Source organism: Sphingomonas sp. CFBP 13603 (assembly GCF_014892665.1).
GTDB lineage: Bacteria > Pseudomonadota > Alphaproteobacteria > Sphingomonadales > Sphingomonadaceae > Sphingomonas.
On the sequence record NZ_JADBIA010000004.1, the window covers coordinates 1 to 57671 of the forward strand.

A 57671-nucleotide genomic window follows, 5' to 3' on the forward strand; every position below is an offset into this window, starting at 1 on the left:
TGCCGGGGCAGGCGCCGGGGCGGGCGCCGGTGCTGGAGCAGGCGCTGGTGCCGGGGCGGGCGCTGGAGCCGGGGCAGGCGCTGGAGCAGGTGCCGCGGCCGTGATCGTGCCGGTCGTCCGGAACCCGGCGACGCAGCACGAACTTGCCAGCGCATATTGGTCCGCGTTCGCGCCGGTTAGCGTGTAGCCGCTGAAGCTGACGCCGATGCCCGTGCCTTCGCCGGTGCTGTCGAACGTCGCGGTCGCGTTCGGGCCGGCGACCAGCGATACGCCGGTCGGCGTGCCCGAGGTGCCGTTGGTATTGAACCCGCTCAAGACCGCCGCATTGGTGCCGTCGGCGACCTTCTGCGCGGTCGGGAACAGCAGCATCCGCTGGGTGATCGCTGCGCCTTCGGTCAGGACGAACTCGGTCGAGAAGTCGGTCGGCGTGGTGTACGAGACCGGGTTGTAGTTGATCGATACCGGCGCCGCGGTGACGGTGGTCGGCGGCGACAGCGCGGAGAACACGATCGTGCCGCCGTTGACGCCCGGCCCGGTGCCGTCCGACCCCGCGATCAGCGTGAGGCCGACCGGCAGGCCCAGGCTCTGCGCCGGGATCGTGGTACCGCGCGTCAGCGTCACCGCTGCGTCGATCATCACGTCATGGCCTGCGCACAAGGCGATGTTGCCATCGGTCGTGGTGATCGCGTGGAACACCTGCACGTTGCGGCCGGCGTTGAGCAGGATGCTGCCGTTGGTCGTGGTCAGCGCCGCGTTGACGTTCACGTCGCGGCCACAGCAGGCGACGATGTTGCCGTTGGTCGCGGTGATCGGCGCGTTGATGTTGACGTCGCGAAAGGCGTTCATCGTCAGCGTCGTCGGCACGCCCGACGCGGTCCACGCGACCGCGTCGTTGACGAAGATATCGCCGTTGCCGGTGGTGGTGTCGCCCGCCGCGGGGATCGTGCTGATCGTGATGCTGGTCGTGACGAGCTGCGCCGACAGCGTAGCGCCCGAGATGTTGCCGCCCGCACCGATCACGTAATCCTGCGGATCGATCAACCACATGCCGGTCAGGCCGGACCGCGCGAAGGTCGAGACCTTGGCGCTATCGGCGACGTTGACGGTGGCCGCCGACGTCTCGATGAAGCCGCCATTGCCGCCGACGGGTGCGCTCGCATCGAGTTCGCCGCTGACGCTGACGGTGCCGGTCTTCATGTCGCCGAGCAGCAGGATCGTGCCGCCGCGGTTCTGCAACGTACGCGCCTCGACGATGCCGGTGTTGTTGACCGCGGTGTGGAGCAGGTCGCCGGCCCCTTGCGCGGTCATCACGACCTTGCCGCCGTCGGCGCGGATCAGCCCGCCGTTGCGCACCAGCGCGCCGACCGCCCCCTTGTCGACCGCGACGTTGAGCAGCCCGTCACCCGCGACGTCGAGCGTGATCGCCTCGCCGCCGGCCAGCACGACGGTACCAAAATTCGCCTTGATCGTCCCGCTGTTGCCGACGTTTGCGCCCAGCAACGCGACGTAGCCGCCCTTCGCGGTGATCTTGCCATCGTTCTGGACCGACGCGCCGCTCGTGCCCGCGAAACTGTTCTTGCCTGCGAGGAAATCGGCGTCGGAAATGTTCAGCGTCGATGCCACGAGGCCGCCGACGTTAACGTTGGCGGTCTGGCCGAACAGGATGCCGTTCGCATTGACCAGGAACACCTTCCCGTTCGCCGACAGATTGCCGAGGATGACCGACGGATCGGTGCCGAGCACGCGGTTCAGCGCGACCGAGCTGCTGGTCGGCTGCTCGAAGACGACGCTCTTGCCCTTGCCGATCGAAAAGGACTGCCAGTTGATCGCCGCGCGATCGCTGGTCTGCGTCACGGTCAGCGACTTGCTGCCGGTCGCGATGCTCGCCTGGCCAGCGACGACCTCACCGCCGGTTGGGAGCGTCTGCGCCTCGACCGGGCGTGCCACCACCGTGCCCGCGAGGCTGAACCCGATCAGCCACGCGAACCGCGCGAGGCCGGTCGTGCCGAACAAGCCGCCGCGCTTGATGCGCGTGACGGTGGGAGCGGGGCGACTGGTGTTTCTGATCGACGAAGGGATGGGGGTCATGTGCGGTATCCTCGGTGGCGGCGGATGGCCGCTGAATTTTGGGGGGGTGCTGGTGCGCTCAGAAGGTCTTCGAGAGCTGGAACCAGGCGCGGCCCGACTTGTCGGGGGCGGACGTCGCATCGGCATCGCCGAGTTTCCGCGCGTACGTCGCCCGGGCGGCGATCCCGTACGGTCCCGCCCAGCTCAGGCCGGCGCCGTACGCGCTGCGCTTCGCGTGGTTCGATCCGTCGAAATACGGGTGCTTGACGTAATCGACCTCGCCGACGTCGACGAACCCGAACAGCTGGAGCGCACCCGGCACGACCTGCGGCAAGGCCAGCCGCGCCTCGGCGGTGGCGACATAGCCCTGGTCGCCGTAAGCCTCGCCCTCTGGGTAGGCGCGGACGGCGTAGGCGCCGCCCAGTTCCATCTTCTCGGAGATGTCGAGGTTGCTGAACGCGATCTGCCCGCGCGCGGAGGCGAACAGCGACAGCGGCCCGGCGATCGTCTGCAACCGCGCGAAGCTGAACTGCACCTTCCCATAGCTGCCATCGGTGCGTGCGGTCAGGGCATCGATCGAGCGCTCGAACGCGCCGCGAATGTCGAGATTGCCGACCGAGTAGCTCAACGAATACGCGCTCCAGCCGCCCCCGAGCAGCGTGTCGTGCTCATCGCCGCTGAGCCCTGCGGTGATCACCTGCGCGCGGCGATACGTAGTGACGTCGACGATGCCGATCTTGTCCTCGAACCATTTCACGTCGCCGCCAAGCGTCACGTACAGGTTGTTGTCGCGCGAGCGGATCAGCGGATAGCTGGCATAGACGCTGGCGACGTCGGCATTGCCGCTGCCGTCGAGGCTGTCGAATTCCTTGCCGAGCGAATAGTCGAGATGCGCGAACGCGACGCCGAGCGTGACCTGCCCGATCGGTGCCTGGTACGACGCGCGGCCGTAGGCGAGCCCGGAGAACGAGGTCAGCGCGCGCAGGCTCAGCACGTCGCCAGAGCCCGTCGGGTTGTTCCAGTTGACCACGCCGCCGACGCGGTACGCGCCGGTGTAGCGATTGCCGGCATTGTCGGCCTCGACGCTGCCGGTGATGCTCTGGCCGGGGGTGATCGCGACCAGCAGGTCGGACGTGCCGACTGCGGTGCCGGGGCTGAGCGTCGAGGATACGCGCAAGCCGGGCAGGTCAGACAGCATCAGCAGGCGGCGTTCGAGCGGCGCGACCGCGACTGGATCGCCGACGTCGAGCCCGGTGAGGATGCCGTTTGCGACGCTATCCGACAGCCTCGACTCGTTCTTGAGCCCGATCGCGCCGAAACGCCCTTCGAGCACCGCGATCGTGACCGCGCCGCTCTGTACGTCCTGCTCGGGGAGGTAGGCGTTCGCGACGAAATAGCCGCGGCTCGTGTAATAGGCGGTGATCCGCGCGGCGAGCGTCTTCAGCTCGGACAGGTCGAGCTCGCTGTTCGGCGTGAACTCGGACGCGGCGATCAGGTCGGCCTCGGGAAACAGCGTCGCACCGGTCACGCGCAGCGACCGGACGAGCGTCTTCGGACCACCAGCGGCAGGAACGACGACCGGCGCTTTCCGATCGAAGCCGAAGTCGGGCGCGGGCGTCTCGTTCAACGGTACGGGCGGGATCTGCTGGAGCTGTCCACCGGCCCCGACGGGAACCTGCGCCTGCGCCGATTGCGTCGAAATCAGCAGGGCAGCCGGGCTCACAGCCGCAAGCGCGGCCGCCCAAAGGGTCGACTTGTACATGAACACCTCGAAAGTCACCGCGGATGGAAGGCACGGGTCTCCCATCCGCAGCAGCGGGAGCCGTTCGAGTAGAGGGTAGAGCGCCCGAAGCGAGGACGAAGCCTTCGTAAAGATCAGGGCCGCGACGTGATCGCGTTGCACTGCATCTCACTACAGATGATGAGGCGTAAGAGCTTGGGACGTGGTCGGCCGCGAGAATCGCGGTGTATGGCTTACCCCAAAGCGTCCTTAACATATGTCTGGAAACTAAGTTTGACACAAGACAATTACGTCATTTGTGCATAAATAAATTACAATTTTTCAGACATGTAGAGAAAACCCAAGTTTTTCGACAGATTCCCGTGAGTTTTGCCGAAGTTATCCGGATGCGACATCAGACGGTTTCGTGCCCGCGACACTAATTGGTTACCGGCCGCGATAGTCTCGTTAACCTTTCGCCAAGAGCGCCTCGATGCACGAGTGCGTAATTCCCGAGGGTCAACTGCAATCGCTCGATCGCGTAGTTCTGCCTTACCCGGACGCCCTGGATCACCGCGCTGCAAGCTCGTGCGCGATCCCGTGGAGTCCGCTGCGTACTGAAGGGAAAGGCCGACGATGTCCGACGAGCGATCTGCAGCGGGAGGCCGGCACGCGGTGATCCTGTGCCACCCCGATCCGTCGAGCTTCAATCACGCGATCGCGGGCGCCTATTGCGACGCGGTTCGTGCGGCCGGACAGGTGGTCGTCCTGCGCGATCTCTACGCGATCGGGTTCGATCCGGTGTTGAAGGCGGCGGAGCGGCCGACGACTGTCGCAGCAGCCTACGAGGAGGATGTGATCGACGAGGTGGATGCCATTTCCGGTTGCGACGTGTTCGTGCTGGTCTATCCGATCTGGTTCGGGACGCCGCCGGCAATGCTGAAGGGCTATGTCGAGCGCGTGTTCGGTGCGGGCGTGCAACCGGAGGCGTTGCAGGGCCGGGTGCGGACCGATCTGTTGGGCGGCAAGCGGTTGCTCAGCTTCTCGACGTCGGCCGCCAGCAAGATCTGGCTCGACGAACAGGGCCAGGGGCAAGGGCTGAACAGCGTCTTCGACCAGTATATCGTCCACGCGTTCGGGATGCGATCGCAGGAGCATCGCCGGATCGCGCATATCACGCAGGATCTCCGCAAGCAGTTCGCCGACCAGTATCTTCGTGACGTCGCGGTCCACGCGCAGCGGACCTGCGCGCAGATCGCATTCGGGGACGAGGCGCTGCTGGCCGATCCCGCGCTCGTCGCCCGGATGGCACGCTGATCCATCCGTATCTTCAAGGAAATTCCATGACCCGTATGATGCACGCCGCCGTCGTCGAGGCGTTCGGCAAACCCCTGACCTTGCGCGAATGGCCGGTACCGGTCGCAGGGCCCGGACAGATCGTCGTCAAGACCGAAGCGTGTGGGGTGTGCCACACCGATCTGCACGCCGCGCACGGCGACTGGCCGGTCAAGCCGACGCCGCCGTTCATCCCTGGGCATGAGGGGATCGGCATCGTCGTCGAGGTCGGCGCGGGGGTGACGATCGTGAAGCTTGGCGACCGGGTCGGCGTGCCGTGGTTGTATTCCGCGTGCGGGCATTGCGAATACTGCCTGTCCGCCTGGGAGACGGTGTGCGCCGAGGCTGAGTTCGGCGGCTACACGCGCAATGGCGGGTTCGCGGAGTATATCCTCGCCGACCCGAACTACGTCGCGCATATTCCCGCAGGCCTGTCCGCGGTCGAGGCGGCACCGATCATCTGTGCGGGGATCACCACCTACAAGGGTATCAAGGAAACGGGCGCGAAGCCCGGCGAGTGGGTCGCGATCTCGGGCGTCGGCGGGCTGGGGCATCTGGCGGTGCAGTACGCCAAAGCGATGGGGTTGCGCGTTGCCGCGGTCGATGTCGACGAGGGCAAGCTCGCGCATGCCAAGGCGCTTGGCGCGGAACTGTTGATCGACGCGCGCAAGGGCGATGCGATTGCGGCACTGAAGGATGGGACGGGCGGCGGCGCGCACGGCGTGCTGATTACTGCACCGTCGCTGACCGCGTTCAATCAAGGCGTAGCGATGACGCGGCGCAAGGGAACGTGCGTGCTCGTCGGACTGCCGCCGGGCGACTTTCCGATGCCGCTGTTCGACGTCGTGGCGCAGTGCATCACGGTGCGCGGCTCGTTCGTCGGGACGCGCTAGGACATGGCCGAGGCGCTCGCCTTTGCCGCGGATGGCAAGGTGAAGGCCGATATCGAAGTGCAGCCCTTGTCGGCGATCAACGACATCTTCGACCGGCTCCAACACGGGCAGGTCGCGTCGCGCGTCGTCCTCGATTTCGGGAGCTGAACATGGCCGATATTGCAACGCTGGCACCTGCGAAGACGCACCCGCTGTCCCACGACATGCTGCGCCGGATGGACGCGTATTGGCGGGCGGCGAATTATCTGTCGGTCGGGCAGATCTACCTGCGCGACAATGCGTTGCTCGATCGGCCGCTGACGATCGCCGACGTCAAGCCGCGGCTGCTCGGGCATTGGGGGACGACGCCGGGGCTGAACTTCCTCTACGTCCATCTCAACCGCCTGATCGTCGAGCATGACCTCGACATGATCAACATCATCGGGCCGGGGCATGGCGGGCCGGGACTGGTCGCGAACACCTATCTGGAGGGCTCGTACACCGAACGCTATCCGGCGATCGAGCGGAGCCGCAGCGGCATGCACCGGCTGTTCCGGCAATTCTCGTGGCCGGGTGGCATTCCGAGTCATGTCGCGCCCGAGACGCCGGGATCTATCCACGAAGGCGGCGAACTGGGGTACTCGCTCGCGCATGCTTACGGCGCGGCGTTCGACAATCCCGATTTGATCGTTGCCTGCGTGGTCGGCGACGGCGAGGCGGAGACGGGCGCGCTGGCGGCGAGCTGGCACTCGAACAAGTTCCTCAATCCCGCGCGACGGCGCGGTGCTGCCGATCCTGCATCTCAACGGCTTCAAGATCGCCAATCCGACGATCCTGGCGCGGATCGACGGGCATGAGCTCGACGCGTTGCTGCGCGGCTATGGGCATGAGCCCTATTATGTCGGCGGCAGCGATCCGGCGGCGGTCCACCAGCAGCTCGCCGCGGCGCTCGACAAGGCGTTGGCGCGGATACAGGCGATCCAGGCGGCGGCGCGTGTCGAGGGTGTGAAGCCCGAGCGACCGCGCTGGCCGATGATCGTGTTCCGCACGCCGAAGGGCTGGACCGGGCCGAAGTTCGTCGATGGCAAGCCGGTCGAGGGTACGTGGCGCGCGCATCAGGTACCGATCGCGGACTTCAAGGATCCCGAGCATCTACGCCAGCTCGAGGCGTGGATGCGGAGCTACCGGCCCGAAGAGCTGTTCGACGAGACGGGCAAGTTCCTGGAGGAGTATGCGTCGCTCGCACCGACCGGGCATCTGCGGATGGGATCGAACCCGCACGCCAATGGTGGCGAACTGATGGTGCCGTTGTCGCTGCCCGATTTCCGTGAGTACGCGATGGCGGTGGACGGGCCGGGCACGGTGAAGGCCGAGGCGACGCGGGTGCTCGGGCGGTATTTGCGCGACGTGATGAAGCTTAATCTGGCGAGCGTGAACTTCCGCCTGTTCGGGCCGGACGAGACCGCATCGAACAGGCTTGCCGACGTGTACGACGTGTCGGGAAAAGTCTGGATGGCGGAGATCGAGGCGGTCGACGAACATCTCGGGCCCGATGGGCGCGTGATGGAGGTGCTGAGCGAGCATCTGTGCCAAGGCTGGCTCGAGGGGTATCTGCTGACCGGGCGGCACGGGCTGTTCTCGTGTTACGAGGCGTTCGTCCACATCGTCGATTCGATGGTCAACCAGCATGCCAAGTGGCTGAAGACGACCAGGACGATCCCGTGGCGGCGGCCGATCGCGTCGCTCAATTACCTGCTGACGTCGCATGTCTGGCGGCAGGATCACAACGGGCTTTCGCACCAGGATCCGGGGTTCATCGATCACGTCGCGAACAAGACCGCGGACGTCGCGCGGATCTACCTGCCACCCGATGCGAACTGCCTGTTGTCGGTTGGCGATCACTGCCTGCGGAGCCGGGGGTATGTGAACGTGATCGTCGCGGGGAAGCAGCCCGAATGGCAATGGCTCGGGATCGACGCGGCGGTGCGGCACTGCACCGCGGGCGCGGGGATCTGGGACTGGGCGGGCGACGACGCCGACCCCGACGTGGTGATGGCGTGTGCGGGGGACGTACCGACGCTGGAGACGCTGGCGGCGGTGACGATGCTGCGTGCGTACGTGCCCGACATCCGCATCCGGGTGGTCAACGTGGTCGACCTGATGGTGCTGCAGTCACGCTCCGAACATTCGCACGGGCTCGACGAGCGCGAGTTCGATGCGATGTTCACGCGCGACAAGCCGGTGATCTTCGCGTTCCACGGCTATCCGGCGATGATCCACAAGCTGACGTACCGGCGCGCCAATCACGACAATATCCACGTCCGCGGGTATAAGGAGATGGGGACCACGACGACGCCGTTCGACATGGTCGTGCTGAACGATCTCGACCGGTACCGGCTGGCGCTCGACGCGATCGAGCGCGTGCCTCGGCTGCGCGATTGCGTGCCGCGCGAGACGGCGCGCTACTGGACGACGATGGAGCGGCACAAGCTCTACATCGCCGAGCAGGGCGACGATCTGCCGGAGGTGCGTGACTGGCAATGGTCGTAGTTCTCGTGCTGAACAGCGGGTCCTCGTCGCTGAAGTATGGTCTGTACGCGGTCGATCCGGAGCCCGCCCTGCTCGTCGGCGGGACGATCGAGACGCCCGCCGATGATGGCGACGATCATGGCCGCTTCTTCGACACAATCGAGACCGCGCTGAAGGGGTGGCCGACGCCCACGGTGATCGGTCACCGGATCGTCCACGGTGGCCCGCACCGCGACGCGCATTGCCGGATCGACGATGCGGTGTTGGCGGATCTGGAGGCGGCATGTGCGTTCGCGCCGCTGCACGGCCCTGCCTCGCTAGCGCTGATCCGAGCCGCGGAGGTGCGCTATCCGGGCGTGCCGCAGATCGCGTGCTTCGATACCACGTTCCATGCGGGGATGCCGGACATTGCGCAAACCTTGCCCATACCACGCGAGTACCGTGCGACCGGAGTCCGACGGTACGGCTTCCACGGGCTATCGTGCGAGTCGATCGTCCGCCAACTGGGCGACCAAATGCCCGCACGGCTGGTGATCGCGCATCTCGGCAACGGCGCGAGCGTGACTGCCGTGCGCGATGGGCGATCGATCGACACCAGCATGGGGCTGACCCCGTCGGGCGGCGTGATGATGGCGACGCGGACGGGCGATATCGATCCGGGCGTGTTGCTGTACCTGCTGCGAGAAACCGAGCTGGACGCGAAGGCGCTAGCGACGCTTGTCGATCATGCTTCCGGGATGACGGGTATCTCGGGGCTGTCCGGCGACATGCGCGTTCTGCGCGCTGCGGCGACCAAAGACGCCGACCTCGCCGTCCGGATGTTCGAGCGATCGGTGTGCAAGCAGATCGCGGCGATGATCGCCTCGCTCGGCGGCGTGGACATGCTCGTGCTGACGGGCGGCATCGGCGAGAACGACGGACACACCGGCCGCGCGGTTCGCGACGGGCTGGCCTGGATACCGGGGCTCGACGTCCGTGTGATCGCGTCGCAGGAAGATGCGCAGATCGCCCTGCATGCCGCCGCGCTCGCGTGAGAACTGCGGCGAGTACGTGCTTTCCGAGTCCCGACGTCGGATACCTCCTGCGCTAAGCTCGGAACAGGATCAGCTCCATCGGAACCCGCATCATGCGGCGGCGATCGCGGGCCAGCGGGGAGTTCGCAATGAACGCTATCCACACCGAAATGCGCTATTTCCAGCGGCGTCTCGACGACACGCTGGCGATGGCGGATGCCGCGGCCGGCCCCTGCGCGCGCAAGGCCCATCAGTTGCTCGCGCGGCTGTACGGCGAGGCGCTGGACGCGCTTCTGGCGCAGGCGTCGACGATATCGGTTCAACGGCGACCGGCGTTCTCTGCTGGCATTATGCGTGCGGATCGCAACGCGACGGCGCGCGGGCATCGGTCCTCGACACACCGGACGCAACGCACGCTGACGCTCGCCTCGTAAAGCGCCGGTCGCCTGACGGGACCTAGCTGGTCCCGTGGTCGCCGGTCGTCGCGAGATCGTGAAGCGCGACGAATGCCCTGAACAGCACGCGCGGATCGAACACGCCCTTGTACACCGCGGGGGGCGAACGGCGCAGGCCGAGCAACCCGTAGACCGCGGTCTGCGCCGAGCGGACCGAATATTCGACCGTGAACACGCAGTCGTCGGGCATCTCGCAATATTGGCCGATGATCGCGAGGTTGGCGGTGCCGGCGGGGATCACGTCGGGCCGGTCGCCATGCCTGCGCGGCATGAACTGGCTGGTGATGAACGGCATCATGCACGGGATGCAGATTGCGCTCGCGAGGATCGCCTCGGCCTTTGCAGCGAGACCGAGATGGCCGAGGATCTCGGTCATGATCTCGCGGCCGGTACAGTCGCTCATCGGCTTGCGGACGAAATCGCCGATCGCGTCGACCGACAGGCAGTATCCCCAGAACACCGCGACGTCGTCAGGCTGGCCGAGAAAATGCGGCTGCGAGGGGATGACGATCGAGGCTAGCCAGCTCGACTCGGTGAACGTGATCAACCCGCCTTCACCGGGGACGTTGCCGGTCGCGTCGCGGATCAGCGTCAGCAGCGCGGCGTCGTGCAACGTGGTGGTGAACGAGACCCATTTCGAGCGATCGACGTCCTCGGTGAACGCGGCTGGCTGGCCGAATTCCGGGCGATCCTTCGCGAGCCTTTCCCAGAGTTTCCACGCCCCGCCCATGCCTGCGCCGTGCAATTCGGGTGGGGCGTCCATCGACCCGAGGCCGGAGCCCTCGGTCATCGAACCCAGCGTGAGCATCACGTAATCGTCGGTATCGATGCGAATTTCGCTGGTCTTGCCGCCGCTCTCGATGCGGATGCCGCGGACGACGGTGATCCCGTCCTCCTCGGCCAGCCGGAGATCGGTGACGGTGGTGTTCATCCGGAACTGTACGCCGCGCGCAACCAGCCAGGCGTGGAGCGGGCGGACCATCGAGTCATACTGGTTCAGGGGCGTGCGCATGATCCCCTCCAGCCGATTGAAGCCGCCGACCATGTGCGCGAAGCGGAGCAGGTATCGCTTGAACTCCACCGCGCTGTGCCAGGGCTGGAACGCGAAGGTGGTGCACCACATCATCCAGAAATTGGTCTTGAAGAATGCGTCGTCGAACTGATCGGCGATGGTCGAGCGATCAAGGATCGCCTCGGGTGTGATCGCAAGCCGTTCTAGACCGCGGGTCTGGTGTCCGGTCAGGCCGAATTCGGGCGCGACGTGGCGCTGTCCGCCGGAAAACAGGCGCGAATGCGACGACGTCTTCATCGTCGCGTTCCAGTCGAAGATCTCCTTCGTGACGGTCTTGTCGCCGTCCAGCGTCGGGACCGACGAGAAGAGATCGAACGTGCAGAGGTATTTCGACTCGAGCATCCGCCCGCCGCGCAGCGAATAGCCGTCTGCAGCGGAGCCGCCACCGTCCAGGCTGCCGCCGAGCAGCGTGCCTTCGTCGATGATCGTGATATCCGTACCGCGCATATCGCCGTCGCGGATGAGGAACAGTGCCGCGGCGAGCGAGGCGATCCCGCCGCCGACGAGGAATGCCCGGCCTTCGTCGCGGGGGACGGGAGCGGTGTCGGGGTCGTCCTGGAATGGATCGGTGGCGGTCATGGCAAAGTCCTTGGCGACAGAATGGGCTGATACGTAGGCGAGGTCATCCCGCGGCGTTCCAGCCGGACCAACTGCGATCGATCGACGCGGCGATCGCGGTTAGTAGGGAGGCGTCCCCGGTGCCACGATCCAGGATGCGGTCGCCCTGGCGCTCGGCGGCATGGATCAGCGCGGGCGGCGGAGCGGTACCGTCGAGCAGGATCGCCTTGCCGCGCCAGCCGGATGCGCGCATCGCCCGCAGCATGTCGGTGCCGTCGTCGTCGGGATCTCGACCGCCATGCCCCTCGATATCGACGACGATGCAGGGGAAGTCGCGCGAGCGAGGGTCGGCAAGCAGCGCCGCACTGGTGGCGTAGGAGCGAACGTCGTAGCGCTCCGACAGCAGCATGATCTGGCGCGCGCGTCTGATCGCCGGATCGCCATCGACCAGCGATATGCCGATGCCGTCATGGGGGGTGGTCGAGTGGTCGGTCATCGATGGTCCTTCGAGACATCGGATGACAGGGTCGAACCGCGCCGTCTGTACGTAGAAGACGAGGGGCGTCAGGCGGGTTCGGGCATCTCGCCCAAGCCGGCGGCGAACGCGATGCGCAGGACGTCGGACAGGCTGCGCGCGGACAGTTTCTCCATCAGGTTCGCGCGGTGGACCTCGACGGTGCGCGTGGCGATGTCGAGGTCGTAGGCGATCAGCTTGTTCGGGCGCCCCAGCACCATGCCGTCGAGGACGTCGCGTTCGCGCGGCGTGAGCGCGGCGAGGCGGACGACCGCGTCGGCTGCGGCGAGATGCTCGCGGTCGGAGCGCGCCGCCTGCGCCAGCGCGGCCTCGATCGCGGCGAGCAACGCGGTGCGCTCGAACGGCTTTTCGAGGAATTCGACCGCCCCCGCCTTGATCGCACGGACCGCCAGCGTCACGTCGCCGTGACCGGTCAGCATGATCACCGGCAGCGCGATGCCGGACTGGGCCAGTCGCGCCTGCACGTCGAGACCGTCGATATCGGGCATGCGCACGTCGAGCAGCACGCAGCCCCGCGTCTCGCGCGTGACGGCCTTCAGGAAATGCGTGCCTGCCGGATACGTCTCGACCGCGTAGCCTGCCTTGCGCAACAGGAAGCCGACCGACTGGCGGATCGCCTCGTCGTCGTCGACGATGTGCACCGTTCGCCCTGGTTCAGTCATGGGTGGTGTCAGTCATCGGTTTCGCTTTCCTGGGGCGCGGCGAGCGGCACGGTGAAATGGAAGGCGGTGCCGCCCGTCGCGATGCCGCCCGCCGCGATGCCGTCCGCCCAGATCCGGCCGCCATGCGCCTCGACGATCGTCCGGCAGATCGACAGGCCGAGGCCCATGCCGTCTTCCTTGGTGGTCGCGAACGCCTCGAATAGGCGGGCGCGGACCGTCGCGTCGATCCCCGTGCCCGTGTCGGTCACGCTGATCCGCATCCAGCCGTCCCGATCGGGCGCGGTCGCGATCGTGAGTTCCTTGCGCGGCGAGGACGCCATCGACTGGATCGCGTTGCGGATCAGGTTGACGAGCACCTGCTGGATCTGGACGCGATCGACGCGAACCGTGGCGGCGCCGGCGTCTGTCGCGTCGGCGATCGTCTTGGTGACGGTGATGCCCGCTTCATGCGCGCCGAGCAGGCCGAGACTGGTCGCCTCCTCGACCAGCACGTCGAGCCGCTCGTCGCGAAACCCGGTGTCGCCGCCATCGACGAACGCCCGCAGCCGTCGGACGATCGTTCCCGCACGCAGCGATTGCGCGGCCGCCAGATCCAGTGCCTCGGCGATATCGACGAGCAACGGCGAGTCGTCATCGCCGATCATCGCGCGTGTCGCCTCCAGGTAATTGGCGATCGCTGTCAGCGGCTGGTTGATCTCGTGCGCAAGCGTGGAGGCCATCGTCCCCATCGCACTGACCCGCGACACATGGACGAGTTCGGACTGAAGCTCCTGCAGGCGCCGTTCGGTCGCGTGGCGGTTGGTGAGGTCGCGGATGAAGCCGGTGAAGATCCGTTCGCCCGCGATCGACGCCTCGCCGACCGCGAGTTCGATCGGAAACGTCTCGCCCCCCTTGCGCATGGCCCGTTCGAGACGAACGGCGCCGATGACGTGGCGCTCCCCGGTGTGCCGATACGTCCTCAGATGCGCATCGTGATCGCGCGCCTCGGCCTGCGGCATCAGCATCGCGACGTTCTGGCCGATCACCTCGCGGGCCGCATAGCCGAAGACAAGCTCGGCGGCGGCGCTGAACGAGGCGACGATGCCGTTCTCGTTCATCACGATCATCGCATCGGGGACGGTATTGAGGATCGAGCGAAGGTGATGCTCGCGCCGCACGATCGCCGCCTCGGCAGCCTTTTCGCGCGTGATGTCGCGGATGACCTTGCCGAATCCGCGCAACGCGCCCGCATCGTCGTGCAGCGCCGTTATGGTCACGGCGGCGAGAAATTCGGAGCCGTCCTTGCGGACGCGCCAGCTCTCTTCCTCGATCCGTCCGCAGGCATGCGCCTGGGCGAGATCGGCCTCGGGCTTGCCCGTCGCGATATCGTCGGCCGGATAGAAGATCGCGAAGTCCCGGCCGATGATCTCCGCTTCGGCCCAGCCCTTGATGCGTTCGGCACCGCGGTTCCAGATCGTCACCCGGCCTTTCGGATCGAGCATGTAGATCGCGTAGTTGGTCGCGCCGTCGATCAGGAGCCCCAGCTCTTCGGCGAGCGCGGCATCGCCGCGTGCCACCGCGTCGCCGGTCAGGCCGCCGTCGGGAGACTGCGCAGCGATCATGCGCGCGGCACGGACTGTCTTGGCAATGATCTGCAAGTCATTGAGACGAGGGCCTTGTTCGACGAACGGTTCCGCTCCGTCATTCGCCGAGAGTTCGACGTGCAACGTTGGAACATGACCCATGTTAAGCTAGATATCCGCTATGTGCTAATAGTCCTTCGACGAGGATGATCACCGCCAGAATCGTCCCGCCGATGAATGGTCTTGGATTCATCGCGATCGACGCGGCCAGATACTTGCGGAGCGCCATCGCGATCATGCACTAATGCGATAGTAGCGTGCAGCGTCGGTCGCGTAGCAACAGGTCTCGCGTGACCCCGCCGAACGCCCATTCGCGAATTCTGCTATGGCCGTAAGCGCCGGCCACGACGAGATCCGCGTCGACGTCGTTGGCGATCGAGGCGAGCGTGTCGATACTGGTGCCCTTCATCCGGACCACGATCTTGTCCACGTCGACGCCCTGCCGTGTGAGCCACGCAGCGACATCCTCGAGCGGTGCGCGAGCGTCGAGCGCGTCGATCGCGACCGCGACGATGATTACGCGATCTGCGGCGTGTAATATCGGCAGCGCATCGCTCACCGCGCGGCGACATTCGCGGGTATCGGTCCAGGCGACCATGACCGTCTTGAAGCTTGTCGTGGCGGCACCGTCGGGGACCACCAGCACCGGACGGCCTGCGCGCAGGATAAGCTCGCCGGTATCGGCATGCGTCGACAGGTCGGCGTATCCCGGCCCGGCGCTGGTGATGACGAGATCGGCCGAGCGCGCATTCTCCGCGACGACATGGGCGATGTTGATGAGCGTCGGGATCGAGCGCCATTCGAGGACGTGGCCAGCGAGCCGCTCATGCGCGTGGAACTCGGTCTCGGCGCGGGCGAGTTCGTCGGCGACGATATCGCGTTCGATCACGGCATATTCACCGCCGAGATAGCCGTCGCACGCGCCGATCTGGACCGGCTGGCAGGCGGCGATGCCGATCACCGACGCGCCGTGGCGATCGGCGAGCGTCGCCGCGACGTCGAGCAACGCGGCGTTCGGCCGTCCGCCGTCGAGATGCACCAACAGGGTGGAATAGGTCATTGTCGCGTTCCCCGATCCGGCTTCGATCCGGGCGCATATCCGGCGCCCCGATCCGATCAGCGGTTTCGTCGATGACGTGGGGTCGCGAAAGGATCGGGAACTACGCAGGTCCACCGCCTCGACGGTGTGCGTAGTTCCCGACGCTGTCGGCGCCGTGGCCCCTCGATAGGGTGACGCTGGCCGGTTCGGGGCTCCCGTGCCGCGCCATCCTTCAGGAGAGTGTCATGACAGCCGACGCCAGATTGCAGAAAGCCGTGCTCGCCGAACTGAACTGGGATCCGAGCGTACCCGCGGGGCATATCGGCGTCACCGCGAACGGCGGCGTCGTCACGCTCAGCGGCCATGCCGGCAGCTATGCCGCGAAATACGCCGCCGAGCGTGCCGCCGGGCGCGTCGAAGGCGTGAAGGCGGTTGCCGAAGAGATCGAAGTGCGGCTCGAGGAACGCTTCAAGCGCGGCGACGAGGCGATCGCCAGCGCCATCGTCGAGCGGCTGTCCTGGGATACCACCGTGCCGCACGACACGGTCCGGGCGCAGGTCGAGGATGGTTGGGTCAGCCTGCGCGGCGAAGTGCGCTGGCATTTCCAGAAGGACGCCGCAGAGGCGGCGGTACGGCCGCTTGCGGGGGTCATCGGCGTGATGAACCACATCACGCTCACGCCGCGTGTCGACGTCACCGACGTCAGCAACGATATCCGGACGGCGCTGCACCGTTCCTGGTTCTTCGATGGCGACACGATCAAGGTCACGGTCGATGGCGGCACCGTCAGGCTGACCGGCTCGGTCGACTCGCCGCACGATCGCAAGGTCGCAGAGCGGACGGCCTGGGCAGCACCCGGCGCGGTCATGGTCGAGAACCTGCTCCAGGTCGTGTGATCGTGCGCCGCGGCGTCGTGCACCGCGAACATCATGTCGCGGACCGGATCGGCTGGCTGCGCGCGGCGGTGCTCGGCGCGAACGACGGGATCGTGTCGACCGCGAGCCTGATCATCGGCGTCGCCGCCGCCGGCGCGCAATCCAGTGCGATCGTCGTCGCGGGTATTGCGGGGCTGGTTGCAGGCGCGATGTCGATGGCGGCGGGCGAGTATGTCTCGGTCAGCGCCCAGGCCGATACCGAGACCGCCGAACTCGACCGCGAGCGCCACGAACTGGTCGAGGACCCGGTTGGCGAGCTCGCTGAGCTGGCGGGGATCTACGTCGAACGCGGCGTGGACCCCGATACCGCAGCGACGGTTGCAGCCCAGTTGACGGCGAAGGACGCACTTCGCGCGCACGCTCGCGATGAACTTGCCATCACGGTCGGTGCAGGGGCGAGGCCGGTGCAGGCGGCGCTCGCGTCGGCGGCGAGCTTCATCGTCGGCGCGGCGATGCCGGTGCTGATCGTGTTCGTCGCGTCGCGTTCGTCTCTCATCGTGGCGGTCGCCGGCGGGTCGCTGGTCGTCCTCGCACTGCTGGGCGGGATCGGGGCGAAGACAGGCGGCGCGAACATCTGGCGCGGGGTCGTCCGGGTCACGTTCTGGGGCGCGTTCGCCATGGCCGCGACCGCAGCGATCGGCCGGCTGGTCGGCACGGCCGTATGATCTTCGCCGACGTTTTGGCGGTGTAGCGTCGATCGACCTTCATCCCGGCGCGAGGGGACCTCGAAAGCGAACCGTGATCCGTCCTGCTGCGTAGTTTCCGACGGTAATGCGCACGCCGATCGCCCGATAGCGACGGTTGGGTAAAATTTTCCCGATCGGACCCCATGATGACGATCCGCCGCATGACGTGCAGCCTCGCGCTCGCCTTGAACGTCGCGACGATTTCCGCGGCGCAATTACCGGCCCCAATGCCTACCAGCATCGATGGCCGGATCGATCAGCTCAAGCCGGGCGAGTTCCTCTGGGCGCCGGCGATCGCGCCGGCCGGGCCCGTTACCATCATCGTGAGTCTCGCCACGCAAAAGGCCTATGCCTACCGGAACGGCGTGCCGATCGGAGTCTCGACCGTGTCCACCGGCAGTGACGGCCATGCGACCCCGACAGGGGTGTTCACCGTGTTGCAGAAGGATGCGGATCACGTCTCCAACCTCTACAAGGACGCAGCGATGCCGTTCATGCAGCGGCTGACCTGGGGCGGGATCGCGATGCATGCGGGCAACCTGCCGGGCTATCCCGCGTCGCACGGCTGCATCCGACTGCCCCCCGCGTTCGCCAAGCTGCTGTTCGGGATCACGCGTCTGGGGATCACCGTCGTCATCACGCAGGACGCGCGCGTTCCGGTGGTGGCGGCGACGCCGGGCATTCTGGGTGCAGGACGGTCGGGTCGCGAAGACTTCGCATGGAATCCCGCACTGTCGCCGACGGGCCCGGTGTCGATCGTCGTCAGCGGCCGCGACAGGCGCGTCGTCGTGCTGCGCAACGGGATCGAGATCGGCTCCAGTGCGATAACCGTCGATGCTCCGATCGAACGGACATCGGCCTTCACGCTGCAATCGGTCGACGCGGCGGGTGAACACTGGCTGCGGTTGCCGCTGCCGGGCGATCCGCGAACCGGGGAGCTGACCGCGGAGGATCGCGCCAAGGGGCAGTTGCCGGACAAGTTCCGCGCTGCGCTGGCGACGGTGCTGACGCCGGGCACCACCCTGTTGGTGACGCGCGAGACGCTGGCGAATGCCGGAACGGGAACGCCGGTGACGATTATCGAAACGGGTGCCCCGGCCGGTGCCGAAGCGGGCGGCCGATGATCGTCGATCGACCGATCGACGCGCCGGTACCCTCGGCAACGATCTGGCATGCGACGTCGACCGATCACGTCATGGCGGTGCTGGGGACGCGTGACGCCGGCCTGACCGCGGCAGAAGCCGCCGGGCGGCTGATCCGCGACGGTGTCAACGAGCTCCCGCCGCCGCCGGTGCCGTCGACGCTGCTGCTGTTCCTGCGGCAGTTCAACAGTCCGCTGATCTATCTGCTGGTCGCGGCGGCGGCGATCTCGCTCTCGCTTGGCCATCGGACCGATGCGGGGTTCATCGGCGTCGTCCTGCTCGTCAACGCGGCGATCGGCACGTTTCAGGAGAGCAAGGCGGCGGACAGTCTGGCGGCGCTCGGGCGGATGATCGGCCAGACCGCGATGGTGCGGCGTGGCGGGATGGTATCGGTGATCGATGCCCGCGCGCTGGTCGTCGGGGACGTGGTCGAGCTGGAGAGCGGCATGGCGGTGCCTGCCGACATCCGCCTGTCCTCGAGCAGCGCGCTGCGCGTCGACCAGTCGACGTTCAGCGGGGAATCGGTCGCGGTCGCGAAGGATCAGGCGGTCGTCCTGCCCATCCGGACGGCACCTGGCGAACGCGCGACGATGGTCCTGGCGGGAACGATGATCGAGCAGGGCCGCGGCGTCGGGATCGTCGTCGCGACCGGGGCGAACACTGCGCTCGGCGCGATCGACGAATCGTTGCGCGCGACGAAGCCGACTCCGCCGCCGCTCGTGATCCGGCTCGACCGACTGGCGCGCCAGATCAGCATCGCGACGATCGCCCTGATCGTCCCGTTCGCGCTGGTGCTGTGGGTGCAGGGCCGGCCGGGCGATCAGATACTGTTGCTCGCGGTCGCGCTCGCGGTGTCGGCGATCCCGGAGGGGTTGTCGATCGCGGTGACGGTCGCGCTGGCGGCAGGCACGAGGCGGATGGCCGCGCGTAACGTGATCGTTCGCTCGCTGCCCGCGGTCGAGGGGCTCGGTGCCTGCACGATCATCGCCAGCGACAAGACGGGGACGCTGACGCGAAACATCCTGTCGGTCGAGCGCATCCTGCTAGCCGACGGGCGGACGTTCGTGCGGGCCGATTGGGCGGATGATGGCCTGGCGGCGATGCGGCGGGCGGCGGCGCTCTGCAACGAGGCTTCGGTCGGTCCTGACGGCATGCCGGTCGGGGATTCGGTCGACGTGGCGCTGTTGGGCTTCGCGCGCGACGGGGGCGAGGATCTGACGGTGCTGCACGCGGTACCCCGGATCGCGGCGCTGCCGTACGAACCGGAGCGCAAGTTTTCGACGGTCGCCGTCGCAGAAGGTAGCGGCGCACGGGTGTTCGCCAAGGGGGCGCCCGAAGTGGTCCGGCGGATGTGTCATGCGATCGACCCCGTCGCGCTGGAAGCGGCGACGGCTATGGCGGAAGACGGCTACCGGGTGATCGCGGTCGCTGCTTCGGGCGGCGTTACGACGACAGATCCAGACGCGCCGACCGGGCTGGTGCTGCTTGGCTGGATCGGGCTGATCGATCCGGTCCGCCCGGAGGTGCCGGCAGCGATCGCGCGCTGTGCCGAGGCCGGGATCGGCGTGCGAATGGTGACCGGCGATCATCCCGGTACCGCGCTGACGATCGCGCGCGGGCTCGGGCTCGAGGTGGCTACCGATCAAGTGGTCACCGGCACGGAGATGGCCAACCTGGCCGACCAGCCGGGGCGGCTGGCCGGGCTCGTCCTCGGCGGACGCGTATTCGCGCGGATCGAGCCGGTTCAGAAGCTGGAGATCGTCCGCATCCTTGCCGCCAGCGGTGAACTGGTCGCGGTGACCGGCGACGGCGTCAACGATGCGCCCGCGCTCCAGGCCGCTCATATCGGCGTGGCGATGGGTATCGCGGGCACCGACGTCGCTCGCGGCGCCGCCGATCTGGTGCTCGCCGACGACAATTTCGCCTCGATCGTCGCCGGCGTCGAGGAGGGCCGCGTGACCTACGCCAACGTGCGGCGGATCGTCATCATCCTGCTCGCGACCGGGATCGCGGAGATCGGCATGTTCATCGGTGCGGTGATGCTGGGCCTGCCGATGCCGCTGACCGCGGTGCAGCTGCTGTGGCTCAACCTCGTCACGAACGGCGCGCAGGACGTGATGCTCGGGTTCGGGCGCGGCGAGGGCGACGAACTGCGCCAGCCGCCCCGCCCGCCGAGCGCGCCGATCCTCGACCGCAGTGCGATCGCGCTGATGATCCCGCCCGCGCTGTTGATGACCGGGCTGGCGTTGTACCTGGTATCGGGGATGCACCGCGACGGGCGGCCGCTCGCCGAAATCCAGAACGCGGTGCTGTTGATGACGGTGCTGTTCCAGAACGCCTATGTGCTGTGCATGCGCAGCGAGCGACGCTCGATCCTCCGCGAGCCGTTGCTGTCGAACGCATGGCTGCTGGTCGGCGTCGGCATCGCGATCGCGTTGCAAGTGACCGCGATGCTGTGGCCGCCGCTGGGCCGGGTTCTGGGTACCGCGCCGGTGTCTGCGGCCATCCTGTGGTTCTGCGCGGCGGCAGTCGTCGCGACGATCGTCGTGACCGAGGTGACCAAGCACGGCGTGGCGGTCTGGCAGCGGCGTTACCGGCGCTGACGGGCGAGCGAAAGCATCGGCCGGCGCCAGCTCGGGACGGGCTGCACGTCCAGCCTCGCTTGCGGCGAAATGCGGTCCGCCACCACCGCGAACCGATCGTCGTCGACCAGCACTTCGGGGATCAGCGGGCGGCAATTATAGGTCGAGGCCATCGTCGCGCCGTATGCGCCGACGGTGCGGAACACCGCGAGATCGCCGCGACGAACTTCGTCGACCTCGCGGCCCATCGCGAAGGTGTCGCTGCTTTCGCAGACGGGACCGGCGATGTTGGCGACCATCCGGCGACCGTTCGGTTCGACCGCGACGAAATCATGGAACGCGTCGTACAGCGCGGGGCGCGCGAGATCGTTCATGGCCGCGTCGACGATGACATAGGGATGCGTCGCGCCGGGCTTTACCCAGAGTATCTCGGTCAGGAGCACGCCGGCATCGCCCGCCACGAACCGGCCCGGCTCGAACATCAGCGTCGCGTCCCAGTCGCGCGTGACGCGCGCGACCATCGCGCCGTACGCCGCGGCGGTCGGGTAGGTCTCGTCGGGGCGATACGGGATGCCGAGCCCACCGCCGAGGTCGACATGCGTGATCCGATGCCCTGCCGCACGCAGGTCCGCGATCAGCGTGCCGACGCGGGAGATGGCGGCCTCCAGCGGTGCGAGATCGGCGATCTGGCTGCCGATATGGATCGCGACGCCGCGCAGATCGAGGCCGTCGAGCCGTGCCAGTCGTGCATAGATGCCCGGCGCATCGTCCAGGCCGACGCCGAACTTGTTGTCGCGCCGGCCGGTCGAGATTTTCGCGTGCGTGCCCGCATCGATGTCGGGATTGACGCGCAACACCACCACCGCGCGCAGCCCGCGCGCCGCCGCCAGCCGCGCCAGCACGACGCCTTCCTCCTCGAACTCCACGTTGAACTGGCCAACCCCCGCATCAAGAGCAGCGATCATCTCGGCATCGGTCTTGCCGACGCCCGAAAAGACGATTGCCCGCGGGGGAATGCCCGCGGCGAGCGCGCGCAGCATCTCGCCGTGCGATACGATGTCGGCGCCATATCCCTCGGCCGCGAGCAATCGGAGTATGGCGAGATTGGGATTGGCCTTCACCGCGAAGGCGACGTGCTGGCGTGCGATCGGCGCGAGTCCGGCCCTGAAGGCGCGAGCGGAGGCGCGAAACGCGGCGGTCGAATAGACATAGGCAGGCGTGCCGATGCTCGCGGCGATCGCGGGCAGGGGCACGCGTTCGGCGTGGAGGACGCCGTCGCGGTAGTGGAAAGGGGACATGATGGTTCCTGGGAAAAGCCCATGTCGCGCGATCCCGCAGCGAGCGGGACCGCGCGTTACGATAAGGACGGGTTGCTGGTCGAAGCGCGCGCGTTCAGCGGGTGGGGTGGGTCTTCACGCCCGGGCGCTGCCGTCGCTGGCTTCGGATCGCGGCGACGAGGTTGCGGTGGCCGCTGCGTTCGACGCGGAAGGCCATCGGCACGCGCTTGCCCTGCACGATCAGCACGACTCCCGCGACGGCGAGCACGAACGCCACCAGCCCGAGCAGCGTGTCGATTCCGTGCATCGATGGCAGGTCTCGGCGGCTGCCGATCGTGCAGGCAAGGCCGAAGACCGCGACCCCGGCGATACGCCAGGCGAGATCGCGCGTGGTCATGCCGCCACCGCGCGCGCGATCGTCGCGGGATGATCGATCACGACGCGTCCGGCGGCTGCGATCGCGGCAGACAGACCGGCGCGGCCTGCACTGTTGTCGCACAGCAGGATATCGGCGGGAAACTCGGCCTCCTCGGTGAGCGCCGCGCGCAGGTCCGCCATTTCGAACGTCATACCGATGGCGGGATCGTCGAGCCTGGCGGCGGCGGCGCGTGCCCGGCCAATTAGCGCGGGCGCGCCGTCGATGCCGCGCCCCTCGATCGCGGTGAACCCGAGCGAGCGCGCATGGCGTACCGCTCGCAAGAGTAGCGTGCCGGCGCCGCAATCGGCATCGACGATGCGAACGCTGCGCCGTTTGGCGAGTCGTAGTTCGCTGAGGGCAGCGGCGACGGCGGGCCAGCGATCATCGTGCTCGGGACGCGTCGCGGTCGCAGGGGCGTTCGGACGTCTGCGGGACTGAAGGCTATGCGAGACGGACATGTCTGGCGCTCCGGAAAACGAGGGACGGTACGGTCACGCGGCACGCGGCAGCGCGGTTTCCCAAGGGGCGACCGGCTCGAACGAGACCTGCGGCACCAGCGGCGTCGTCACGACCACCACCCTTGCGCCGGGAAAGCCGTGGCGCTCGGCACGCGCGAACGCCATCGCCGCGGGGAACGAGACGAACCGCCCTTCGAGCCGCCCGCCGCTTTGCTGGACCAGCCAATGGCCGGCGGCGTCCTGTCCTACGGTCAGGGTCGAGATGCCTTGGTCGGGCTCCGGATCGGTAACCAGCAACACTGTCGGGCTCCTTCATGCTGTGAGGAGCCGGTAATTATGCGCGCCGACATAGCATCACGAGCCCGATTTCGGCCTGCGCGCATAGGGTTTGCATAGCGTCAGGTCGGTATCGACGACCTGCGCCCGAACCGGTCGCGGGCGAAGAGGATCGATCGGTCGAGCAGGAAGATCGCGAGTGCCGACACCCCGAGCATCGGGAAGGCGAGGCCGGCTGCGATCAGGATCGCGATGGCGCCCTTGATCCGGGCGGAGGGGACGCGGGCCGGGGCGGCGAGGCGGCCTGCCGGGCGGCGTTTCCACCACATGACGATGCCGCTGACGACGAGCACGACGATCGCGATGCAGATCGACAGCATCACGAGCTGGTTCGCGAGCCCGAAATAATTGCCCATGTGAAGCTGGACGCCAAGCTCGATCGCCTTTGCCGCCCAGCCGTAATCGGGATAGCCGACCTCGCGGATCAGGCCGCCGGTCCAGCGATCGAAATAGAGCGTGCGCTGGCCCTGCGGCCGGTCGGGGTAGGTGTAGGCGGTGTAGACGCCGGTCGGGCCACTCGGCAGGAACAGGCGGTAGGCGCCGGTCACACCGTGGTCGCGAGCGACCGAGTTGGCGATCCGGTCTATGCCGGACACGGCCGCGTCGTCGCGGACGGCCATCGCCATCTCGTGTCCGGCATGGCCCGCGTGTTCGGACGAAGATGCCGAGCTTGGCATCGGGGCGAGTTCCATCGTCCAGGGAGCCTCGCCCAGTGCCGTCTTCATCGGCACGCTCGTCGGCGCGTTGTGCGTGCGGTTCGAGGCGGGGTAGCCGATACCGATCGCCGCGGTGCCTCGGTTCAGCAGATCGCCCTCGACGCCGGCCCAGGGGAGGCCGGTTAGCAGCAGGAATGCGATGAACGCGACCGACCAGACCCCGATCACCGCGTGCAGGTCTCGCCAGAACAGGCGTCCGCCGGCGCGCAAGCGGGGATAGAGGATGCCGGCAAACCCGCGGCGGTTTCGCGGCCACCAGAGGTAGAGGCCAGTAAAGATCAGGACCAGCGCCCAGCACGCGGCCAGCTCGACGATGCGGTCTCCGATCGTGCCGAGCGTCAGCGACCCGTGCATCGCGTCGGCGAACCCGACGAGCGTGCGAGCGTAGATCGTCGATCCCAGAACTCGACCGGTGCCGGGGTCCACCGCCACGCGCAGCGGTTCGCCTTGGTCCGGCGTCACGTACACGACGGCAGACCGGTCGGCCGCACCAGGTAGGTCGATCCGGGTCGCGGCGCCTGGATACGCAGTCAACGCGGCGCGGATCATGCGGGACGGCGGCACGGTCGTCGTATGCAGCGCGACGAAGCGTTGCGAAGGATAGAGCGCGTCGTCGATCTCGTCGTTGAAGAGGTAGATCGCACCGGTGATGCTGAGGATCAGCAGGAACGGCGCGACGATGAGGCCGGCGTAGAAATGCCACCGCCAGATCGCGCGGTAGGCCTTCGGATCGATCGAACTGGCGGAAGCCATTGGGAAACCCCTGCTCAGAAATGCGTGGAAAGGGCGATTTCGACGCTGCGAGGCGCGCCGATATAGACGTTGGTCGTCGGGTAGCCCGAATATTCGCCGTAGAATGCGTTGGTCAGGTTGCGACCGCGGACCGAAACGGAGGCTTGCGGCGCGACCTGGTAGCTGACCGACGCCTCGACGACGGTATGGCCGCGGACGAAATAGGTGTTCGCGGTGTCGGTGTAGAAACCCGAGACGTGGCGGACGAAGCCGCCGAGCGTCACCGGGAGCGCCTTGATCGTGTAGAGTGCGGACCCGCTAACGGTGGTCGAAGGCGTGTTGATCGGGCGATTGCCGGCGCGATCGATGCGGGCGCCTGCGACGAGTTCGCTGAGTTGATCGTAGTTGGCGTCGGTATAGGCGGCGCCCGCCGACAGCGAGAGCGCGTCGGTGACGGCCGCACCGATGCTGAGTTCGACGCCCTGCGACGACTGCTCGCCGCCCTGCACTGCCTGTTGCGGATTGGTCGGATCGCGGGTGAGGATGTTGCTCTGCTCGATGCGGTAGGCGGCACCGGTCATCGTGAGCCGCTTGGCGAAGGCGGAGGCCTTGAAGCCGACTTCGTAGGCGCGGCCCTTGGTGAGCTTGTAGCCGGTGTTGACGATCGACTGGAGCAGGATCGAGGACACGGGCGTGACCGCGGTCGTGTATTGGCCATAGACGGTGAGGTCGGGCGTGAGATCGTAGGTGGTGCCGATCCGCCACGAGAACGGGTCGTAGGTTGGCGTACCGCGTGTGACGGCGCCGTTCGCGTTCAGGTTGACGATGACGCGGTTGAGATCGATGTGGTCGTAGCGCGCGCCGCCGACCAGCAGCCATCCGGGAGTGAGATTTAGCGCATCCTCGGCGAAGACGGAGGCGGTCTTCAGCTTCGACTCGTAGATGACGTTGGTGGTGGAATAGGCAGCGGCGTCGGTCGGGAAGATGCCCACGACAGGCGCGTACGGATCGACGTTGGTGATCCGTGCGGCCGTGTTGCCGCCGATCGGGCCTTGCTGGCGCGGATTGGTGAAATTGGTGTCGTTATATTCGCCGCCGAGGCTGAAGCGGTTGCGAAGGCCAGCGATCTTGCCGTCGTTGGCGATCACGAGGCGCTCGTTCCAGAAACGGTGATCATGGTAGATCCGCTGGACCGATCGCGCGAAGCTGCCGTTCGGGAACGCGGGCGTCGGCGCGGTGAAGACCTGATCGCCGCTGAGCACGAAATCGCGTTTGGCATGATACCAGGTGAAGTCGTTGGCGACCGACCAGCCGCTGCCGATCGCATAGTCGATCCGCGAGCGCAGCGTCGTGTCGCGCGCGCCGGAATAGGCGCCGGCAGGGTTGTAGTTGCGGCGGCGTAGCGCCTTGTCGAGAACCATGCCGTTGGGGCTGCGAAGCGCGTCGCTTGGGTCGCGCGCGACCGCGGCGGAGACGAACGGGAGGCCCTGATAGCTGCTGTCGTAGCGGTCCTCGTAGTGATCGACCGCGAGCATGACGGAAAGGTCGGGCGCGGGCTTGAGGAGGATGCTGGCGGTGAGACCGGTGGAACGCGTCGCGTTGTCGTCGACGTCGTAGAGGCTGTCGGAATGCAGATAGCTGGCGTCGGCGCGGATCGCGACGGTGTCGGACAGCTTGAGGTTGACGCCGCTCGCCGCGGTCACGGTGGCGAAGCTGCCGATGCTGAGCAGTCCGTCGAGATGATCGCCGTCGAGGGTGGGCTTGCGCGTGACCTTGTTGATGACGCCGGCCAGCGCGCCTTCGCCGTAGAGGACCGAGGCGGGGCCCTTGACGACGTCGATCCGGTCGTAATGCCAGACGTTGGTGTCGCGCTGGACGACGGTCGAGGTGGAGACGCGGACGCCGTCCTGGAGGATCGATACGGCGCCGCCCGAAAAGCCGCGCAACGTCACGACCGCGGGGTTGCCGGGGACGTTGCCGGCGATCGCGCCGACCACCGAATTGAACGCCTCGCGCGCGGTCCGCAGGCCCTGGACCTGCATGTCGGCCTGAGTCAGCGTCTCGACCGTGGCGGGAGTCTCGCGCACCGACAGGCCGAGGCGGCTGCCGGTGTCGGACTTGCGATCGAGCTTCAGCTTATCGCGCTGGCCGTTGACGACGATTTCGGTCTGCGGATCATCCGTATCGGTTGCGTGGGCCGGGGAGGAGAGTGCGACGATGGACGCCGAGGCGGCCAGGAATGTTCTGAACATGCGAGTCCCTGTTCGTCATGGCGACGCACGAAGGCGCCGGCATGGATGCCGTGGTCCGCGCGGCGACATCGCGCGCGGAGGCTGTTCCGTCCGGTGTGCGGACGGTCGAAGCGGTGTGATCGGCGAGTTTTAAGGTCGTCCGATCACGCGGAGATGCGTGGGGGACCTCGCAAGGGTGGCCTGAGATAGGCGCGCGCGGCGACAGGGGTGGTCGATGTCCGGCGAAACCCAATGGCGACGATGAACGCGATCGCGATCGCAAGCAGCAGCGGATCGACCGCGGCGAGCGAAGGTGCGGACAGCCCGGAGAACGCGCAAGGCATCTCGCGGTTCTGGTGATCGCCCTTGTCCTGATGATGCGTCATGCCGGGCATCGCCTCGGCCATCACCGTGGCCTTGGCCATCATCGTTGCCATCGAGGGCGCGGTGCCGCCGCAGATCTGGATCGTCACCGTGCCCCCGGAGACGACCGGCATGAAGCCTGCGGGGACGAGGATCTTCATCGCCAGCGCGCAGACGATCAGCCACGCCGACAGCGTGCGGTGATCGAGGAAAAGGCGACGGAACCCGGCCATGCCTACCGACTACGCGGAGTGCGCGGCGGTGTCACTTGGGCAAACGGTCCGGTTCGGCGCGATATCGGGATCAGCCGCGCCTGAGCCGTTTCCAGCCGAGCCAGATGCCGCTGACCGACGTGACGAGACCGACGATCGAGAACAGCCAGAGCAGCAGATCCCAGAGCGGGCGATGCAGCGTCAGCACGTTCAGATCCCATTTGTGGAGCAGATCGAACGCCCAGCGATAGGCCCGGCGGCGACGGTCGATGGTCACAAGTACCTCGCCGGTCTGGGGGTCGATGTAGAGCCAGGTCGCTGGCGGGTCGTCGAACCGTAGCCGGAGGATTGGCAGGCGCGGCTTGCCACCCGGCTCGTACCAATAGGCGTCTGGTGCGGTCAGCCGGTCGAGCGCGATCAGCGCGCCATGCTGGAGTCGCCGTGCTGCGGCGACGATTGCCGGCGTGCTGGGGCGGGCTGGTGCGAAGGTCGCTGCACCGAGGCTCGTTCGTTTTCCATCGGCGTATTCGAGCAGGACGAGGGGCGTATGCGCGTTGTCGATCAGCCGGGCGCGGACGGCGCCAGATCCGGGGGCGCGCAGTCGATCGAGATCGACGAGAGGCATCGCGTCGGACGCGGCATAGGCGCGAACGGCCGCGGCGTCGGGCTCGACACCCCGGAACAGGTGCCAGGGATCGACCGACAGCCAGCCGCTGAAGATCCATGCGATCAGGAAGCCTCCGCCGACCAGACCGGCGACGTGATGCCACAGCATCCAACCGCGATAGGGCGTCATCCGGCCGCCCTTGAACCGGCGCGATCCCGTCCGCGTGCGCAGGATGCCGATCCACATTCCTGTCACCGCTGCGGCGATGCAGGGGCCGGAAACCCACATCACGACCTGACGCCAGGCGGAATTGTCCTGCCGCAATATCGTCGGATACAGCCAGTGCGGCACCGAGCCGAGCCAGTTCCAGACGCGCTCGCTGCGGGTCGTCGACTGGACGATGCCGCCTGTCAAAGAGGACACGTACAACTCGGTGCCCGGCGGATCTGCGAGCGTCACTTTCCAGAGCGGACGATGTCGATCGAACCCGCCAGACACAGTCCATTGATCGCGAACGATGCGTTCGACCTGCGCTGCAGGTTCCCGGCCGAAGCGGCTCGCCACGCGCGTGGCGTAGGCGGCGTCGACTGGCGCAAGCAGGGCGCCAGCGTCAGCGGAAACGGTTCGCCGGTCGCCTTCCCAGCGTTCGATCCGCCAGACTGGGACGCCGTCGCGCATCTCGAGCAACAGCTCCTGCGGCAGGTGTCCGCCGTCGATTGGCGGCGGCACGTTCACCGCGCGCCAGTCGATCGGCTCCGCGCGTGCCAAAGTCTCGGCCGGTGTGAGCGACGGATAGGGGACGTACAGCATCACCAGCCCCGACACGAACCACATCGCGAAGAACAGGCAGCTGGCGATGCCGACCCACCGATGGACGAGATACAACCAGCGCCGGCCGACCCTGCCGAACGACGCGGGGCGGCGGAGGCTAGAACCCGGCACGAAGCGAAACGTCCACTGCGCGAGGCCGTCCGAGGATCCACTGCTGCGCACCGTAGCTGTTGATCGCATAATCCTTGTCGAGCAGATTATAGACGTGGAGATCGACCGCGACCCGCGGCGTCATTGCGTAGGACAGCGTGGCGTCGACGGTCACGTAACCGGGTATGCGGAAGTCGTTCGCGTTATCCGAATAGCGGCGTCCGACATAGCGGAGCCCGGCGTGCGCCTGGAATGCGCGCGTCGCGGTCCAGCGCAGCCACAGGTTCGCCACCGTCTCCGGTACGTCGGGCGGCGTGTTGCCGGCGTAACTCCTGCCGCCCGAGACGAAATCGTCGAACCTCGCGTTCAATACGCTGCCGTTCGCGTCGATCCCGAACCCCTTGGGCAAGTCCAGCGAGACGGCAGCCTCGATACCCTTGGCGGATCGCTGGCCGACCTGCTCGATCGGACTGGTCGGCGTCAGCTGCGACAGCAGGCCTTTCTTGACGATGCGATACGCCGCGATCGTCGCGGTGCCGCGTCCGCCCAGGAACGCCGCCTTGGCGCCGATCTCGACCTGATCGCCCTTTGCGTTGCTGAACTGCACCTGCCCGGTCGAATAGGTCGTCAGCGTGCCGAGCGGATCGACCCCGGTCGCGTATTGCGCATAGAGCGAGACGGTCGGGATCGGTTGATAGACACTGCCGACGCGCCACGTCGTGTTGTGGAGCCGCTTGTCGAGCGCCAAGGTCTCCGTGGGGACGGCGACCGTGGAGTCGATCGTCCAGCGCTGGATCCGGTCGCGTTCGTACCGGATGCCGCCGACGATCGAGACGTGATCGCCGAGCTTCAGCCGGTCCTCCGCGAAGACCGCATATTCGTTGGTCCGCGTACGATAGCGCGGTGCGATCCCCTGCGTGTCGACGATCAGGCCGGGGTCGAAGTCATACGGGTCGACTGGGGAAATCTGCGGGTCGGCGCCGAAATTATGCGAGTATGTGAGCTTGATCAGGTTCACGTCGAAACCCAGCACGACATCGTTCGAAATGCCGTCGGCGATGGGCGTCTTCAGAGTCATGCTGGCCTGATCGCCCCATTGCGTCTGGTCGTGGACGATCCCGGTCATGTCGGTGCGATAGATCCGGCCGGGCGTAGCAGGATCGCCATTGGCACCGTTCGGGCAGAAACCGTCCGCCGCGATCCAGCAATAGCTTTCGAGATTGAGCCACGATCGCTTCGAGGTCAGGCGGTACGCCTGGTTGCTGACGGTGAGCGCGTCGGTCGGCGTCCAATCGATCTGCAGGCTGGTGCGGTTGTCGCGGTACCGGACATGCCCGTCGCGCGTGTTGTAGTTGCGATCGCGGTTGTTGTCGTCGAGACGCCCGTCGATCAGCGGCGTGCCGAAATAGCGCATCGGGTTCTGGTTGCCGTAATCGTCGCGCGCGGTGACGACGAGCGTGTCGGTCGGTGCCCAGCGCAGCGTGGCGGACAGCGCGTAGCTGCGTGACTGCCCGCGATCGACATAGCCTTCGGACCGCCGATAGCTGCCGTCGACGCGGTACGACAGGTCATTGCCGATCGGTCCGCCTGCGCCGGCTGCGACATGGAAACTGTCCTGCGATCCATAGCCGATCTCGCCGTCGACCTGCGTCCGTACGGTATTCGGCTGGCGCATCAGCACGTTGACCGCGCCGCCTAGCGCACCTTGGCCGTAGAGTACGGAGGCGGGGCCGCTGAGGATGTCGATGCGGTCGACCATCCACGGGTCGGTCGGGAAGGTGATCGTGCCGGCCGCCGGAAACAGCCGGGCGCCGTCGATCAGCTGGAGCACCGAACCCTGGCCGCTGAACCCGCGGGCGGCGAGCGCGGTGCCGCCATTGCCGAGATTGCCGACGCTGGTGATGCCGGGCGCGCGGCTGGTCGCGTCGATCACCGTCATGTCGCCGCGTGCCCGGATCGTATCCCCGTCTATGACGGACAGCGTCGCGGGTGTTTCGAGCGGCGTCAGTTTGAGCCGGCTGCCGGTCGCGTTCGGGACGGTGAGGTCCGCTTGATGACGACCGGTGACGAGGATGTCGTCGGTCGTATCGCCGGATCGGTCCTCCGCGATCTGAGCGTATGCCGTGGGCGGCAGTATCGAAACGAGAAAGGACGCGGCGATCGTGGCGCGCGAAATCGAAAAGACCATTGGTAACCCCCGGGGCGTCGGACGAACCGGCAGGGGACGCTCTCGAGCATGGCGCGCGAGCCCACGCCTCGGCCCGCGTCACGAGCGATCGGCCCGAGCACGCGCCTAAGCGAACGGGAGCAGTCGTGCCCGCCGGACGCCGTCGCGGCCGGCACGTCTGCCCATGCGGTCCCCACCGCACACATCGTCGCTCAGACGGAGTACCGTGCCTCGGCCATCCCCTGGACCAGGCAAGAGCGACCACACGCCGGCAGGTCTCCTGGCTCACGGGTCACCGCTTGGTGCACAACCTTCCCAGACCGATCGGTCCAGTGGCTGGTGGCTCGGGGCATTCGCCCGGCCACGCACATGCATCACGCTCGCCGCTTACAGTTGCAGGGACAGCCTCGGCATCGGATGGCCGAAGCCACCCTCACCGCGTTCCCTTTTAAGCTCCTTGCGGAGCACCGGTGCGATCATGCCGACCCGTCCGAAGAACGGGCCGACGGGGAAGGTGTAGCTCGGGCGGGAAGTGCGGGCAATCGACGATCGTGTCGGACCCGTTCTAAACGCCGACGAAGGCTGCGTAGCGGGCGACGAAGTCCGCATGGGATGGCAGGGCTTCGGCGGCGCGCAGGGTGGCCGCCCGCATCTGGCGGAGGGCGTCTGCAACGCGGTCGGCATCGAGCGCATCGACGACCGGGTCGTAACCTACCGGTATGACGTTCTGGCCGAGCAGAACCTGAACCCAGCTCGGGATGCCGAACAGTTCGTCGTCGTAGCGGAAGATGCGCCCCTTCTCGCGGAACAGTGCGACCTTGCGAGTCAGGCTGTCGGGCACCGGCATGGTGCGGACATGGCGCCAGAACACGGAGTCGTCGCGGCGGGTCGCGTGATAGTGCAGGATGATGAAATCGCGGATCGACGTGTAGGCGTCGCCCATCAGCCGGTTGTATTCGTCGCGTTCGACGGCGGAAAAGCCGCGATCGGGGAACAGCGCGAACAGCTTCGAGATGCCGGTCTGGATCAGGTGGATGCTGGTCGATTCGAGCGGTTCGAGGAAGCCGCCGGCAAGGCCGAGCGCAACGACGTTGCCCTCCCACATTTTCGCGCGCCGGCCTGCCTTGAAGCGAAGCTGGCGCGGATCGGCGGTCGAGGCGCTGTCGAGGTTCGCGAGCAGGAGCGCGGTGGCCTCGTCGTCTGACATGTGCGTGCTGGCGTAGACATGGCCGTTGCCGGTGCGGTGCTGGAGCGGGATCCGCCATTGCCAGCCCGCCGGGCGTGCGGTGGCGCGGGTGTAGGGCAGTACAGGCGTGGTCGGTTCGGTCGGAACCGCGATCGCACGGTCGCAGGGAAGCCAGTGCGACCAGTCCTCGAATTCGACCCCCATCGTGTCGCCGAGCAGCAGGCTGCGGAAGCCCGAGCAATCGATGAACAGGTCGCCCTCTACCGCGGTGCCATCCTCGAGCCGAACTGCGCGGACATGGCCGTTCTCCGGATCGCGGTCGGCGCCGATGATGCGGCCTTCGACGCGAGTGACACCACCGGCCTCGGCGTGCCGACGCAGGAAGGCGGCGTAGAGGCTGGCGTCGAAATGATAGGCGTAGGCCATGGGGCTTGCGCCCGACCGGCGCTGCTCGTCGTTCGGTAGCCCGAAACGGCCAACCCTTGAGGCCATGCCACCCGGAGAATAGGCCTCGATTGCGCCGATGCCGGGGTGGTTCTGTAGTTTCAGCCAAAGTTGATGAAACGCCAGGCCCTGGATGTCCCTACCGATCGTCCCGAACGTATGCATGTACCGATCGGCGCCGGTGTCCCAGCCGACGAACTCGATCCCGAGCTTGAAGGTAGCGCCTGTCGCGCGGACGAAGTCACGTTCGTCTATGCCGAGCAGATGATTGAAGCCGAGGATGGGCGGGATCGTCGCCTCGCCGACGCCGACCGTGCCGATCGCATCGGATTCGACGAGGACGATCTGGCGCTGGCCGTCGTCGAGGAAGCGTGCCGCTGCGGCAGCCGCCATCCAGCCGGCGGTGCCGCCGCCGACGATGACGACTTTGCGAATGGGATCGGTCATCGAGTGCGTTCCAAGTGTGCGAGATAGGTAGGGTAGAGCGGAAGCCGTGATGGCAGCGCGCCGTTGTTCTCGGCCATTTGGCTGAGCGCTGCGCGGACGGATGCCAGCGGCGCTGACGCGGCGACCGGATCGGGAACGCGTGGAATAGTGCCAAGGCCTAGAAGCAGGCCACGCCACTCGTCCGGCTCGAAGCTTTCGTCTTCGTAGAACGGCAGGCGACCGCGGTGAGCGAACTGGTCGAGCGTGTGATCGAGGCTGTCCGTGCGAGGCAGTCGGCGGACGTGCTTCCAGAAGTCGCCGCCAGTTCGGGTCGCGGCGTGATAGTGCGCGGCCTGGAAATCGCGCACGCGCGATGCCTGGCGGTAGGTGCGGGCGTTGTACTCGGCGAGTTCGCTGGCGGCGCAGTCACGGCCGGGCAGGAGGTCGATCGCGCGCAGGATCCCTGCTTGCGCGAGGTGGAGATTGGCGTCGGCCAGCGGATCGAGCGTGACAGCGGCGTCACCGAGCGCGAGGACGTTGTGGAGCCAGGGTTCCGGGCGGGCGCCGGGGGCGATGTCCACGACCTCCTCGCCTGCGGGGAGAATGCGACGTGCGCTGGAGTCCGGTGTCTGGGCGGCGGCATAGGCAAGGCCGACCAGCGTGCGATCCCGCAAAGGCTTTTCGAACCGCCACCCCGCTGGAAGTGCGATCAGATCGTCGGTCGGGGAGGGCGCGCGGGCCGGCCCCGTACCCAGGAGCAGGCGGTCGACAGGCAGGTATCTGCCCCAATCTTCCCACCGCGTGTCGATCGCCGAGCGAAGCGGGGCGGCGGGGCCGGCGCAATCGAGATACAGATCCGCCACGATCCGACGACCATCCGCCAACATCAGCGCCTCGACGCCGCCGTCCGCACGGCGTTCGACGCCCGCGAACGCACTTGGAACGGGCGCCAGGCCAAGATGCCGCGCCAACGCGCGAAGCAGATCCCGGTAGCGCGGCGGATCGAGACGAAGCGCATAGGCAATGCCTGAAAGCGGTGAAGCCGGATCGTCCGCTGGGTGCACGAACCGGTCTGCTACCGCGAGAGCAGCGGCTGGCGAGAACGCATCGAACGCAGCGACCTTGCCGGCGCGGCGGGCGTTCAGCCAATGCTGCTGGAACGCCCCTGTGCCGATCGGACCGCCGCGGTCACCTCGTGCCAGGACGACACGTCCGCCGTCGGAGCGCCAGTCGGACAGTCGCGTGCCGATATGATGCAGCGTACCGGCGGCCAGGAGATCGCGTTCGCCAAGGCCTATGCGGTCATGGAACGCGGCGATCGATGGCAACGTGCCGGGCATGCGATCCGCCAGCGCGGCGGGGTCTGCTGGAGTTTCGATCAACGTGATCGCGAGCCCCGGCAGCGCACGGGCGAAGGCAATCGCGGCAGACAGGCCTACGATGCCGGCGCCCAACACCGCAATGCTGCGAACGGGTGTGCGTTCGGTCATGCCGGGATCGTCGCGTTGCGCTGGGCGAGGAACGCGGCGTGGTCCGGCATCGCCCCGGCAGTGGCGGCGACCTGTGCGCGGAGATTGGCGACGGCGCGGTCGAGTCCGTCGAGCGCGGGGCCGTTCGCGCGCTGGTCCCAGCCCTGGGGGACAATGCCTTGGCCCAGATACACGGCCAGCCAGCTCGGCTCGAGGAACAGCCCCTCGCTATACTGCGCGACGCGGCCGGCGCGGCGAAACAAGTCCATCTTCTCCGCGAGCGTGTCCGGCACCTCCATCGTCCGGACGTGGTTCCAGAAGTCGGAATCGTCGCGGGTGGTGGCGTGGTAATGGAGGATCAGGAAATCGCGGATGCGGTCATATTCCATGTCGACCAGGCGATTGAACTCGGTCCGGTCCGTCGGCGAGATACCCTTCGATCCGGCGCGTTGCGGGAACAGTTCGATCAACTGCGTAATCGCCATCTGCGCGAGGTAGATGCTCGTCGATTCGAGCGGTTCGAGGAAGCCGGAGGCGAGCCCGATGCCGACGACGTTGCCGACCCAGCTATTGCGGCGGCGGCCAGCGCGGAACTTGAGGAAGCGCGGGTCGGCGAGAGGCTTGCCCTCGACCGAAGCGACCAGCGAGTCCGCGGCGGCCTGGTCGTCGAGATGTGCGCTGGAATAGACATAGCCGTTGCCGACGCGGTGCTGGAGCGGGATGCGCCATTGCCAGCCGGCCGACTTCGCGGTGGCGCGGGTATAGGGCTCGATCGGCCCCTGGGGTGACGCGCAGGGCATTGCCACCGCGCGGTCGCAAGGTAGCCAATTTGACCAATCCTCCCACGGCTCTGCCATCGTATCGCCGAGCAGCAGGCTGCGGAATCCCGAGCAATCGACGAACAGGTCGCCTTCGATCGTCTCGCCCGAATCGAGACGTACGGCGCGGACGTTGCCGGTCTCCGCGTGCTGGTCGACGGCGACGATCCGGCCTTCGGTGCGGCGTGCGCCCTGTGCCTCGGCGAAGCGGCGCAGATAGGGTCCGAACAGCGTCGCATCGAACTGATAGGCATAGCCGAAGCTCGCCGCGAGATCGTCGGCAGGGCCGTCGGGGATGGCGAAGCGATCCGCGGTGGCGGCGGCGACCGCGACCGAATAGTCGCCGATCGGCCCTGCGCGTCCGGCAGCGTTCAACCGCAGCCAGTAATGATGGAAGCCGACGTCGCCGAGCGGACGCCCGAACGTGCCGAACGGGTGGATATAGCTGTCGCCGATCGCGCCGAAGTCTCGAAAGTCGATGCCGAGCTTGAACGTCGCATGCGTCGCCCGCATGAAATCCGCCTCGTCCAGCCCCAGTCGTTCGACGAACGCGCGGATGTGCGGCAGCGTCGCCTCGCCGACGCCGACGATGCCGATCTCCGCCGACTCGATCAGGTGCACGGTGCACGCGTTCGGCAGCAGCCGGTCGAGCGCCGCGGCCGTCATCCATCCCGCCGTGCCGCCGCCCACGATCACGACTCGCGTTCGCTCGATTTCCGTCATCATCCCCTCGCGTCGATTAGGACCGTTACGAGACTGTTACCCTGGGGCAACACTGGAACGGCATCCTTTCGAATCTGTCTACCAAATTTCATTATTCAACTTGTGACGGAAAACATAGCTGAGTAATGGTTGGTTCGGCGACCGATTTATCGTTCGTTCCTAGGGAGAAAGCGCGGTTTGTACGCCTGCTTCAGAAGCGGCGGCAAGGGTGCTGGTGGATGTATAAGGGGTCAATAATGCCAAGTGCTGGTGCGTCTGTGACGGTTCGTCTCGCTTCCCGTTTATTCGGTGGAAGCGTCTCCGTCCTTGCGATCGCGTTCGCTGCAACGCCGTCGTTCGCGCAGGTCGCCGATCCTGCCACTGCGGATGCGCAAACCGTTCCAGCGCCTGCGGGTTCGGGTACAGCGAGCACCACATCAGGGTCGACCAGCCTCGATGCGGCGACCGCGGGCACGGCGCCCGGTTCCGCCGGCAACACAACCGGCACGTCGGGTGCTGCGCAGGACGCCGGCAACCCGACGCCCGAAACCGAGCGCGAAGAGATCGTCGTCACGGGCGTCCGCCAGAGCTTGGCGACGGCACAGAACATCAAGCGCAACTCCGATACCGTCGTCGACGCGATCACCGCGCAGGACATCGGTGCACTGCCCGACCGTTCGGTCAACGAAGCGCTGCAACGCGTACCAGGCGTCGCGATCAGTCGCTTTGCCGCGCCCACGGACTCCGCACATTTCTCGGTCGAGGGTTCGGGCGTCGTCATTCGCGGGCTCAGCTATGTCCGTGGCGAATTCAACGGTCGCGACACGTTCGCGGCATCAGGCGGCCGTGAGATCGGCTTCAACGACGTGCCCGCCGAACTGATCGGCTCGGTCGAGGTGTTCAAGAACCTCACGGCTGACCTGATCGAGGGCGGCATTTCCGGCACGGTCAACATCAACACCCGCAAGCCGTTCGACCAGGAACAGCGTCTCGTCTATCTCTCCGGCAGCATGAACTACGGCGACATGGCCAAGCGCGGCGCGCCGTCCGTCGTCGGTCTCTTCAGTCAGCAATGGGATGCGCCCGGCGGCGGTCGTTTCGGTCTGCTCGCCAGCGGCAGTTACTCTGAGCAGAACAGCCGCTCGGACTCGGTGTTCCTCTCGTCCTATCTGCCTCGCTTCAACGACGATACCAACGGTAATGGTCGTCAGGACGCCGGCGAAGGCCGCGTCTCGAATCCGGGTACGGCCTATGCCGCAAACTTGTTCGATACCTATCCGGTGCCGGCAGGGCGCCAGTCGGTCTTCGTGCCGATGGGCGGCGGCAATCGTACGCAGACGTTCAATCGCCAGCGTATCGGCGTCTCGGCGGCTGGCCAGTATGAGAACGCGTCGCGCTCGGTGCTGTTGACCGCACAGTATCTGCGTACCGATGCGCGCCAGAACTGGATCGAGCACACGATCGAGCCAAGCGTAGGCCTCGCGGATTCGGTTTTGATCAAGCCGGTACCTGGTACCACGCCTACCTATAACGACGACGGCGTCTTCACGAGCGGTTCGCTGTACCGGCCCAACACCGTGCAGACGTTCAACGGTGCGCCGCTGCCGCAGTTTGCTGTCAATGGCGGTCCGATCGTGTTTGCGAATCGCTACACCGAGGGGCAGTCGGTCACGCAGGACTTCTCGTTCAACGCAAAGCTGAATCCGGTCGAGAAGCTCCACATCAATCTTGACGCGCAATATGTGAAGTCGAACGCCGACAGCATCGACGACAATGTCGGCACCACCAGCTATGGCGGGTTCGGCATCGACGTGACGGGCAACACGCCAAAGGTCCTGTTCCAGCCCGAGGGTCGCGACCCCACGGCCTATTTTGCCAACCCGTCCTCGCAATATTTCCACGATGCGATGAACAACCGCACCGACAATGACGGCAAGGAATGGGCGTTCCGTGGTGACGTCCAGTACGACTTCAGTGAGGACAGCTTCCTGCGTAAGGTCCGCGTCGGTGGCCGCTACGCGAAGCGCGACCAGACCGTGCGCACCAACGACTACAACAACTGGGGCGCGTTGTCGGAAACCTGGACGAGCGGCGGCCCGGTTGGCCTGAACACCGCGCCGAACCAGACCGAGCTGTTCCAGTACCAGGATTTCTATCGCAACAATTCGACCCAGCCGCCCGCGACGAACTACATTTCCGATGCGGTGCTGCGCGATCACGATGCACTGACCGCGTTGCTGCGCCGCGTTGCTGCGCAGGGTGGCGGTACGTACGTGCCGCTTGAGGATCGTACCAACCTGGTCGACGATTATTTCCGCGCGAGCGAATATTATCGCAACAAGGAAACGACTTGGGGCGGTTATGCGCGCGTTGATTTCGGCGTCGAAGATTTCGGCAACGGCATGTCGCTGTCAGGTAACGTCGGTGTCCGTTTCGTCCGCACCAAGGACGAGTCGTTCGGTGCGCTGACGTTCCCGACGCGGGTTCAGATCATCAACAACTTCCCCACCGCGGCGGCCTTCTGTGGCTCGATCGCGCCGGGGGCGACCATTCCGTCCTTCTGTGGCCTGACAGCGGCGCAGCAGAACGCCGTACTTGGCTTCTCGAACGGAACGTCGATCCCGGATACGGCCAGCCAGACGTTCAACTTCTGGCTGCCGAGCGCGAACCTCCGGTTGCAGGCGACCGACAAGCTGCAGTTCCGCGTTGCCGCATCGAAGGCGATCTCGCGGCCGAACTTCGGCGATCTGCGCAACTTCACCGGCGTCACGCCGGGAACGTCGGCGGCTGGCAACGCCGCCAGCAGCTTTGGCTTCCAGTCGACCGCGCGCAATCCGTTCCTCCGCCCGGTCGAGGCTAAGCAGGTGGATGTCACGGCGGAATGGTATTTCGCCAAGGTCGGCTCGTTGAGCGGCGCGTTGTTCTACAAGCAGCTGTCGAACATCATCCTCGACAACTACGGGTTCAACCGGACGCTGACCAACAACGGGCAGACTTTCGACGTGCTCGTCAACGGTCCGGCCAATGCTCCGGGCAAGGGCAACGTCAAGGGCGCCGAGGTCAGCTATCAGCAGACGTTCGACTTCCTGCCGGGGGCATTCTCTGGGTTGGGCGCGCAGGCGACGTTCACTTATGTGAAGCCCGGGAAGATCCCGAACGGCATTCCACTCAACGCCGATCTGAATAACGCGCCGCCGGTCGATACCGCATCGCTATATTCGAACCTGCCGCTGACCGGGTTGTCGTCGTACAACTACAATCTGGCAGCGTTCTACGATAAGTCGAACGTCTATGCCCGCGTCGCGTACAGCTGGCGTTCGCAGTTTTTGCTGACCAACCGTGATTGCTGCTTCCCGTTTCTGCCTGTCTATGCGCTCGCGAGCGGTCAGATGGACGGATCGATCTTCATGACTATCAACAAGAACTTCAAGATCGGTCTGGAGGCGCAGAACCTGCTCAATTCGGTGACGAAGACTGCTTATCTCCTGAACGCGGATGGCCTGAAGGCACCACGTTCCTCGTTCATCAGCGATCGTCAGATTTCGTTGACGACACGGCTGACGTTCTGACCTGATATGCGCCGGGCTGGGCGATTCCAGCTCCGGCGCATGTCGACGGCCTGCACCGTGCGGGCTACGGAATAACGATGAGCGAAATTCCTGCCCTTGCCGTTGCCGAAGTCGGGGCAATCGACGGCGTTGGCTTCGACGCCACGATCGCACGCGGCTATTGCCCGGTGGTCATGCGCGGGCTCGCAGCGAACTGGCCGGCAGTGCGGGCAGCACGAACCTCCGATCGCGCGATCGCGGACCACATCCTCCAGTTCGATGGCGGGCAGCCTGCCAGCGTAATGGTCGCGCCGAGCGCCGTCGGTGGCCGGTTCTTTTACGACGATGCGCTCACCGGCTTCAATTTCGAGCGCACCAAGGCGCCAATGCATGCGTTGATCGCGCAGATTCTGGCGACGCAGGGAGTGACTGGCGCCCCGGCGATCTACGTCGGCGCAGCGGCAGCGTCGGATCATCTTCCGGGCTGGGCGGAGGCCAACGTCCTGCCGCTGCCCACGCCGGACGCGGTGCCGCGCGTGTGGATTGGCAATCAGAGCCGGGTCTCGACGCATTACGATGTGTCGAGCAACGTCGCGGTCGTGGTCGCGGGTCGGCGACGCTTTTGCCTGTTCCCACCCGAGCAGGGCCCGAACCTGTATGTCGGGCCACTCGACATGACAATTGCCGGACAGCCGGTGAGTTTGGTCGACCTCGAGGCGCCAGACTTCGATCGTTATCCCCGCTTTGCCGAGGCACGCGCCCAAATGCAGGTTGCCGTGCTGGAACCGGGGGATGCGATCTTCATACCGTCGATGTGGTGGCATGACGTCAAAGCATTGGGCGCCTTCAATGTCCTGGTGAATTACTGGTGGGGTCAGGTGGGGGCGGCCTCGCCGTTTCCCGCCCTTATCCATGCGATCCTCACGATCCGCGACCTGCCTCCCGGTGAGCGTGCGGCCGTGCGTGGTTGGTTTGATCAATATGTGTTCGGAGAAGAGGCGCAGACCGCGACCGCACATCTGCCCGAGGCGATGCATGGCGTGCTGGGGAGACCGTCCCGACAACGCACCGACGCGATCCGTGGGTATCTCGCGCGGACGCTGGAGCGGCTCTAGCGCGCCCGGGTCGCGTCGAGGAACGCCGCGGTCCAGACCAGGGGTGCGTTCCAGTTGATCGTGACTTCGTTGACGGTGAAGGCGCGGTAGTCGTCGATCCAGCAGGTTTGCGGTGCGCAGCCGTGCATCGGGCCAGGGTTTCGCGCTTCGTCCGAATTGGGGCCGCCGGACAGGACGCCCGAAGGGGGCGCCGGATAGCGCTGGTCCGCAGCGGCTGCCCAGAAACGGTGGTGCGGGTGCTGCATCGGACGCGCGCCGAAACCGGTGACGTAGGAGCGGTCGAGCGGGTTGCGGCCGAGGATGTAATCCAGGCTGGCAACGACCGCGTCGCGGTAGGCGGGCTTCCGGTCGATCTGCCACGCGACGCCGAGTATGATCGCGCGGTTCAGGACGGCGCTGTTCGATCCCCAGGGGTAATTGATGCCGGCGAACGGGATGCCGTAGCCGCTGCGCTTGCCGTCCTCGACAAAGCCGTCGGCGAGTGCGGTGATGCTGGCTTGGAGCCTGGCGCGATCTGCAGCCGGGAGCGGACTGGGGACTGTCGCCAGCGTGAGCGCGGCAGGCAACCGCAACGAACCCCAGTCGATGCTGGTGCCGGGATCGGTGAGGAGGCCATCGCGGCGGACCCGGTCGAGGAACGCGGGCTCACCCGTCGTGACGTAGAGTTGCGCGGCGGCGAAGGTGAATTCGTCACGAACGTCCGGGTCGCCGTAACCGCCGCTGCCGGTGAAGTCGGAGCTGGTGAGCAGGTTCGGGTGGCGGAGTGCGGCGGCCCAGCCGCGCCGTGCTGCGGTCAGGCAACGGGTTGCGAAATCTGGCTCGATCGTCCGCCAGATACGTGCGCATTGCGCAGCGACGCCGACCATGTTGAGCGTCGCCGCGGTCGAGGGTGGATACAGGAAGCGCGTCTGGTGGTCGTCCGCGGGCGCGGTCGGGATGCCCGTCCAGTTCTCGTCGGCGATCTTCGTGTGGACCAGGCCGCTTGCGTCGATCGTCTCGAACCGCGTGATCGCCTTGCCGGCTACCCCTGCGTCGGGGGCGATGGCGAGCGTCGTTCCGTCGGGGATCTGCATCGCGAGCAGGAAGGCGACTTCGACGCGGGCTTCGTCGAGCAGGTCGTCCTTGCCGTTGGCGCGTTCGGGCAGCGCGAGGCGACCGTCGGCGAAGGCGTTGGCGTCACCGAACGCGGCCAGTCGCTCGTGAAGGTCGAGCAACGTCCAGGTCGAGACGCCGCCGTTGACGACGTATTTGCCGTGGTCGCCAGCATCGTACCAGCCGCCGGACGCGTCGATCCTGTAGCTGCAGCCAGGCCATTTGACGCCCTTCTGGTCGCGCCCGGCGAAGCAGGTGGCGATGTCCGGGGCGTGGCCGGCGGGGCGGGCAAGGTCCTTGTGCTCGACGAACGCGGGCAGGACGGCCACGCCGCTGCGCTGCTGATGGAAGAACGCCATCGCCGCGCTGGCGACCGGTGCGAACGGGCGGTCGGCAATCGCGAAGGGATGGCTGGCGTTGGCGCCGACGTGGAGCCGGTAGCCGGTGCCGGGCGTCCGGAACGTGGCGAAGTCTATCCGGTGGACGCTTTCGCCCGAAGCTGCGTCCGGCCCGACCGGTATCGTCTGACCCGACGCGACGGTCTTGCCGCTCGCATCGGTGAGTGTCCACGCGAGCGGCTTGGCCTGCGACGACGGCAGGACGGCGATCTTGGGACCGCTCGTCTCGAACCCCGCCTGGTCGATCCGGATCGGCGCGGGCGGGGGCTGCACGGCGGCGGTCGTCAGCAGGACGGCCGCCGCGCCGAGCAGCACGGGGGTCAGTCGCCGCATTTGGTCATTGGCACGGGCGCGGAGTCGATCTTCACGTCGGAGATCGACAGGCCGAGCTTGCCGTCGGTGGCGATCACGAACGGCGCGGTGACGTGCGCCATGTCGATGCCGCGCTTGGCGAAGCATTGCAGCGGCACGATCACCTGTTGCCAGTCGCCGGGCTTGCCCGCGGCGAGCGCCTTGGTGATCGGCACCGTCACAGCCTTGCCGTCGTTGCTGACCATGCCGAGGTTTATCGGGCCGCTGCCGGCGCGGTCGACGCGAACGTCGACGACGAGGCTGAGCTCGCCGTTGCTCTCGCGCGTCAGGTCGAGCGGACCGGACGCCTCCACCCGCGCATCGGCAGGCCCGCCGGCCCACACCAGCGCACGCGCATCCTCCTGGCGGCGACGGTCGACCGCGGAGGCGGTGAGCCGTTTGGTCGCGGTCGTCGCGTTGACGCCGAGCAGGCGAACCTTCGACTGATCCTGTTCGACCAAGGTCAGCGACCAACCCTCGGGAACGCGGCCCTTGCCGAAGATCGTGCCGTTCGACGATGCGGCCATCCCGGCGGGGCGGGTTTCGTCGAGCTTGGGGACCGAACCGGGCTTGGCGTAGCTTAGGCCGTAGCCGAACGCGAACAGCGGGTCGTAGCCGGGGTCGGAGCGGTTGAGGACGTACTGGTCGGGGCGCTTCGGCCAGGAGAAGCTCAGTTTGCCGCGGAAGTCGTTGGCGACGCTGCCGTCCTTCTTGCGCAACAGCACGTCGGCGACGCCGCCGCCCTCGCTGCCCGGCAGGAACGCGGCGACGAACGCATCGGAGGCGTTGAGTTCGGCGTTCACCCAGAGCGGGCGGCCCGACAGAAACACCGCGACGACGGGGACCCCCGCCGCCTTCAGTTTCCGCAACAGTTCGAGATCGGACTTGTCGTCGGGGCTGTATTCGAGGTTCGGGCGATCGCCCTTGAACTCGGCATAGGGCTGTTCGCCGAACACGACGATCGCCGCGTCCGGCTTCTTGGCGAAGCTGCCGTCCGCGGACAGCGTGGCGGTGCCGCCCGCAGCCTTGACGGCCGTGTCGATGCCCGACCAGATCGTCTGCGCGTTGGGGAAGTTCGCGTTGGTGGTGCCGCCGCCCTGCCATGTCAGCGACCAGCCGCCGGCCTGCTGCGGAATGTTGTCCGCCCCGCCGCCGGCGACGAGGATGTTCGCCGAGGGCTTCAGCGGGAGGAGCCCGCCCTCGTTCTTGAGCAGCACCATCGATTCGGCCGCCGCCCGGCGCGCGATCGCACGGTGATCTGCGGCACCGATCAGGTTCATCTTGCCGGCAAGCGCGCGCGACGAGGGACGACCGCGATCGAACGTGCCCGCGCGGATCTTCACGCGCAGGATGCGGCGGACTGCATCGTCAAGGCGTGCGGCGGGGATCTCGCCCGACTGCGCCTGCTTCAACGTGTTGTCGTAGAGCGTCTTCCACCCGGTGCCCGAATACATGAACATGTCGAGTCCGGCGTTGATCGCGGCCGCGCAGCTTTCGTTGCTGCACCCATCGACCTGGCCGTGGCCATTCCAGTCGCCGACCACGAAGCCGTCGAAGTGGAGACGGTCCTTGAGCACGCCGGTCAGCAGGCTCTTGTTGCCGTGCATCTTCGCGCCGTTCCAGCTCGAGAAGCTCGCCATCACCGACTGCGTACCCGCCTCGATCGCAGCGGGATAGCCGCCGAGGTGAATGTCGCGCAGGGCGGTCTCTGGGATCAGCGCGTCGCCCTGGTCGCGCCCGCCGGTGCCGCCGTCACCGAGGAAATGCTTGGTCGTCGCGATCACGCGGTCGGGCGCGAGGAACTCCTTGGTGCCGACCTTGCCCTGGACGCCTTCGATCACGGCGCCGGCGTAATCGGCCTGGATCGTCGGCTCTTCGGAATAGCTCTCGTACGTCCGGCCCCAGCGGTCGTCGCGAACCACGGCGAGCGTCGGCGCGAAGGTCCAGTCGATGCCAGCTGCCGCAGTCTCGATCGCGGTGACGTGGCCGATCTCGCGCATCAGGTCCCGGTCGCGCGCGGCGCCGAGTCCGATATTGTGCGGGAAGAGCGTGGCGCCTGGGATGTTATTGTTGCCGTGGACCGCATCGGTGCCCCAGATTACGGGAATTGCGGGGCGACCGTCGGTACGCGCCATCGACGCGTCGTAGAACGCGTCGGCTAGCTTCAGCCACTCGACTGGGGGAGCAAGATCGTTGCCGCCGGGGCCGGCATTGCCGCCGTTGAGAATCGAGCCGAGCTTGTACGTGCGCAGATCGGCGGGTGTGATGCTGGCGATGTCGACCTGGATCAGCTGGCCGATCTTGTCCGCGACCGACATGCGCTTCATGATCGCGTCGATCCGTGCCTCGACCTTCGGATCGCGCAGGGGCCGCGCGTTGGCGGTCGGCCAGATTTCCGGATGCGCGACGGCGGACATCGGCGGGGTCGGTGCCGCTACGGGCGTGGCCGCCGATTGCAGCAGAAGCGCGATCGTGAAGGTTGAAAAACTCGCCGACATCATACTCTCCCTGGGTGGTACGCGACCGTGATCCGTACCTTTGCACGCGTGCTACCGGGTGACGGCAGCATTGCGCAAATCATTTGGTTATTTCCGCGCCCACATCTCGGCATGCGCGTCGATGTAGGTGGACAGCGCGGTGGTGATCCGGCCGTCGTCGGCCGTCGATGGGTGTGCGTGGCAGCCCGTGAAGGCGAGCCCGGTCACCGGAACGAACGTCACGTTGCGCTCGCCTGCTGCCTTTAGACGCGCAGCGACCTTCGCGACTTCCGAGGCGATCTCGCCATCGGCCATGTCGGTCGCCCAAAGGACGACATGTGCGTTCGGATCGCGCGCCCGCAGGCGTTTGACGAACGCGACATAATGCTGCTCGTAGTCGGCGTGGAGCGCGTCGCGCGTCTTCCAGGGCTCGTTCGGGTGAAGCGGCGTGGTGAAGTCGTTGGTGCCGAGCGCAATGACGTACAGGCTCGGGTGCCACGCCGGATCGGCGTAGCGCTTCGCCTTGTCGAACAGCGTGAACGGGTAGGCGGCGGGGACCGTATCGCCCGGCATGCCGTCATAGTTGCGGACGATGCCGCGACCCGAGATCGCGTTGACCTGGTAATCCGCGCCGTAGCGGCGGGCGGTCAGCGCGGGCATGGCCTGCGAGGTGTCGGTGGTCGCCCAGACTTCGTCCTGCGTGCAATCGCGCTTCGCCGAAATGTTGCCGTAGCCGACGGTGTGCGAGTCGCCGATGAATTCGATCTGACGGGTGCGGGCTGGGGAGGGCAGTGCGCGCGTGCCGGCGGTGGCGTAGAAGCCGCCGAATACCGTCGATGCCGCCTGACTTTCGCTGGCGACGTCGACGCGGATGGTATGGCGACCGTTCGCCAGACCGTCCACGCGGTAGAGGCCGGGCTTGGGCTTCACCAGCGTTGCGGCGGTGGTGGCATCCACCGAGATGCGCAGGATGACGTCGCCTTCGCCGATCTTGAGCAGAACGCCTTCGCCGCGAAAGCTCGCCTCGAAATACGTGCCGGGCCATTGGCGCCGATGGCCCTCCGCTGTCGGCTCGACACGGCCACCGATATGGACCGGGAGTGCGGCACCCGCCTTGGTCGATACCGGCGTGACGGTGAGCGGCGCGGAGAGGGCGGACGTCGACAGCAACGCGGCGCCGATCAGGCCCAATACCTTCTTCATGCCAAGACCCTCTTCATGCCAAGACCCTCTTCATGCTTGTACCTTCAGCCATGTGGGAAGCTCGTCCCGGGTGACGTAGCGCTTCGATGTAAAATCGCGGCGGAGTTGTTCGGGCGTGTTCTGGTCGGCGCCGGTGAGCCAGCGTGTGTGCCACGTCATGAACCACAGCCAGTCCGCCGAAGGTCCGAGCGAGGCCGGATCGGGGATCGGACCGTTCTCGTGCAGGCAGATCGGCAGCGTGTCGCCGACGATCGCCTTCACCTGCGCGAACATGGGCGCGAGATTGCCGTGGTCGTTCGCGTAGATGTCCGCGCCGGCGACGTCGACCGTCGCACGGCCCGGATACCAGGCGGGATCGACGTTCTGCCCGGCCCAGCCGAGTACCCAGATCAGGTTGTCAAGGCCGTGGACGCGCGTGAACTGGTCGTACATCAGCGCCCAGAGCGCCTTGAACGCGTCGGGGCCGTGCTTGCCCCACCAGAACCAGTCGCCGGTGAATTCGTGGAAAGGGCGCCACAACACCGCGACGCCGCGGTCTTGCAGGATCTTCAACAGCCGCGCCACCTCGGTCATGTCGCGCATCATCGCGACGTTCTGCGGCGTGCCGGGTTTGAGCGCGGCGGCGACGTCGAAATCCTTCTTCGAGTTCTCGTAGCCGGTGCCGATGTCGGGTGCGCCCCAATGCCAGCACAGCGTGACGATCCCGCCCGAGCGCGCCCAGGCGGTGGCCCGGTCGTTGACGGCATCGTTGTCGCGTGGGTCGATATAATCGAGGCCGAGGATCGCGGGCAGCTTGCCGGTTACGCGCTGGAGATACTCGAGTTCGCCATTCGGGTTCGGCTGCGCGGAACCCTGCTCCTGCTGGCCGGTCAGCGTTTTCCGCCCGTACTGGCTCCACAGATAGGTGTAGAGTTTTCGTGCGGCCAGGGATGCCTTCGGGTTGCTCAGCGTACGGTTCGGGACCGCCGCCAGCGCGGGCACACCGTGAAGCAGGCCGAGCGCGGCGGTCATCCCCAGGGTTTCGCGACGGCTCAGCATCAGAGTGCGGCCATCGCCGATGCGTGCGCGCGGATCACGGCTTGCGTCGATGCGTCGCTGTCGAACACACCGTACCAGCCCTGCGGTTCGTGCGGGGGATCGCCCATGTAGCCGAGGTCGCCTCGCTGGAACCGGTGGTCGGCATGCGGCGTGCGCGCCTCGCCGTTCCAGGCCCAGAAGTTCGAGCCTGCGAGCGGCCCGCCAGCCTTCGCGTTCGCCTCGATCGCCGCGTAGATCTGCCGGTAGAAGCGATCCTTGTAGACCGTCGTGATGGTCGGATCATAGGCGGCTTGGCCGTCGCGCGGATAGCCGAACTCCTCGATCACCAGCGGCTTGCCGAGCGTGGTCGCGAGCCGGATATGCGCGTCGATATACTCTGCGACCTTGGCCGCACCGGCGTCGTAGGTGCCGGCGAGATTGCCCGCGTCCATCCACGTCCAGTTGTTCGGCCAGATATGCGTGGTCAGATAGTCGATCGACGGCGAACGATGCGCGGCGAGCACGACGTCCTCGCGCTCGATCGAGCCCTTCAGGCCTTCGGAGCCGGTCGAGACGAGGTGGTTCGGATCGAGCGTCTTGATGTAGCGCGCGGTCTCGTCGATCCAGCGATAGAAGTTCGGCAGGTTGGGAACGGCAACCGTAGCCCCGCCCGCCGGACGCGGTTCGTTCGCGAGCTGCCATGCCATGATCGTCGGATCGGCGGCGTAGGCTACACCCGTCACGCTGTTGGTGCGCGAGACGACCGCGCGGATATAGTCGCGGTACATCGCCTGCGCCTGGCCGTTCGTATAGAACGCGGCGTTCCAGTCGGCGAACTCGGGCCACGGATGCGCAGGGTCGTTCATGTTGATGAACTTGCCGCCGTTGACCCACGACAGATACGTCATCATGCCGCCCGACCATTCCCAGAAGTTGGTCAGGTAGATGACGCCGGTCATGTCGCGCTTCGCCATTTCGGCGAGCGTCCAGTCGAGCCCCTTGAGCAGGTCCTCGTTGTAGGTCGCGGTCTTGTCGCGGAAGCCAGGGGTGATCGAGTTCTTGAGCGGCGACAGTTCGGCCGAGCCGAGGATGCGGAGGTTGCGGACGCCGAGCGCCTTCAGTCGGTCGAGTTCGCGGCCCAGGCGGGCGCGGTTGCCGTATGCGGTGTCCGCGCCGAGCCATGCACCGTACCAGATGTTCGCGCCGGCATAGCGATACGGCTTGCCGCCACGCCGAAACCCGGTGCCGTCGACGGTCACGAATCCCGAGGGAGCACGCGCTTCGCCGAGATGCCCACCAGCCGTACAGGCCGCGACGAGCCCGACGCCTCCCAACAGCGCCGCACGCCGACCGATCATCGCTTTGTCCACGTCATCCCCCTCTATCGATTGCCTCGCAGGGCGTTTCCGTCGGACACTCCGCCGATCGGTCACGGCCCGCCCGCTTCATGCCATCATCTCTAGATTTGCTTGCGGCGTCGCGCCACCGCGATTTGTCATACTTCGGTCGAAAGACGCGGTTCGGGTCCGGCTGGCGACGAACAACCTGCATTCCTTGCATCCCGAGCGTACCAGAATGCGTTTGTGCACTACCGCCTCGCTGGTCGAGGCAGGTCACCATCACTGCCGGAGTTGCCTCATGTCCAAGACCCTCATCGCCGATCTGTTCGCCGAGACGCTGCATCTGGCGGGCGTCGAGCGGATTTACGGCGTCGTCGGCGATAGCCTCAACGGCCTGACCGACAGTTTGCGGCGGCAGGGCAAGATCGAATGGATCCATGTCCGCAACGAGGAGGCCGCGGCGTTCGCGGCGGGCGCGGAGGCGCAACTGACCGGCAAGCTCGCGGTGTGTGCCGGGTCGTGCGGCCCCGGCAACATGCACCTGATCAATGGCCTGTACGACTGTAACCGGACGCGCGTACCGGTGCTGGCGATCGCCGCGCAGGTACCGAGCGGCGAGGTAGGTTCGAACTATTTCCAGGAGACCCGGCCGGAAGCGCTGTTCCGCGAATGCAGCGTGTATTGCGAGACGATCTCCGATGCGGACCAGATGCCGCGCACGCTGGAAACCGCGATCCGGGCGGCGGTCGGTCACCGCGGCGTCTCGGTCGTATCGATGCCCGGAGACGTGGCGCTGCGCTCGACCACGGGAACGCTGGCGCGATCGGCGGGTGCGCTACTGCCGCCGCGTTCGATGACGATCCCCGCAGAGGTGGACATTGCCGAACTTGCCGCCCTGCTGAACGGCGCGAAGAAGGTGACGATCCTGGCGGGACGTGGGTGCCGCACCGCGCATGCCGAACTCGTCACGCTCGCCGGCGTGCTCCAGGCGCCGATCGTCCACGCGCTCGGCGGCAAGGAGTTCGTCGAATACGACAATCCCTATGACGTCGGCATGACCGGCCTAATCGGCTTTTCGAGCGGCTATGACGCGATGATGGCGTGCGACGTGTTGCTGATGCTCGGCACGGATTTCCCGTATCGGCAATTCTACCCCGAGAAGGCCAAGGTCGCGCAGATCGACCTGATCCCCGAAAATCTCGGGCGGCGGACGGCGATCGATATCGGGCTGGTCGGCGATGTCGGCGCTACGCTCGCGGCATTGATCCCGCGGGTCACGACCGGGCGCGACGGCAGTTTCCTCAAGTCCGCGATCGAGAACTATGCCGAGTCCCGCAAGGGCCTGGACGATCTTGCCGACGGCAAGCCCGGCAGCGGCGTGATCCATCCGCAGCACGTCGCGCGCGTCCTCAGCGAGCAGGCGGCGGACGATGCGGTGTTCGCCTGCGACGTCGGAACGCCGACCGTGTGGGCGGCGCGCTATCTGAAGATGAATGGACGGCGGCGCCTGATCGGATCGTTCAACCACGGATCGATGGCGAACGCTCTGCCACAGGCGATCGGCGTGCAGGCGACCTATCCGACGCGGCAGGTCGTGACGATGTCGGGCGACGGCGGGCTGGCGATGCTGATGGGCGAGTTGCTGACGGTGCGACAGCTTGGCCTGCCGGTGAAGATCATCGTCTTCAACAACGGGACGCTCGGGTTCGTCGAGATGGAGATGAAGGCGGCCGGGCTGATCGAGACCGGCGTGACGCTCGACAACCCCGATTTCGCGGCGATGGCGCGCGCGATCGGGTTGCACGGCGTGCGGGTGACCGATCCGGGCGAACTCGAGGCGGGGATGCGCGACGTGCTGGCGCATCCAGGACCTGCGCTGCTCGATGCGGTCACTGCGCGGACCGAATTGTCGATGCCGCCGAAGATCACGCTGGAGCAGATGAAGGGCTTCACGCTCTACATGGCGAAGGCGATCATCAGCGGGCGCGGCGACGAGGTGGTCGAGCTTGGCAAGACCAATGTCGGCTTGCTCAAGCGTCTGTTCTGAGTCAGCCGAGATCGGTTGGTGTGGGGTCCGTCAGAGCGAAAGACGGACCCGCGCCGCGCGGTACTCGCGTTCGAGGCGGTCGACACGGTCGGCGACGCTTTCCACTTCGGTTACTGCGCCGATGCCTTGGCCGGAGCCCCAGATATCGCGCCAGGCCTTTGGCTTCGAACCGTTTCCGCCGCCGAAGTCCATCGTCTTCAAATCCCCTTCGGGCAGCGCGTCGGGGTCCATGCCCGCAGCGACGATCGACGCGCGCAGGTAGTTGCCGTGGACGCCGGTGAACAGGTTCGAATAGACGATGTCGGACGCCTTGCCGGCGACGATGCCGTCCTTGTACGCCTGGTCGGCATTCGCCTCGGTGGTGGCGATGAACGGCGAGCCGATATAGCCGAAATCAGCGCCCATTGCCTGCGCGGCGAGCACCGCGTCGCCGGTCGCGATCGAGCCCGACAGCGCGAGCGGGCCGTCGAACCACTGGCGGATCTCCTGGATGATCGCGAACGGCGACAGGCGACCGGCATGGCCACCGGCGCCGGCGGCGACCGCGATCAGTCCGTCGGCGCCTTTTTCGATCGCCTTGCGCGCGAACCGGTCGTCGATCACGTCGTGCAGCGTGATGCCGCCCCAAGCGTGGACCGCCGTGTTCAGGTCTTCGCGGGCGCCGAGCGAGGTGATCACGATCGGCACCTGCCATTTCGCGCATGTCGCGAGGTCGCTCTCCAGACGATCGTTGGACTTGTGGACGATCTGGTTGACCGCGAACGGCGCGGCCGGACGGTCGGGGTTGGCACGGTTATGCGCGCTCAGTTCCTCGGTGATCCGGTGCAGCCACTCGTCGAGCATCGCCTGCGGGCGGGCATTGAGGGCGGGGAATGATCCGACGATCCCCGCCTTGCACTGCGCGATCACCAGTTCGGGCCCGGAAATGATGAAGAGCGGCGAGCCGATGACAGGCAGGCGCAGGTTTTTTAGAATAGCGGGTACGGTCATGTCGGTTTTCTAGCGCAACCTATTCGCGTGCGCCAGAGCCGGTTTTCGCAGGGGCATTCCGAGGAAATCCGTCAGGTCGATTGTCGTGCGGCGGCGCTTCGTTCAAAGCGTCTGAATGCGTACGATTTCTTCCAGCGTTTCGGTTCGGCTCTATCATCTCGACGACAGCGGCGAGGGCGGGGCAGCGACGACGTTGTTCTACGGGCCGCTCGGCGAGGCGATGATGCTCGCCGCGCAGGAGCCGGAGGAGGTGCAGGCGGGCCTGTACCTTGCCACGGAGAACGACGTCGTCGCGTATCTCGATCTGGACGATTAGGTCCCCGGCGTAAAACCATCGTCGCGGTCGGGCGGCGTAGGCGCGTGGACTTCGCTGCAGATCGAACGAAGCGCGCCCTTCATCCCTTCCTCGAAGGTTGGATGATAAAAGGGCAGGTCGAGCACTTCCGTCGCGGTCCAGCCGCTCTGGATCGCCCATGCGATCAGGTGCGCGCTGTGTTCGACCGCCGGCCCCGCCATCGTCGCACCGGTCAGGCGCCCGTCGCGGCGATCGGCGTAGAAGCGGACCAACCCGGCATTGCACGCCTCGACCTTCGCGCGGCCCTGGTCGTCATACGATGCGGTGCCGATCACGCTGTCGGCATCGTCATCCTTGGCGATCTTGCCGATGACCGCGACGTTGGGATGCGTGAAGGTGATCGCGAACGGCACGGTGCGCTTTCCGGGTGTGACCTCGGGATAGCTCGCCGCGTTCCGCCCCGCGATCATGCCCTCTGCCGATGCCTCGTGGAGCACCGCGCGATCATGGTCCGCATCGCCGGCGATGAAGATCGGCGCGCTGCCGCACTGCATCGTCTCGGGGTCGTAATCCGGCATGCCGTGGTCATTGAGCGCAAGGCCGGTCGTTTCCAGTCCGATGCCCTTGATCCGCGGCGGCCGCCCGGTGGCGACGAGCAGATAGTCGAAGCGCTGCTTGCCGGACGCCGAACCGGTCCACGCCAGTTCGACCCCATCGCCGTCGGGCTCCACTGTCAACTCGACACCTAGCAGGATCGGCATCTCGCGCGACAGGATCGCATGATAGGCCTCGGCGACGTGAGAGTCCTTCAACCCGCCGATCGTCTCGCCGGTGTCGAACACCATCGTCTCGACGCCGAGCCGCGCCATTGCCTGTGCCAGTTCCAGGCCCAGCGCGCCCGCGCCGATGACGCCGAGCGACTTCGGAAGGTCCTTTAGTTCGAAGATGCTCTCGTTGGTCAGCACGCGGTCGCGCACCGCGTCGAACATCTCGGGGATCGCAGGGCTCGATCCGGTCGCGATTACCACGGACTTCGCATGGACCTCGCGGCCATCGCTCAGCGACAGGATCGTCGCGCCCGCAAATTTCGCGCGTGCTTCGATCTTCACCTCCGCGGGCAGCTTGTCGATCGATGTCTCGACACCCGCGACGAACGCATCGCGCTCCTTACGGACCCGCGCCATCACCGCGACGCCGTCGACCTTGCCGGACGCCTCGACGCCGAACACCGACGCGTGCTCGACCGCATACATGGCGTTTCCGGCCGCAATCAACAGCTTGGAGGGCATACATCCCACGCTCGCGCAGGTCGTGCCGCCGAAGCCTTCGTCGATCAGCAGCGTCTTGGCGCCGTTGCGACGCGCGCTGCGCTCGGCGGCGAGGCCGGCGGTTCCGGCGCCGATGATCGCCACGTCGCAGGTCAGCTTGGTCATAAGTCTCTCCGTTGCCGGAGAATTCCGGAGCCGCGACCGAGGAAACCTTCGATGCCGCCCAGCCGTTCCGCGGTGCAGCACATTCCTAGTCGAAGGACGCTCATGTTAACGCTCCACCACCTGAACTGCTCGCGCTCGATCCGCGTGCTCTGGCTGCTCGAAGAGCTCGGCATCGAATACGACCTCGTCAAATACGAGCGTGACGAGAATTTCCGCGCGCCGCCCGAACTGAAGGCGATCCATCCGCTCGGCAAGGCGCCGGTACTGGTCGACGATGCGCTGACGCTGGCCGAGAGCGCGCCGATCCTGTCGTACATCGACGAGCGTTACGGCGACCGCCGCTTCTCGCCGCCGATCGACAGCGATGCGGCCGCCGTGCACGACGAATGGCTGCAATATGTCGAGAGCTCGGCTTCGTTGCCGATCATGATGACGTCGCTCGGCAAGCGGATGGGCGGCCTGCCCGACGGCCTCAGCAAGTTCACCGGGCCCGAAGTGACCAAGACGCTCGACTATATCGGCGCGGGCGTCGGCGATGGCCCGTATCTGATGGGCGAGCAGCTGATGCTGGCCGATATCCAGATGTGCTACATCCTCGCGATCGCCGAGAGCGCCGGATTGCTCGAGGAGCACCCCGACGTCGCGGCGTATCTGGATCGCCTACGCGCCCGTCCCGCGTTCATCGCCGCGACCGAAATCGGTGGCCCGCTGATGCCGGCCCGCCGCTAAATACGACGGAAGGGGGGAGCGGCCGCGTTACCCCCCGAAGCTGCGACCACCAAAGCCGCCGCCGAAGCCGCCGCGCGAGATCACCGAACTGCGCGACTGGACGCGGGCAGGGGCTCGGGCGGTGGTCGGCGTGAAGGCGTCGGAGCCGACGCGGGTCCGGCCCGTCACATAGTCCCGGTTGATCCGGCCGCCAGCGCCACCGTAGTAATTGCCGTCGCGGTCGCGGTACATCGGCGCGCCACGGTTGCCGAAGCCACCGTTGAGCGCCTGCCCGACTAGGAAACCGGTCAGCAGCGGCGTGAAGAAGCTCCCGCCGCTGCCGTTATTACGTGGCTCGCACTGCGCGGCGCCGTATTGCTCTTCGCAGGTCTGCCGATCCTGAAATCGTGGCGCGGTCTTGGCGGCATCGGCCTTGGCCTGCTCGAACGCGGTATCGCACTGGACCGCCGACAACGCACCCGCCGCGCGGCACTCCTGCACCGAGGCATAACTTTGCGCCTCGACGGGCTTGCCACCGACATCGCCGTCGCACGCGGTCAGCGAAATGCCCGATCCTGCGATCAGGCTGGTGAGGACGATCGATCTGGAACGCTTCATCGCTATGCCCCTCAGTTCGTCATGCAAGCGGCGTTGAGGATGCCGACGCACAACGAGATGCTGCCCATATAGGTCGCTGCCGCGATTTCACCGCGGACGATCCGGTCGTTGAAGTCGCGCATCACGAAATGCTGGACCACCAGGAACGTCACGATCTGGATCACGCCCGCCAGCAGCGCCCAAACCGCGAACTCGAGCAACGAGACGGTATGCGTCAACGCAGACGCCAGTGGCAGGACATAGCCGAGCAACGCCGCGCCAAGCGTGATCGCCGCGGCGGTATTACCCTCCCGGATCAGCGACTTCTCATGATACGGCGTCGCGACCTGATAGACGATCTTGAACAGAATCGTGAACGCCCCCGCCGCGACGAACGCGATCAGGAAGGCGAGCGCGCTGGCGCCGAAGCTGTATTGGTCGATCATGGCATTTCCCCCGGAGCCGTCTGCGCGTGACGCTAGGCCCTGAACTCGCCGAGTTCCAGTGCCACGCCCAGCATGATCTCGAACGAGACGTCGCCGGACTCGGTCTCCATGTCGATCGCGAGCAGCAATTCGCGGCCGTCGTCGCCCGGCAGGTCGCGGCTGAACAGCATGCAGGTCTGGAAAATGCGGCGATCGACGATGCCGTCGCGGTCGTCGTGCAGTTCTTCCCAGAACGTCACGGGCTCCTGCTCGCTCGCTTCGGGGCCGAACCATGCGCGGCTGTATTCGGGCAGTCCCTCGGCGGTGAAGGTGCGTGCCTTGAGCCGGCTTTTCCACGCTGGGCGCTCGGCGGCGGACGACGGGTAGCTGCTGTCCCAAGGTGCGAACAGCGTGACATCGGTGACGTCCTGCCCATCGCGGTCGTTCGACACCGCCTGGAACATGATGTCGTCGTCGGTGTAGAACCGGTGGACGAAGCCGCCCTCGTTGAGGTCGATCAGCCCCTGCGCGACGATCACCAGCGTATCGCGGTCGAACGGGAACAGGAGTTCCGATCCAAACCGCCGCCATGCGAGCGGATCGACCGTCACCGTCCGCCCCAGCGTGACGTTGCGGACGACGGGCAGGGCGTTGCCGTCAAGCGCTGGCTTGCGGCCGAACAGGCGATCGAACATGCAATCCTCGCGTCTCTGTGGTTAGCCTGCCTCTTAGGGCAAAGCGGGCGGGCTCGCAAAGCGCAACCCCCGTCATCCTGACGAAAGTCAGGACCCAGAGCCAACAGCGCCGCCCTCCGTGACCCTGGGGCCTGACTTTCGTCAGGATGACGGAAGTGGGGAGGGTGGCAGGCGCTCGCGAAAAGCCTATGTGTGCGGTCGAGCGACAAGCACGGGAGTTCTTGCATTGACCGACATCTGGACCGTCCGCAGCCTGAAGGCCGCGCTCGACACGTCCGAGCCTGCGAAAGCCGGCGAATTTTCCGCGCGGATCCTGGAAGGCGCGGACCCGGTGCTGCTGGTGACGATGCACCACCACGGCGACCTCGAACTGTTCGTCAACGTCAGCGAGGCGCAGATCGCGTGCTCGACGCTGCTCTGGCCGTGCGACGAGCAGGAAGACCAGCTGGCATTCAACACCTTCCTGCTGAAGTCGCAGAAGCTGGTGCCGCTGTCGAACTTCGGGATCGGCACGGTCGATGGTCGCGACTATTACGAGCTGTTCGGCGAGCTCGCGACGTCGAGCCCGCTCGATACCGTGATCATCGAACTGCGCACGCTTGCCGAGAATGCGATCGATGCGGCCACCGACCTGCGCCACGCGCAGATTCCCGCCTGAACTGATACAAACGGAGAGACTGGCATGGCCATCTGGAGCAAGCTTTTCACCCTCGGTCGCGCCGGTGCGCACGAAGCGGGTGCGGCGGTCGTCGATGCGAACGCGCTGCGTATCCTCGACCAGGAAATTCGCGATGCCGACAAGGCGCAAGGCAAGGCACGCGACGATCTCGCGGGGCTGGTAGCGCGTCGCCGCATCCTCGAAACCGAAGTCGAGAGCTTCCGCGCTCAGGCGACGAAGTACGAGGCATCGGCCCGGATCGCGGTCGAGAAGGGCAACATGGATCTCGCGCGCCAGGTCGCGCAGCGGATCGCCGATCTCGAACAGGACATTGCGCTGAAGAGCCCGCAGGTCGAAGACATGCGCGCCGCCGAGGAGCAGATCCACACCGCCGTCGCGCAGACCGATCGGAAAATCGAACAGCTCCGCCGCGAGGTCGAGGTCGTCAAGGTCAACGAGTCGGTGCAGAAGGCGCAGGCCTCGGTCGCGTCGGGCAGCATGGGTGCGGGCAACAAGCTCGGCTCGGCCGCGGACAGCCTCGCGCGCATCCGTGAACGCCAGGCGATTCGCGGCGAGCGGATCAAGGCTGCAGGCGAATTGGAAGACCGTCGCACCGGTGCCGATCTCGACGAGAAGCTGCGGCTGGCGGGCATCGGGCCGGGGCAGTCGTCCGCGGATGACGTGCTCGCGCGCCTGACGGCACCAAAGACGCCGCAGGTCGGCCAGACGCTGCAGATCGAGCAGCGCGACGACTCCAAGACGTCGGACTCCTGATGCGCCGGATCGCGGTCGATCCGCGCGGCGACTGGCGCGAGCGGGCAGACGCGATCGGGTTCGTCTATCACGACACGGATGGCGAACCCTATTGGGACGAGGGTGCGGCGTATGCCTTCACGCTGGCGGAGATCGAGGACGACCTCGAACCCGCCGCGGAACAGCTGCACGCGATGTGCCTCGATCTGGTCGACGAGGTGG

45 protein-coding genes, 2 pseudogenes and 1 riboswitch (1 of these 48 running past the window's edge) are annotated in these 57671 nt (G+C 66.6%); of the genes and pseudogenes, 17 read left to right on the forward strand and 30 right to left on the reverse strand.

The genetic code is table 11. From position 1 onward, the window contains the following. Both IFR23_RS07850 and IFR23_RS07855 read right to left on the reverse strand, forming a co-directional pair. Positions 1-2088, reverse strand: a 2088-nt coding sequence (locus IFR23_RS07850) for a two-partner secretion domain-containing protein (RefSeq protein WP_192975407.1), incomplete at its 3' end; no start/stop codon positions are given. Positions 2089-2146: 58 nt separating this feature from the next. Continuing rightward, positions 2147-3829, reverse strand: coding sequence for a ShlB/FhaC/HecB family hemolysin secretion/activation protein (locus IFR23_RS07855; RefSeq protein WP_192975408.1), 1683 nt, complete (start codon positions 3827-3829; stop codon positions 2147-2149). Between the two features lie 594 nt (positions 3830-4423). On the opposite strand from IFR23_RS07855, the gene IFR23_RS07860 reads away from it, so the two are divergent. From IFR23_RS07860 to IFR23_RS07880, 5 genes and pseudogenes are all read left to right on the forward strand, one after another. Further along, entirely contained in the window at positions 4424-5104 is a 681-nt protein-coding gene (locus IFR23_RS07860) for an NAD(P)H-dependent oxidoreductase (RefSeq protein WP_192975409.1), read from the forward strand. 26 nt (positions 5105-5130) lie between these two features. Next, positions 5131-6162 (forward strand): annotated as a pseudogene (adhP, locus tag IFR23_RS07865) (alcohol dehydrogenase AdhP). 68 nt (positions 6163-6230) lie between these two features. Further along, positions 6231-8544, forward strand: a pseudogene (locus tag IFR23_RS07870) (phosphoketolase family protein). Beyond that, on the forward strand, positions 8535-9557 hold the full coding sequence (locus IFR23_RS07875) for an acetate/propionate family kinase (RefSeq protein ID WP_192975410.1): 1023 nt from the start codon (positions 8535-8537) through the stop codon (positions 9555-9557). The pseudogene IFR23_RS07870 and the gene IFR23_RS07875 overlap by 10 nt, the downstream one beginning before the upstream one ends. Positions 9558-9685: 128 nt before the next feature. Further along, entirely contained in the window at positions 9686-9970 is a 285-nt protein-coding gene (locus tag IFR23_RS07880; RefSeq protein WP_192975411.1) for a hypothetical protein, read from the forward strand. A gap of 22 nt (positions 9971-9992) precedes the next feature. On the opposite strand, the gene IFR23_RS07885 is transcribed toward IFR23_RS07880, so the two are convergent. From IFR23_RS07885 to IFR23_RS07905, 6 genes are all read right to left on the reverse strand, one after another. Continuing rightward, positions 9993-11642, reverse strand: a complete 1650-nt coding sequence (locus IFR23_RS07885; protein ID WP_192975412.1) for an oleate hydratase — start codon at positions 11640-11642, stop codon at positions 9993-9995. A 43-nt stretch (positions 11643-11685) separates the two neighbouring features. Continuing rightward, positions 11686-12117 carry a hypothetical protein gene (locus tag IFR23_RS07890; RefSeq protein ID WP_192144781.1) on the reverse strand — a complete coding sequence of 144 codons (432 nt, stop codon included), beginning with the start codon at positions 12115-12117 and terminating at the stop codon, positions 11686-11688. Between the two features lie 68 nt (positions 12118-12185). Then, complete coding sequence (locus IFR23_RS07895; protein ID WP_192975413.1) at positions 12186-12818, reverse strand: response regulator transcription factor; 633 nt, start codon at positions 12816-12818, stop codon at positions 12186-12188. 8 nt (positions 12819-12826) lie between these two features. Beyond that, positions 12827-14542 (reverse strand): PAS domain-containing sensor histidine kinase, encoded by a 1716-nt coding sequence (locus tag IFR23_RS07900; RefSeq protein ID WP_244655526.1) that lies wholly within the window; start codon positions 14540-14542, stop codon positions 12827-12829. A 1-nt stretch (position 14543) separates the two neighbouring features. Further along, entirely contained in the window at positions 14544-14678 is a 135-nt protein-coding gene (locus IFR23_RS20425) for a hypothetical protein (protein WP_258191315.1), read from the reverse strand. Positions 14679-14681: 3 nt separating this feature from the next. Then, positions 14682-15500, reverse strand: a complete 819-nt coding sequence (locus tag IFR23_RS07905) for a universal stress protein (RefSeq protein ID WP_192975414.1) — start codon at positions 15498-15500, stop codon at positions 14682-14684. Positions 15501-15724: 224 nt separating this feature from the next. Here IFR23_RS07905 and IFR23_RS07910 point away from each other — a divergent pair, with 224 nt between their 5' ends. From IFR23_RS07910 to IFR23_RS07925, 4 genes are all read left to right on the forward strand, one after another. Next, a complete protein-coding gene (locus IFR23_RS07910) occupies positions 15725-16375 on the forward strand; it encodes a BON domain-containing protein (RefSeq protein ID WP_192975415.1) in 651 nt (216 codons plus the stop codon). Between the two features lie 2 nt (positions 16376-16377). Continuing rightward, the gene (locus tag IFR23_RS07915; RefSeq protein WP_342344896.1) at positions 16378-17079 is read left to right on the forward strand and encodes a VIT1/CCC1 transporter family protein; all 702 of its coding nucleotides are present in this window, start codon (positions 16378-16380) and stop codon (positions 17077-17079) included. 164 nt (positions 17080-17243) lie between these two features. After that, on the forward strand, positions 17244-18224 hold the full coding sequence (locus IFR23_RS07920) for a L,D-transpeptidase (RefSeq protein ID WP_244655527.1): 981 nt from the start codon (positions 17244-17246) through the stop codon (positions 18222-18224). Continuing rightward, positions 18221-20845 carry a cation-translocating P-type ATPase gene (locus tag IFR23_RS07925; protein WP_192975416.1) on the forward strand — a complete coding sequence of 875 codons (2625 nt, stop codon included), beginning with the start codon at positions 18221-18223 and terminating at the stop codon, positions 20843-20845. The genes IFR23_RS07920 and IFR23_RS07925 overlap by 4 nt, the downstream gene beginning before the upstream one ends. On the opposite strand, the gene lysA is transcribed toward IFR23_RS07925, so the two are convergent. The 12 genes from lysA to IFR23_RS07985 all read right to left on the reverse strand — a co-directional run bounded on the left by lysA (position 20833) and on the right by IFR23_RS07985 (position 36328). After that, positions 20833-22122, reverse strand: a complete 1290-nt coding sequence (gene lysA / locus IFR23_RS07930; RefSeq protein WP_192975417.1) for a diaminopimelate decarboxylase — start codon at positions 22120-22122, stop codon at positions 20833-20835. The two genes, IFR23_RS07925 and lysA, sit on opposite strands and share 13 nt — an antisense overlap. A 94-nt stretch (positions 22123-22216) precedes the next feature. Further along, positions 22217-22498, reverse strand: a complete 282-nt coding sequence (locus IFR23_RS07935; protein ID WP_192975418.1) for a hypothetical protein — start codon at positions 22496-22498, stop codon at positions 22217-22219. Beyond that, positions 22495-22977, reverse strand: coding sequence for an SAM-dependent methyltransferase (locus IFR23_RS07940; RefSeq protein ID WP_192975419.1), 483 nt, complete (start codon positions 22975-22977; stop codon positions 22495-22497). Before IFR23_RS07940 ends, IFR23_RS07935 begins: the two co-directional genes overlap by 4 nt. Before the next feature lie 33 nt (positions 22978-23010). Next, positions 23011-23277, reverse strand: a complete 267-nt coding sequence (locus IFR23_RS07945) for a hypothetical protein (protein ID WP_192975420.1) — start codon at positions 23275-23277, stop codon at positions 23011-23013. A 98-nt stretch (positions 23278-23375) separates the two neighbouring features. Further along, positions 23376-24782: a PepSY-associated TM helix domain-containing protein gene (locus IFR23_RS07950; protein WP_192975421.1), complete on the reverse strand. Its 1407-nt coding sequence runs from the start codon at positions 24780-24782 to the stop codon at positions 23376-23378. A gap of 14 nt (positions 24783-24796) precedes the next feature. After that, entirely contained in the window at positions 24797-27013 is a 2217-nt protein-coding gene (locus IFR23_RS07955) for a TonB-dependent receptor (RefSeq protein WP_192975422.1), read from the reverse strand. Between the two features lie 143 nt (positions 27014-27156). Further along, positions 27157-27588, reverse strand: a complete 432-nt coding sequence (locus tag IFR23_RS07960; protein WP_192975423.1) for a DUF2946 family protein — start codon at positions 27586-27588, stop codon at positions 27157-27159. A gap of 70 nt (positions 27589-27658) precedes the next feature. Further along, positions 27659-29167: a PepSY domain-containing protein gene (locus IFR23_RS07965; protein WP_342344897.1), complete on the reverse strand. Its 1509-nt coding sequence runs from the start codon at positions 29165-29167 to the stop codon at positions 27659-27661. Next, entirely contained in the window at positions 29103-31283 is a 2181-nt protein-coding gene (locus IFR23_RS07970; RefSeq protein WP_192975425.1) for a TonB-dependent receptor, read from the reverse strand. Before IFR23_RS07970 ends, IFR23_RS07965 begins: the two co-directional genes overlap by 65 nt. A gap of 232 nt (positions 31284-31515) precedes the next feature. After that, positions 31516-31747: riboswitch (cobalamin riboswitch) on the reverse strand. An 80-nt stretch (positions 31748-31827) separates the two neighbouring features. Continuing rightward, positions 31828-33339, reverse strand: a complete 1512-nt coding sequence (locus IFR23_RS07975) for a tryptophan halogenase family protein (protein WP_192975426.1) — start codon at positions 33337-33339, stop codon at positions 31828-31830. After that, positions 33336-34808: a tryptophan 7-halogenase gene (locus tag IFR23_RS07980; protein ID WP_192975427.1), complete on the reverse strand. Its 1473-nt coding sequence runs from the start codon at positions 34806-34808 to the stop codon at positions 33336-33338. The genes IFR23_RS07975 and IFR23_RS07980 overlap by 4 nt, the downstream gene beginning before the upstream one ends. Then, positions 34805-36328 carry a tryptophan halogenase family protein gene (locus IFR23_RS07985; protein WP_446740900.1) on the reverse strand — a complete coding sequence of 508 codons (1524 nt, stop codon included), beginning with the start codon at positions 36326-36328 and terminating at the stop codon, positions 34805-34807. The genes IFR23_RS07980 and IFR23_RS07985 overlap by 4 nt, the downstream gene beginning before the upstream one ends. 257 nt (positions 36329-36585) lie before the next feature. Between IFR23_RS07985 and IFR23_RS07990 the strand changes: the two genes are divergently transcribed. Both IFR23_RS07990 and IFR23_RS07995 read left to right on the forward strand, forming a co-directional pair. Then, entirely contained in the window at positions 36586-39876 is a 3291-nt protein-coding gene (locus IFR23_RS07990; RefSeq protein ID WP_192975429.1) for a TonB-dependent receptor, read from the forward strand. 77 nt (positions 39877-39953) lie between these two features. Next, complete coding sequence (locus tag IFR23_RS07995) at positions 39954-40970, forward strand: cupin-like domain-containing protein (RefSeq protein ID WP_192975430.1); 1017 nt, start codon at positions 39954-39956, stop codon at positions 40968-40970. Here the strand turns inward: IFR23_RS07995 and IFR23_RS08000 are convergent. The 5 genes from IFR23_RS08000 to IFR23_RS08020 form a co-directional block, all read right to left on the reverse strand. Next, positions 40967-42793: a glycoside hydrolase family 9 protein gene (locus IFR23_RS08000; RefSeq protein ID WP_192975431.1), complete on the reverse strand. Its 1827-nt coding sequence runs from the start codon at positions 42791-42793 to the stop codon at positions 40967-40969. The two genes, IFR23_RS07995 and IFR23_RS08000, sit on opposite strands and share 4 nt — an antisense overlap. Next, positions 42781-45309: a glycoside hydrolase family 3 protein gene (locus IFR23_RS08005; RefSeq protein ID WP_192975432.1), complete on the reverse strand. Its 2529-nt coding sequence runs from the start codon at positions 45307-45309 to the stop codon at positions 42781-42783. Before IFR23_RS08005 ends, IFR23_RS08000 begins: the two co-directional genes overlap by 13 nt. Before the next feature lie 87 nt (positions 45310-45396). Next, positions 45397-46491 (reverse strand): SGNH/GDSL hydrolase family protein, encoded by a 1095-nt coding sequence (locus IFR23_RS08010; protein WP_192975433.1) that lies wholly within the window; start codon positions 46489-46491, stop codon positions 45397-45399. Between the two features lie 30 nt (positions 46492-46521). Then, positions 46522-47529 (reverse strand): glycosyl hydrolase, encoded by a 1008-nt coding sequence (locus IFR23_RS08015; protein ID WP_244655529.1) that lies wholly within the window; start codon positions 47527-47529, stop codon positions 46522-46524. Then, complete coding sequence (locus IFR23_RS08020) at positions 47529-48878, reverse strand: cellulase family glycosylhydrolase (RefSeq protein WP_197978354.1); 1350 nt, start codon at positions 48876-48878, stop codon at positions 47529-47531. The genes IFR23_RS08015 and IFR23_RS08020 overlap by 1 nt, the downstream gene beginning before the upstream one ends. A gap of 268 nt (positions 48879-49146) precedes the next feature. On the opposite strand from IFR23_RS08020, the gene poxB reads away from it, so the two are divergent. Next, positions 49147-50895, forward strand: a complete 1749-nt coding sequence (gene poxB / locus IFR23_RS08025) for a ubiquinone-dependent pyruvate dehydrogenase (RefSeq protein ID WP_192975434.1) — start codon at positions 49147-49149, stop codon at positions 50893-50895. Between the two features lie 30 nt (positions 50896-50925). Here the strand turns inward: poxB and IFR23_RS08030 are convergent, their stop codons facing one another. After that, complete coding sequence (locus tag IFR23_RS08030) at positions 50926-51885, reverse strand: NAD(P)H-dependent flavin oxidoreductase (RefSeq protein WP_192144760.1); 960 nt, start codon at positions 51883-51885, stop codon at positions 50926-50928. Between the two features lie 115 nt (positions 51886-52000). Between IFR23_RS08030 and IFR23_RS08035 the strand changes: the two genes are divergently transcribed. Continuing rightward, positions 52001-52201, forward strand: coding sequence for a hypothetical protein (locus IFR23_RS08035; protein WP_192975435.1), 201 nt, complete (start codon positions 52001-52003; stop codon positions 52199-52201). Here the strand turns inward: IFR23_RS08035 and IFR23_RS08040 are convergent. Beyond that, a complete protein-coding gene (locus IFR23_RS08040; RefSeq protein ID WP_192975436.1) occupies positions 52198-53613 on the reverse strand; it encodes a dihydrolipoyl dehydrogenase in 1416 nt (471 codons plus the stop codon). The two genes, IFR23_RS08035 and IFR23_RS08040, sit on opposite strands and share 4 nt — an antisense overlap. Before the next feature lie 102 nt (positions 53614-53715). Here IFR23_RS08040 and IFR23_RS08045 point away from each other — a divergent pair, with 102 nt between their 5' ends. Then, a complete protein-coding gene (locus tag IFR23_RS08045; protein WP_192975437.1) occupies positions 53716-54342 on the forward strand; it encodes a glutathione S-transferase family protein in 627 nt (208 codons plus the stop codon). 27 nt (positions 54343-54369) lie between these two features. On the opposite strand, the gene IFR23_RS08050 is transcribed toward IFR23_RS08045, so the two are convergent. From IFR23_RS08050 to IFR23_RS08060, 3 genes are read right to left on the reverse strand one after another with little or no spacing between them, the layout of a single operon-like run. Then, positions 54370-54939 (reverse strand): DUF1190 domain-containing protein, encoded by a 570-nt coding sequence (locus IFR23_RS08050; protein WP_056049223.1) that lies wholly within the window; start codon positions 54937-54939, stop codon positions 54370-54372. 11 nt (positions 54940-54950) lie between these two features. Continuing rightward, complete coding sequence (locus IFR23_RS08055) at positions 54951-55364, reverse strand: DUF350 domain-containing protein (RefSeq protein WP_056481637.1); 414 nt, start codon at positions 55362-55364, stop codon at positions 54951-54953. Positions 55365-55396: 32 nt separating this feature from the next. Continuing rightward, positions 55397-56038, reverse strand: coding sequence for a DUF2491 family protein (locus IFR23_RS08060; protein WP_056481639.1), 642 nt, complete (start codon positions 56036-56038; stop codon positions 55397-55399). Between the two features lie 226 nt (positions 56039-56264). Here IFR23_RS08060 and IFR23_RS08065 point away from each other — a divergent pair, with 226 nt between their 5' ends. The 3 genes in view from IFR23_RS08065 to IFR23_RS08075 are tightly spaced (at most 24 nt apart) and all read left to right on the forward strand, a layout consistent with a single transcriptional unit that may run on beyond the window. After that, a complete protein-coding gene (locus IFR23_RS08065; protein ID WP_192975438.1) occupies positions 56265-56696 on the forward strand; it encodes a YjfI family protein in 432 nt (143 codons plus the stop codon). Between the two features lie 24 nt (positions 56697-56720). Then, positions 56721-57470: a PspA/IM30 family protein gene (locus tag IFR23_RS08070; RefSeq protein ID WP_056049207.1), complete on the forward strand. Its 750-nt coding sequence runs from the start codon at positions 56721-56723 to the stop codon at positions 57468-57470. Next, a protein-coding gene (locus IFR23_RS08075) for a glutathionylspermidine synthase family protein (protein WP_192975439.1) crosses the window boundary here: on the forward strand, positions 57470-57671 show its 5' portion. It continues 968 nt past the right edge of the window; 202 of the gene's 1170 nt are visible here — the first part of the coding sequence; its start codon is at positions 57470-57472; the stop codon falls past the right edge of the window. The genes IFR23_RS08070 and IFR23_RS08075 overlap by 1 nt, the downstream gene beginning before the upstream one ends.

Coding starts and splice junctions, on each gene's coding strand:
- IFR23_RS07855 (WP_192975408.1), bottom strand. CDS start 3,829: ATGTACAAGTCGACCCTTTGGGCGGCCGCGCTTGCGGCTGTGAGCCCG.
- IFR23_RS07860 (WP_192975409.1), top strand. CDS start 4,424: ATGTCCGACGAGCGATCTGCAGCGGGAGGCCGGCACGCGGTGATCCTG.
- IFR23_RS07875 (WP_192975410.1), top strand. CDS start 8,535: ATGGTCGTAGTTCTCGTGCTGAACAGCGGGTCCTCGTCGCTGAAGTAT.
- IFR23_RS07880 (WP_192975411.1), top strand. CDS start 9,686: ATGAACGCTATCCACACCGAAATGCGCTATTTCCAGCGGCGTCTCGAC.
- IFR23_RS07885 (WP_192975412.1), bottom strand. CDS start 11,642: ATGACCGCCACCGATCCATTCCAGGACGACCCCGACACCGCTCCCGTC.
- IFR23_RS07890 (WP_192144781.1), bottom strand. CDS start 12,117: ATGACCGACCACTCGACCACCCCCCATGACGGCATCGGCATATCGCTG.
- IFR23_RS07895 (WP_192975413.1), bottom strand. CDS start 12,818: ATGACTGAACCAGGGCGAACGGTGCACATCGTCGACGACGACGAGGCG.
- IFR23_RS07900 (WP_244655526.1), bottom strand. CDS start 14,542: ATGGGTCATGTTCCAACGTTGCACGTCGAACTCTCGGCGAATGACGGA.
- IFR23_RS20425 (WP_258191315.1), bottom strand. CDS start 14,678: ATGATCGCGATGGCGCTCCGCAAGTATCTGGCCGCGTCGATCGCGATG.
- IFR23_RS07905 (WP_192975414.1), bottom strand. CDS start 15,500: ATGACCTATTCCACCCTGTTGGTGCATCTCGACGGCGGACGGCCGAAC.
- IFR23_RS07910 (WP_192975415.1), top strand. CDS start 15,725: ATGACAGCCGACGCCAGATTGCAGAAAGCCGTGCTCGCCGAACTGAAC.
- IFR23_RS07920 (WP_244655527.1), top strand. CDS start 17,244: ATGATGACGATCCGCCGCATGACGTGCAGCCTCGCGCTCGCCTTGAAC.
- IFR23_RS07925 (WP_192975416.1), top strand. CDS start 18,221: ATGATCGTCGATCGACCGATCGACGCGCCGGTACCCTCGGCAACGATC.
- lysA (WP_192975417.1), bottom strand. CDS start 22,122: ATGTCCCCTTTCCACTACCGCGACGGCGTCCTCCACGCCGAACGCGTG.
- IFR23_RS07935 (WP_192975418.1), bottom strand. CDS start 22,498: ATGACCACGCGCGATCTCGCCTGGCGTATCGCCGGGGTCGCGGTCTTC.
- IFR23_RS07940 (WP_192975419.1), bottom strand. CDS start 22,977: ATGTCCGTCTCGCATAGCCTTCAGTCCCGCAGACGTCCGAACGCCCCT.
- IFR23_RS07950 (WP_192975421.1), bottom strand. CDS start 24,782: ATGGCTTCCGCCAGTTCGATCGATCCGAAGGCCTACCGCGCGATCTGG.
- IFR23_RS07955 (WP_192975422.1), bottom strand. CDS start 27,013: ATGTTCAGAACATTCCTGGCCGCCTCGGCGTCCATCGTCGCACTCTCC.
- IFR23_RS07960 (WP_192975423.1), bottom strand. CDS start 27,588: ATGGCCGGGTTCCGTCGCCTTTTCCTCGATCACCGCACGCTGTCGGCG.
- IFR23_RS07970 (WP_192975425.1), bottom strand. CDS start 31,283: ATGGTCTTTTCGATTTCGCGCGCCACGATCGCCGCGTCCTTTCTCGTT.
- IFR23_RS07975 (WP_192975426.1), bottom strand. CDS start 33,339: ATGACCGATCCCATTCGCAAAGTCGTCATCGTCGGCGGCGGCACCGCC.
- IFR23_RS07980 (WP_192975427.1), bottom strand. CDS start 34,808: ATGACCGAACGCACACCCGTTCGCAGCATTGCGGTGTTGGGCGCCGGC.
- IFR23_RS07985 (WP_446740900.1), bottom strand. CDS start 36,328: ATGACGGAAATCGAGCGAACGCGAGTCGTGATCGTGGGCGGCGGCACG.
- IFR23_RS07995 (WP_192975430.1), top strand. CDS start 39,954: ATGAGCGAAATTCCTGCCCTTGCCGTTGCCGAAGTCGGGGCAATCGAC.
- IFR23_RS08000 (WP_192975431.1), bottom strand. CDS start 42,793: ATGCGGCGACTGACCCCCGTGCTGCTCGGCGCGGCGGCCGTCCTGCTG.
- IFR23_RS08005 (WP_192975432.1), bottom strand. CDS start 45,309: ATGTCGGCGAGTTTTTCAACCTTCACGATCGCGCTTCTGCTGCAATCG.
- IFR23_RS08010 (WP_192975433.1), bottom strand. CDS start 46,491: ATGAAGAAGGTATTGGGCCTGATCGGCGCCGCGTTGCTGTCGACGTCC.
- IFR23_RS08015 (WP_244655529.1), bottom strand. CDS start 47,529: ATGCTGAGCCGTCGCGAAACCCTGGGGATGACCGCCGCGCTCGGCCTG.
- poxB (WP_192975434.1), top strand. CDS start 49,147: ATGTCCAAGACCCTCATCGCCGATCTGTTCGCCGAGACGCTGCATCTG.
- IFR23_RS08030 (WP_192144760.1), bottom strand. CDS start 51,885: ATGACCGTACCCGCTATTCTAAAAAACCTGCGCCTGCCTGTCATCGGC.
- IFR23_RS08035 (WP_192975435.1), top strand. CDS start 52,001: ATGCGTACGATTTCTTCCAGCGTTTCGGTTCGGCTCTATCATCTCGAC.
- IFR23_RS08040 (WP_192975436.1), bottom strand. CDS start 53,613: ATGACCAAGCTGACCTGCGACGTGGCGATCATCGGCGCCGGAACCGCC.
- IFR23_RS08045 (WP_192975437.1), top strand. CDS start 53,716: ATGTTAACGCTCCACCACCTGAACTGCTCGCGCTCGATCCGCGTGCTC.
- IFR23_RS08050 (WP_056049223.1), bottom strand. CDS start 54,939: ATGAAGCGTTCCAGATCGATCGTCCTCACCAGCCTGATCGCAGGATCG.
- IFR23_RS08055 (WP_056481637.1), bottom strand. CDS start 55,364: ATGATCGACCAATACAGCTTCGGCGCCAGCGCGCTCGCCTTCCTGATC.
- IFR23_RS08060 (WP_056481639.1), bottom strand. CDS start 56,038: ATGTTCGATCGCCTGTTCGGCCGCAAGCCAGCGCTTGACGGCAACGCC.
- IFR23_RS08070 (WP_056049207.1), top strand. CDS start 56,721: ATGGCCATCTGGAGCAAGCTTTTCACCCTCGGTCGCGCCGGTGCGCAC.